The organism is Exiguobacterium sp. s157 (genome assembly GCF_018618205.1).
Taxonomy (GTDB): Bacteria; Bacillota; Bacilli; order Exiguobacteriales; family Exiguobacteriaceae; genus Exiguobacterium; species Exiguobacterium chiriqhucha.
Genome location: NZ_JACSLQ010000007.1, coordinates 57,081 through 114,751, shown reverse-complemented (window position 1 = coordinate 114,751; position 57,671 = coordinate 57,081). Strand labels below are relative to the sequence as shown.

General features: G+C 54.7%; 53 protein-coding genes, 1 tRNA gene and 1 other RNA gene (2 of these 55 cut by a window edge). 46 read left to right on the top strand and 9 right to left on the bottom strand.

The genetic code is table 11. From position 1 onward, the window contains the following. The 3 genes from KNP67_RS13010 to KNP67_RS13000 form a co-directional block, all read left to right on the top strand. Positions 1-1,283 carry the 3' portion of a murein hydrolase activator EnvC family protein gene (locus tag KNP67_RS13010; protein ID WP_214756748.1) on the top strand. Its footprint begins 112 nt before the window's first position, so only the last 1,283 of its 1,395 coding nucleotides appear in the window; its start codon lies off the left edge, out of view; its stop codon occupies positions 1,281-1,283. 98 nt (positions 1,284-1,381) lie between these two features. Further along, entirely contained in the window at positions 1,382-2,785 is a 1,404-nt protein-coding gene (locus tag KNP67_RS13005) for a S41 family peptidase (RefSeq protein WP_214756747.1), read from the top strand. Positions 2,786-2,825: 40 nt separating this feature from the next. Continuing rightward, on the top strand, positions 2,826-3,962 hold the full coding sequence (locus tag KNP67_RS13000; protein ID WP_214756746.1) for a PDZ domain-containing protein: 1,137 nt from the start codon (positions 2,826-2,828) through the stop codon (positions 3,960-3,962). 41 nt (positions 3,963-4,003) lie between these two features. On the opposite strand, the gene glpK is transcribed toward KNP67_RS13000, so the two are convergent. From glpK to KNP67_RS12985, 3 genes are all read right to left on the bottom strand, one after another. Beyond that, positions 4,004-5,521 carry a glycerol kinase GlpK gene (gene glpK / locus KNP67_RS12995; protein ID WP_214707253.1) on the bottom strand — a complete coding sequence of 506 codons (1,518 nt, stop codon included), beginning with the start codon at positions 5,519-5,521 and terminating at the stop codon, positions 4,004-4,006. A gap of 30 nt (positions 5,522-5,551) precedes the next feature. Next, positions 5,552-6,259 (bottom strand): MIP/aquaporin family protein, encoded by a 708-nt coding sequence (locus KNP67_RS12990; RefSeq protein ID WP_029334585.1) that lies wholly within the window; start codon positions 6,257-6,259, stop codon positions 5,552-5,554. A gap of 101 nt (positions 6,260-6,360) precedes the next feature. After that, positions 6,361-7,245 (bottom strand): sulfite exporter TauE/SafE family protein, encoded by an 885-nt coding sequence (locus tag KNP67_RS12985; RefSeq protein WP_125318001.1) that lies wholly within the window; start codon positions 7,243-7,245, stop codon positions 6,361-6,363. 114 nt (positions 7,246-7,359) lie between these two features. Between KNP67_RS12985 and uvrB the strand changes: the two genes are divergently transcribed. The 4 genes from uvrB (at position 7,360) to KNP67_RS12965 (ending at position 13,878) form a co-directional block, all read left to right on the top strand. Then, entirely contained in the window at positions 7,360-9,336 is a 1,977-nt protein-coding gene (gene uvrB, locus KNP67_RS12980; RefSeq protein WP_251130873.1) for an excinuclease ABC subunit UvrB, read from the top strand. Continuing rightward, positions 9,337-12,210 (top strand): excinuclease ABC subunit UvrA, encoded by a 2,874-nt coding sequence (gene uvrA / locus KNP67_RS12975; protein ID WP_214756745.1) that lies wholly within the window; start codon positions 9,337-9,339, stop codon positions 12,208-12,210. A 66-nt stretch (positions 12,211-12,276) separates the two neighbouring features. After that, a complete protein-coding gene (locus KNP67_RS12970; RefSeq protein WP_021065427.1) occupies positions 12,277-13,455 on the top strand; it encodes a DUF4097 family beta strand repeat-containing protein in 1,179 nt (392 codons plus the stop codon). Between the two features lie 63 nt (positions 13,456-13,518). Continuing rightward, positions 13,519-13,878, top strand: coding sequence for a hypothetical protein (locus KNP67_RS12965; protein ID WP_214756744.1), 360 nt, complete (start codon positions 13,519-13,521; stop codon positions 13,876-13,878). Positions 13,879-13,928: 50 nt separating this feature from the next. Here the strand turns inward: KNP67_RS12965 and KNP67_RS12960 are convergent, their stop codons facing one another. Further along, positions 13,929-14,285 carry a hypothetical protein gene (locus tag KNP67_RS12960; protein WP_021065429.1) on the bottom strand — a complete coding sequence of 119 codons (357 nt, stop codon included), beginning with the start codon at positions 14,283-14,285 and terminating at the stop codon, positions 13,929-13,931. A 153-nt stretch (positions 14,286-14,438) separates the two neighbouring features. On the opposite strand from KNP67_RS12960, the gene hprK reads away from it, so the two are divergent. The 12 genes from hprK to KNP67_RS12900 all read left to right on the top strand — a co-directional run bounded on the left by hprK (position 14,439) and on the right by KNP67_RS12900 (position 24,528). Further along, positions 14,439-15,377 carry an HPr(Ser) kinase/phosphatase gene (gene hprK, locus KNP67_RS12955; RefSeq protein WP_021065430.1) on the top strand — a complete coding sequence of 313 codons (939 nt, stop codon included), beginning with the start codon at positions 14,439-14,441 and terminating at the stop codon, positions 15,375-15,377. Next, a complete protein-coding gene (gene lgt / locus KNP67_RS12950) occupies positions 15,377-16,195 on the top strand; it encodes a prolipoprotein diacylglyceryl transferase (RefSeq protein WP_058764138.1) in 819 nt (272 codons plus the stop codon). Before hprK ends, lgt begins: the two co-directional genes overlap by 1 nt. Then, complete coding sequence (gene ppaX / locus KNP67_RS12945) at positions 16,195-16,845, top strand: pyrophosphatase PpaX (protein ID WP_214756743.1); 651 nt, start codon at positions 16,195-16,197, stop codon at positions 16,843-16,845. Before lgt ends, ppaX begins: the two co-directional genes overlap by 1 nt. Beyond that, positions 16,838-17,320 (top strand): acyltransferase, encoded by a 483-nt coding sequence (locus tag KNP67_RS12940; protein WP_214756742.1) that lies wholly within the window; start codon positions 16,838-16,840, stop codon positions 17,318-17,320. Before ppaX ends, KNP67_RS12940 begins: the two co-directional genes overlap by 8 nt. 295 nt (positions 17,321-17,615) lie before the next feature. Further along, the gene (locus KNP67_RS12935) at positions 17,616-19,088 is read left to right on the top strand and encodes a tetratricopeptide repeat protein (RefSeq protein WP_251130872.1); all 1,473 of its coding nucleotides are present in this window, start codon (positions 17,616-17,618) and stop codon (positions 19,086-19,088) included. A gap of 68 nt (positions 19,089-19,156) precedes the next feature. Then, positions 19,157-20,110 carry a thioredoxin-disulfide reductase gene (gene trxB / locus KNP67_RS12930; protein WP_021065435.1) on the top strand — a complete coding sequence of 318 codons (954 nt, stop codon included), beginning with the start codon at positions 19,157-19,159 and terminating at the stop codon, positions 20,108-20,110. A 125-nt stretch (positions 20,111-20,235) separates the two neighbouring features. Next, complete coding sequence (gene rapZ / locus KNP67_RS12925) at positions 20,236-21,108, top strand: RNase adapter RapZ (RefSeq protein WP_021065436.1); 873 nt, start codon at positions 20,236-20,238, stop codon at positions 21,106-21,108. Between the two features lies 1 nt (position 21,109). Further along, positions 21,110-22,105 (top strand): gluconeogenesis factor YvcK family protein, encoded by a 996-nt coding sequence (locus KNP67_RS12920; RefSeq protein WP_029595054.1) that lies wholly within the window; start codon positions 21,110-21,112, stop codon positions 22,103-22,105. Between the two features lie 31 nt (positions 22,106-22,136). Next, a complete protein-coding gene (gene whiA, locus KNP67_RS12915; RefSeq protein ID WP_029595055.1) occupies positions 22,137-23,090 on the top strand; it encodes a DNA-binding protein WhiA in 954 nt (317 codons plus the stop codon). 87 nt (positions 23,091-23,177) lie between these two features. Beyond that, positions 23,178-23,414 carry a hypothetical protein gene (locus tag KNP67_RS12910; protein WP_021065439.1) on the top strand — a complete coding sequence of 79 codons (237 nt, stop codon included), beginning with the start codon at positions 23,178-23,180 and terminating at the stop codon, positions 23,412-23,414. Between the two features lie 95 nt (positions 23,415-23,509). Next, a complete protein-coding gene (locus tag KNP67_RS12905; RefSeq protein ID WP_021065440.1) occupies positions 23,510-24,025 on the top strand; it encodes a DUF2179 domain-containing protein in 516 nt (171 codons plus the stop codon). Between the two features lie 62 nt (positions 24,026-24,087). Beyond that, positions 24,088-24,528, top strand: coding sequence for a hypothetical protein (locus KNP67_RS12900; RefSeq protein ID WP_029595056.1), 441 nt, complete (start codon positions 24,088-24,090; stop codon positions 24,526-24,528). 39 nt (positions 24,529-24,567) lie between these two features. Here the strand turns inward: KNP67_RS12900 and clpP are convergent, their stop codons facing one another. Together clpP and KNP67_RS12890 are read right to left on the bottom strand one after the other, a co-directional pair. Continuing rightward, positions 24,568-25,143 carry an ATP-dependent Clp endopeptidase proteolytic subunit ClpP gene (gene clpP, locus KNP67_RS12895; protein ID WP_021065442.1) on the bottom strand — a complete coding sequence of 192 codons (576 nt, stop codon included), beginning with the start codon at positions 25,141-25,143 and terminating at the stop codon, positions 24,568-24,570. A 154-nt stretch (positions 25,144-25,297) separates the two neighbouring features. Then, a tRNA-Arg gene (locus KNP67_RS12890) sits at positions 25,298-25,370 on the bottom strand. A gap of 123 nt (positions 25,371-25,493) precedes the next feature. On the opposite strand from KNP67_RS12890, the gene KNP67_RS12885 reads away from it, so the two are divergent. From KNP67_RS12885 to KNP67_RS12780, 22 genes are all read left to right on the top strand, one after another. Further along, the gene (locus KNP67_RS12885; RefSeq protein ID WP_029595057.1) at positions 25,494-26,636 is read left to right on the top strand and encodes an RNA polymerase factor sigma-54; all 1,143 of its coding nucleotides are present in this window, start codon (positions 25,494-25,496) and stop codon (positions 26,634-26,636) included. Position 26,637: 1 nt separating this feature from the next. Then, entirely contained in the window at positions 26,638-26,895 is a 258-nt protein-coding gene (locus KNP67_RS12880) for a glutaredoxin family protein (protein ID WP_021065444.1), read from the top strand. A 109-nt stretch (positions 26,896-27,004) separates the two neighbouring features. Continuing rightward, positions 27,005-28,033, top strand: a complete 1,029-nt coding sequence (locus KNP67_RS12875; RefSeq protein WP_021065445.1) for a sugar-binding transcriptional regulator — start codon at positions 27,005-27,007, stop codon at positions 28,031-28,033. 59 nt (positions 28,034-28,092) lie between these two features. Further along, complete coding sequence (gene gap, locus KNP67_RS12870) at positions 28,093-29,100, top strand: type I glyceraldehyde-3-phosphate dehydrogenase (RefSeq protein ID WP_021065446.1); 1,008 nt, start codon at positions 28,093-28,095, stop codon at positions 29,098-29,100. A gap of 98 nt (positions 29,101-29,198) precedes the next feature. Continuing rightward, positions 29,199-30,383 (top strand): phosphoglycerate kinase, encoded by a 1,185-nt coding sequence (locus KNP67_RS12865; protein WP_131472331.1) that lies wholly within the window; start codon positions 29,199-29,201, stop codon positions 30,381-30,383. Between the two features lie 18 nt (positions 30,384-30,401). Continuing rightward, on the top strand, positions 30,402-31,154 hold the full coding sequence (tpiA, locus tag KNP67_RS12860) for a triose-phosphate isomerase (protein WP_021065448.1): 753 nt from the start codon (positions 30,402-30,404) through the stop codon (positions 31,152-31,154). Next, the gene (gene gpmI / locus KNP67_RS12855; RefSeq protein WP_021065449.1) at positions 31,155-32,693 is read left to right on the top strand and encodes a 2,3-bisphosphoglycerate-independent phosphoglycerate mutase; all 1,539 of its coding nucleotides are present in this window, start codon (positions 31,155-31,157) and stop codon (positions 32,691-32,693) included. A 37-nt stretch (positions 32,694-32,730) separates the two neighbouring features. Next, positions 32,731-34,023 (top strand): phosphopyruvate hydratase, encoded by a 1,293-nt coding sequence (eno, locus tag KNP67_RS12850; RefSeq protein WP_021065450.1) that lies wholly within the window; start codon positions 32,731-32,733, stop codon positions 34,021-34,023. Between the two features lie 383 nt (positions 34,024-34,406). Continuing rightward, on the top strand, positions 34,407-35,204 hold the full coding sequence (locus tag KNP67_RS12845; RefSeq protein ID WP_214756741.1) for an aminoglycoside phosphotransferase family protein: 798 nt from the start codon (positions 34,407-34,409) through the stop codon (positions 35,202-35,204). A 256-nt stretch (positions 35,205-35,460) separates the two neighbouring features. Next, on the top strand, positions 35,461-36,342 hold the full coding sequence (gene galU / locus KNP67_RS12840; protein ID WP_021065453.1) for a UTP--glucose-1-phosphate uridylyltransferase GalU: 882 nt from the start codon (positions 35,461-35,463) through the stop codon (positions 36,340-36,342). A 21-nt stretch (positions 36,343-36,363) separates the two neighbouring features. Then, the gene (locus tag KNP67_RS12835; protein WP_251130877.1) at positions 36,364-37,572 is read left to right on the top strand and encodes a glycosyltransferase family 4 protein; all 1,209 of its coding nucleotides are present in this window, start codon (positions 36,364-36,366) and stop codon (positions 37,570-37,572) included. Then, positions 37,569-38,909, top strand: a complete 1,341-nt coding sequence (locus KNP67_RS12830) for a glycosyltransferase (RefSeq protein WP_214756739.1) — start codon at positions 37,569-37,571, stop codon at positions 38,907-38,909. The genes KNP67_RS12835 and KNP67_RS12830 overlap by 4 nt, the downstream gene beginning before the upstream one ends. Positions 38,910-38,964: 55 nt before the next feature. Next, on the top strand, positions 38,965-39,852 hold the full coding sequence (locus KNP67_RS12825; RefSeq protein WP_021065456.1) for a YitT family protein: 888 nt from the start codon (positions 38,965-38,967) through the stop codon (positions 39,850-39,852). A gap of 73 nt (positions 39,853-39,925) precedes the next feature. Further along, entirely contained in the window at positions 39,926-40,150 is a 225-nt protein-coding gene (gene secG, locus KNP67_RS12820) for a preprotein translocase subunit SecG (RefSeq protein ID WP_012726902.1), read from the top strand. A 102-nt stretch (positions 40,151-40,252) separates the two neighbouring features. Then, on the top strand, positions 40,253-40,993 hold the full coding sequence (locus tag KNP67_RS12815) for an alpha/beta hydrolase (RefSeq protein WP_138859079.1): 741 nt from the start codon (positions 40,253-40,255) through the stop codon (positions 40,991-40,993). A 16-nt stretch (positions 40,994-41,009) separates the two neighbouring features. Then, complete coding sequence (rnr, locus tag KNP67_RS12810; protein ID WP_214756736.1) at positions 41,010-43,412, top strand: ribonuclease R; 2,403 nt, start codon at positions 41,010-41,012, stop codon at positions 43,410-43,412. Positions 43,413-43,461: 49 nt separating this feature from the next. Continuing rightward, entirely contained in the window at positions 43,462-43,932 is a 471-nt protein-coding gene (gene smpB, locus KNP67_RS12805) for an SsrA-binding protein SmpB (RefSeq protein WP_029595066.1), read from the top strand. A gap of 49 nt (positions 43,933-43,981) precedes the next feature. Beyond that, positions 43,982-44,337, top strand: a transfer-messenger RNA (tmRNA) gene (ssrA, locus tag KNP67_RS12800). Positions 44,338-44,464: 127 nt separating this feature from the next. Continuing rightward, complete coding sequence (locus tag KNP67_RS12795) at positions 44,465-44,620, top strand: alcohol dehydrogenase (RefSeq protein WP_214756735.1); 156 nt, start codon at positions 44,465-44,467, stop codon at positions 44,618-44,620. Positions 44,621-44,809: 189 nt separating this feature from the next. After that, positions 44,810-45,418 carry a hypothetical protein gene (locus tag KNP67_RS12790; RefSeq protein WP_214756734.1) on the top strand — a complete coding sequence of 203 codons (609 nt, stop codon included), beginning with the start codon at positions 44,810-44,812 and terminating at the stop codon, positions 45,416-45,418. Between the two features lie 71 nt (positions 45,419-45,489). Then, positions 45,490-46,449, top strand: a complete 960-nt coding sequence (locus KNP67_RS12785; protein WP_029595069.1) for an HNH endonuclease signature motif containing protein — start codon at positions 45,490-45,492, stop codon at positions 46,447-46,449. A gap of 176 nt (positions 46,450-46,625) precedes the next feature. Next, positions 46,626-47,273, top strand: a complete 648-nt coding sequence (locus tag KNP67_RS12780; RefSeq protein ID WP_214756733.1) for a hypothetical protein — start codon at positions 46,626-46,628, stop codon at positions 47,271-47,273. Between the two features lie 48 nt (positions 47,274-47,321). On the opposite strand, the gene KNP67_RS12775 is transcribed toward KNP67_RS12780, so the two are convergent. Then, positions 47,322-47,513: a hypothetical protein gene (locus tag KNP67_RS12775; protein WP_214712810.1), complete on the bottom strand. Its 192-nt coding sequence runs from the start codon at positions 47,511-47,513 to the stop codon at positions 47,322-47,324. A 139-nt stretch (positions 47,514-47,652) separates the two neighbouring features. Between KNP67_RS12775 and KNP67_RS12770 the strand changes: the two genes are divergently transcribed. Together KNP67_RS12770 and KNP67_RS12765 are read left to right on the top strand one after the other, a co-directional pair. Then, complete coding sequence (locus tag KNP67_RS12770; protein WP_214756732.1) at positions 47,653-49,065, top strand: NAD-dependent epimerase/dehydratase family protein; 1,413 nt, start codon at positions 47,653-47,655, stop codon at positions 49,063-49,065. 132 nt (positions 49,066-49,197) lie between these two features. Beyond that, positions 49,198-50,754 carry a SulP family inorganic anion transporter gene (locus tag KNP67_RS12765; RefSeq protein ID WP_214756731.1) on the top strand — a complete coding sequence of 519 codons (1,557 nt, stop codon included), beginning with the start codon at positions 49,198-49,200 and terminating at the stop codon, positions 50,752-50,754. On the opposite strand, the gene KNP67_RS12760 is transcribed toward KNP67_RS12765, so the two are convergent. Next, positions 50,751-51,080, bottom strand: a complete 330-nt coding sequence (locus KNP67_RS12760) for a YolD-like family protein (RefSeq protein WP_128122074.1) — start codon at positions 51,078-51,080, stop codon at positions 50,751-50,753. The genes KNP67_RS12765 and KNP67_RS12760 overlap by 4 nt on opposite strands. Continuing rightward, positions 51,077-52,372, bottom strand: coding sequence for a Y-family DNA polymerase (locus KNP67_RS12755; RefSeq protein ID WP_214756730.1), 1,296 nt, complete (start codon positions 52,370-52,372; stop codon positions 51,077-51,079). Before KNP67_RS12755 ends, KNP67_RS12760 begins: the two co-directional genes overlap by 4 nt. Positions 52,373-52,610: 238 nt before the next feature. On the opposite strand from KNP67_RS12755, the gene secA2 reads away from it, so the two are divergent. The 3 genes from secA2 to KNP67_RS12740 all read left to right on the top strand — a co-directional run. Beyond that, positions 52,611-54,980 carry an accessory Sec system translocase SecA2 gene (secA2, locus tag KNP67_RS12750; RefSeq protein WP_214756729.1) on the top strand — a complete coding sequence of 790 codons (2,370 nt, stop codon included), beginning with the start codon at positions 52,611-52,613 and terminating at the stop codon, positions 54,978-54,980. A gap of 1 nt (position 54,981) precedes the next feature. Beyond that, positions 54,982-55,803, top strand: coding sequence for an SLAP domain-containing protein (locus tag KNP67_RS12745; protein WP_214756728.1), 822 nt, complete (start codon positions 54,982-54,984; stop codon positions 55,801-55,803). Positions 55,804-56,094: 291 nt separating this feature from the next. Then, positions 56,095-57,671, top strand: partial view of a bifunctional 2',3'-cyclic-nucleotide 2'-phosphodiesterase/3'-nucleotidase gene (locus tag KNP67_RS12740; protein WP_214756727.1) — the 5' portion only. Its footprint extends 1,162 nt past the window's final position; only the first 1,577 of its 2,739 coding nucleotides appear in the window; it begins with the start codon at positions 56,095-56,097; its stop codon lies off the right edge, out of view.

The following is a 57,671-nucleotide window of genomic DNA, read 5'->3' as shown; positions in this document are numbered from 1 at the left end:
AGGAATCCAAGAAAGCGCAAGACGAGACGGACGCCGAGCTCGAAGTCACCGAGGCGGAACGTGACGCGGTCACGACAGAAATCCGTGCGGTCAATGAACGTCTCGAAGGCTTAAGTGAACAGATCGCCGTCCAACAGGAAGAAGCGGACGCGGCGCGCACCGAGCTCGAGGAAACCCGTGATCAACTCACTGCCCAAGGGCAGTACCTCGAAAGCCAGAAGGCGCTCCTTAGTGAGCGTCTTCGTGTGCTTCAAGTACATGAGGACCAGTCCTATCTCCAAGTCGTCTTCGAGTCCCGTTCATTCGGAGACTTCGTAACGCGGCTCTTGACCGCGCAGACGATCGCCGATCAGGACCGGGACCTCATACATAGTTACATGAGTGAAGTCGAGCGGCTCGAAGCGCTCGAAGCACGGCAGCGGACCCAGCTCTCGTTCCTTAAACAGAAAGAGCGGGAACTCGTCGTGACGAAACAGGCGCTCGACGTCGCCGCCGAACAAAAGCAGGGTTTGTTGTCGGAACTGAACGAACAAGTCGAACTACTGGAGCTTGAGAAGATGAGCCGTGAAGAAGAACAGGCGCTCATGAGTGAGCAGAGCCGGATCATCGCCGGTCAACTCGAAGCAATCGCCCAAGCGGAGCGGGAAGCCGCCGCCCGCGCCGAGGCCGAAGCGAAGGCCAAGGCACAAGCAGAAGCGCAGGCAAAAGCCGAGGCAGAGGCGAGAGCACGAGCAGATGCCAAAGCGGAAGCGGACAAGCGGGCAGACGACAAAGCGCCAACCGCCCCAGCGCCTGCTCCAACAACCCCAGCGCCTGCTCCAACAACCCCACCGCCTGCGGAAACCCCGACGAACGTGACGGGACCGGCGACCTCGTTCGTGCGGCCGGTATCCGGCTACGTGTCGAGCCCGTTCGGCCCTCGGCAAAACCCGCTCACGGGAGTGGCGGAGTCGCACCGTGGCATCGATCTCGTCAATGCGACCGGGACACCGATCGTCGCGGCGGCACCAGGCATCGTCATCAAGGCGGCCCCGGCGACCGGTTACGGCAACGTCGTCTTCGTGTCCCATATCGTCGGCGGGGAAGTATGGACGACCGTCTATGCCCATCTCGACGCGATTACGGTCAAGTCGGGGCAAACGGTCGGAGCCGGTCAGACGGTCGGCACGCTCGGCAGCACGGGCTGGTCGACAGGCCCGCATCTCCACTTCGAATTACATCGCGGACAATGGGCGCCAGGGCAACCGAATGCGGTCGACCCGGGTCCATACATCGGTTACTGATGAAACGGACGTGTTCCAAATTTCTGGAACACGTCCGTTTTTCTGAACTTTTTGCTATACTGGATGAAAGACTGACAAAGAGAAATGAGGGACTACCCGTGAAAAATACAACCGCAGGATTATTAGCCGGCGCCACGTTCGTCGCCGGAGCCGGTGCTGGGCTCGCGACGATGGCGTTCACCGATGCGCCGTTACCGCTCCAACCGAAAGCAGAAGGTTGGGACAAGGTGGAGCAAGTCCGCCAATTGATTGAGACGCATTCGTTGAAGGATATCTCAGAAGAGGACTTGTTGACCGGTGCCCTCGACGGGATGACGGCAGCGCTCGACGACCCGTACTCGGACTTCCTCGACGCCGAAGAGACGTCACAGTTCACCGACTCGATCGAGTCGAGCTTTGAAGGAATCGGCGCGACTTTGGAGAAGAAAGGAGAAGACATCTTAATCGTCGCTCCAATCAAAGGCGCACCAGCCGAAGCAGCGGGTCTCCGGGCCGGAGACGTCATCACGGCGATCGACGGGGAGTCGATTGAAGGGATGGCCGTCGAAGAGGCGGTCCAACTCATCCGGGGCGAGAAAGGGACCGTCGTCACGCTCACGATCCGTCGCGGGGGCCAAGAGGCCGACTATGAGATCACACGTGACACGATTCCGATCGAGACCGTCAACTCGGAAGTGAAAGAACAGGACGGCCAGAAAATCGGCTATATCGAGGTGACCCAGTTCTCTGAGCCGACGGCCGATGAGTTTTTGGAGCAGCTTGAGACGCTCGAGTCAGAAGACATCGATAGCCTTATCATCGACGTGCGCGGGAACCCAGGTGGCTTGCTTCCGGCCGTCATCGAGATGACCGAAGGGTTCGTCCCGACGAATAAACCGGTCGTCCAAATTGAGAACGCGGACGGGGAACGCGAGTCGCAGAGCGGCCGCGCCCGAGAAGCGAAGCCGTACGACTTGTTCGTCTTGACGGACGAAGGATCGGCGTCGGCATCTGAGATTTTGGCCGGGGCGCTCAAAGAAGGGGCCGGTGCCACGATTATCGGCAACAAGACGTTCGGAAAAGGGGTCGTCCAGACGGCGTTCGATTTAGAGGACGGCAGCAACTTGAAGCTGACGACGAGCAAATGGCTCACGCCGGGCGGCAATTGGATTAACGAGAAAGGCATCGAGCCGGACGTCGAGGTCAATCAACCGGATTATTTCGGGGTGAATCGCATCCTCGCCGACACGGACTCGCTCAAAGTCGGCGACTACGGTGAGGCGGTGTCGAACTTGCACACGGTCTTGTCGGGCATCGGCTATGAGCCGGGCGGACAGCAGGGATATTATGGTGACACGATGGCCCGCGCCGTCAGCGACTTCCAAGCCGACAACAATTTGCCGGAAGACGGGGTCGTCAATGAGGCGACGGCGTCGGCGCTCGAGTCACGCTTGCTCGAGGTGATTCAAGATGAGGCGAACGATGCCCAATTGAACCGAGCGCTCGAAGAAGCTGCAAAATAAGGATTAGGGAAAGGATTGGACAAGTGTGGACGTTCTACGAATGAGTTTTACTGCTTTGTTGACCTTGATTGGTAGTCCGCTACTCTGGGCGACGCTCGTCGCCCTCGCTTACATATCCATGACGCGCATCAAACGGGAGCGGGGCATGTTCCGCTCACGGCGACGTTCGCCGAAGTCGGACTGGCGCCATTTTGTATGGCCGAGCCTGTTGCTCGCCGTCATCGGTTCAGCCGCATTGATTTTGCTCGAGACGACCGTCAACTGGGAATGGCTCGTGACGTTCAGCGTGCTGTATGCGCTCATCGTCTTGACGATGCACCCACGTTTCAGCAGCCCGGCGTTCCCGTTCCTCCTCATGCTGACGGCGGTCGCGTTGCGTGACGTCGTCGACTACGGCGCCGTCTCGGGCTGGATGGACCGGCTATCCGAGGTCGAGTGGCCGGTATATGCGCTCGTGTTCGGCGTCGTCACATTGGCGGAAGCGATTCTCTTACGTTGGAACGGGTCGATTGAAACATCACCGACGCTCATCTTGTCCAAACGTGGCCAGTTCATCGGTGGACACGTCGTCAAACGGCTTTGGTTTTTCCCGCTCGTCGTCTTTTTGCCACCGTCGTTCGGTCTCGACATGCCGGTGCCGGTCATCTTGCCGATCCCAATCGGGGTCAGCCTGTTATCGACCGGGGCCTTGCCAGGGACGCTCCTCGGTCGCCTGAGCCTGTATCGCGGCCTGCTCGCGCTCGTCGGCCTCGGTTTGTTCGGGGCTTCCTACGCCATCGACGTCCCGTACGCGGCCTACATCTTGCTCGGTCTGTTCGTGTTGTATGAGTTGGCGCTACAACTCATCAAGCGAGAGAATCGAGGAACGACACCAGTGTTCATCAACGGCAACCGGGGAGCGGTCATCATCGATACGCTCCCGGGCTCACCGGGCGAGGCGATGCAGCTCATTCCGGGCGAATCGATCTACAAAGTGAACGGGACCATCATCACGGGCGGGAGCAGCTTCTATGAGGCGCTCCAGTTGCATAAACCGTACATCAAGCTCGAGGTGCTCAACTTGAACGGGGACATCCGTTTCGTGCAACGGGCGATGTACGAGACCGATCCGCACGAGCTCGGCATCTTGTTCGTCGCTGAGCCGGCGAGCCCTCGTCTGCGGTTACGGAAACTATAAAAGGGAGCATCCTTGGCGGATGCTCCCTTTCGTGCGTTCAATTAAAGTTCAAGTTTTGATGGTTTGAAGCCCATTGTCGCTTCGACGGCGTGTTGCCAGCCTTTATACAGATTTTCGCGGTGTGCTTCGTCCATCTTCGGTTCGAACTGATGGTCGAGTTTCCACTGCTGTTTGATCTCTGCTTGGTCTTTCCAGAACCCGACGGCGAGACCGGCGAGATAGGCGGCACCGAGAGCCGTCGTCTCGCTCACTTCAGGCCGTTCGACCGGCACGTCCAAGATGTCCGCTTGGAACTGCATGAGGAAGTTGTTGTTGACCGCACCGCCGTCGACGCGGAGCGTCTTCAACTCGATGCCAGAATCTTGTTCCATCGCCGTCAAGACATCGCGTGTCTGATAGGCGAGTGACTCGAGCGTCGCCCGGACGAAATGTTCTTTCTCCGTCCCGCGCGTGAGGCCGAAGATGGCACCACGGACGTCCGAGTTCCAATACGGGGCACCAAGTCCGACGAAGGCAGGGACGACGTAGACGCCGTCTGTCGTCTCGACGCGGTTGGCGTACTGTTCCGTGTCTTTCGCCGACTTGAGCATACGGAGTCCGTCACGGAGCCATTGGATGGCCGAACCGGCGACGAAGATTGAACCTTCGAGCGCATATTCGACTTTACCGTTGTATCCCCACGCGATCGTCGTGAGCAGACCATGGTCCGACTTGACGGCTTCTTCGCCCGTGTTCATGAGCATGAAGCAACCTGTTCCGTACGTGTTCTTACCTTCTCCTGACTCGAAGCAGGCTTGACCGAAGAGGGCAGCCTGTTGGTCACCGGCCGCACCGGCGATCGGAACTTCGAAGCCGAAGAAGTGATACGGGATCGTGTTGGCGTACACTTCACTCGACGGTTTGACTTCCGGGAGCATCGACTTTGGTACCGTCAAGATCTCGAGCAACTCATCGTCCCATTTTTGCTCATAGATGTTGTACATGAGCGTACGTGACGCGTTCGAGTAGTCCGTGACGTGGGCGTGGCCGCCTGACAGTTTCCAGATGAGCCAAGTGTCGATCGTTCCGAAGAGGAGGTCACCGGCTTCGGCTTTCTCACGGGCGCCTTCGACGTTGTCGAGGATCCATTTGACTTTCGTGCCTGAGAAGTAGGCGTCGATCAAGAGACCAGTTTTATCGCGGAACAAGTCGGCATGACCGGCTTCCTTCAACTCATCACAAATACCGGCTGTTTGACGCGATTGCCAGACGACGGCGTTATAGACCGGACGTCCTGTCGACTTCTCCCAGACGACGGCTGTTTCCCGTTGGTTCGTGATCCCGATAGCTGCGATCTCTTTTGGATCGATGTCGGCCGAACCGAACGCCTCGGCCATGACGGCGAGGACAGACCCCCAAATCTCATTGGCGTTATGCTCGACCCAGCCTGGCTTAGGGAAGTATTGTTTAAACTCACGCTGAGCGGTCGTGACGATTTTTCCGTCGTGGTCGAAGATGATCGCCCGTGAGCTTGTCGTTCCTTGGTCAAGTGCTAAGATATAACGTTTTTCTTTCTCCATATGAGAGTGCCTCCTTAGAAATTAGAAAGATTATGGGACAAGAATGCCGTAAACCAATGCGGCGATGACCGCCCCGATGATTGGTCCGACGACCGGAATCCATGAATAGCCCCAGTCCGACGTCCCTTTGCCTTTGATTGGAAGAATCGCATGCGCAATCCGCGGCCCGAGGTCACGTGCCGGGTTGATGGCATATCCCGTTGTACCACCAAGTGAGAGACCGATCGAGACAACGAGGAAACCGACGATGAGCGGATTCAAGCCGTCCGTGAACGTGTTGGCCCCGAATGACAAAATTCCGAAGACGAGAACGAACGTACCAATGATTTCCCCGATCAAGTTGAACGGCGTGCTACGAATCCCTGGTGCGGTCGAGAAGGTGGCCAGTTTGGCACCCGGATCGTCGGTCACATCATAGTGCGGTTTGTAGTGCACGAACACGAGGACGGCCCCGATGAACGCCCCGATAAACTGTGCTAAGATGTAGGCTGGCACATCAGCCCAAGGGAATGAGCCTGCTGTCGCGAGCCCGACCGTGACGGCAGGGTTCAAGTGCGCCCCTCCGTAGATTCCGGCTGCGTATACCCCGATCATAACGGCGAAGCCCCAACCGAACGTGATGACGACCCAACCTGCGTTCTCCGCTTTCGAATGACGGAGGACGACGCCGGCGACGACACCGTTACCGAGCAAGATGAGTAGCATTGTACCAATAATTTCGCTGACGAATGCTGACATGTGATACTCCCTTCCTTCCATATTAAATTTGGCTTACCACTTCATTATATGCCCCAAATGTAAGCGTTTCAAAACCGAATATGCAAAAAAAGCCACTTTTCTTATGAAAAGTGGTTTTGATTGACAATACGCCGTTTGAAGTCGAGTCCAATCCCGACAAGAAAAGCGAGCAGGACCGCCAAACTGACGTACGCGAGCGGCGCATAGACGGCGGCACCAAGATCGAGCGCGATTGAGGTGATGACGGCCATATACAACCAGGCGAGTCGGTTAGAGATCTCTTTATCGTGATAGCGATTCGTGAGCGTGGCGCCGAACGGGGCCCCGATGAAAGCGCCGATGACCAACGCGAGCGGTGTCACGTAGTCGAGCGACAGCGATGCGAGATAACCGACGAGTCCGCCGAGCGAGATGAACAGGACGGCAGCCAGGCTCGTCCCGACCCCACGATGTGTCGAGAAGCCGAGCCAACTGACGAGGAGCGGGACGATGATGAAACCGCCACCGATACCGAGCAGCGCCGACAACAGCCCGGCCATCATCCCGATGACGAGGGCGGCAAGCAGCGATGATTTTTTCGGCTTCTGCGGTTTAGATGTTTTCTTTAATAGCGTAACGGCAAAATAAGATAGGATAGCCAGATAAAATAGATTGAGCAACCAGTCATACGTGCCCGAGATCGAGAGGACGAGCCGGCTCGACAGCTGCGCCGTGACGGCACCGGCCAAGCCGACCGTGATGCCTGTTGACCAGGACACGTTGCCGAGCGACGTATGTTTCTTGGCGCCGGACAGGCTCGTCCCGACGACGAATAGGAGCGACGTGGCGACGGCCTCGGCCGCCGAATATCCACTAAAGAGCAACACTGGGACGATGATGACCCCGCCGCCGATGCCGAAGAAGCCGGACAAGGCGCCGACGACGGCACCGAGCGGGATAAAGAGAAGCGACCACATGACGACCAACTCGTTTCTGTTTAGATTCACTCTCCATGATAACGAAAAGCGGAACGATTTGGGAAGCGTGTCAGAAGCGAATATTTGTTCGTGTATGTGATATAATCAAGCCAATATGCAAGGTAAAGAAAGCGAGGAATATACATGGATAAGATTAGCGTTCCGTTCGACTTACATTCAGAATATAAGCCGGCCGGCGACCAACCGGAAGCGATTCGTCAGCTCGTCGAAGGAATCAATCGCGGCGACCGGTATCAGACGTTGCTCGGTGCGACCGGCACCGGGAAGACGTTCACCGTATCGAACGTCATCCAAGAAGTGAAGAAGCCGACGCTCGTCTTGGCCCACAACAAGACGCTCGCCGGACAGCTCTACTCCGAGTTCAAAGAGTTCTTCCCGAACAACGCCGTCGAATACTTCGTCAGTTATTACGACTACTATCAGCCGGAGGCGTATGTGCCGTCGACCGACACGTTCATCGAGAAAGATGCCTCGATTAACGATGAGATCGATAAACTCCGCCACTCGGCGACATCGGCCTTGTTCGAGCGGGACGACGTCATCATCGTCGCCTCCGTCTCCTGTATTTACGGTCTCGGTAACCCGGAAGAGTATAACAGTCTCGTCTTAAGTCTCCGCGTCGGCAAAGAGATGGGGCGCGACCAGATGCTCCGCAAACTGATCGACATTCAATATGAACGGAACGATATCGATTTCCAGCGCGGCCGTTTCCGTGTCCGCGGGGATGTCGTCGAGATTTTCCCGGCGTCACGTGACGAGCAGTGCTTGCGCGTTGAGTTTTTCGGTGACGAAATCGACCGCATCCGCGAGATGGACCCACTCACCGGAGAGATTATCGCCGACCGGGAGCACGTCTCGATCTTCCCGGCGTCCCACTTCGTCACTCGTGACGAGAAGTTGCAAAAAGCAATCGTCAACATCGAGGCCGAGCTCGAACAGCAGCTCGAAAAGTTCCGCGAAGAAGGCAAACTGCTTGAAGCACAGCGCCTCGAACAACGGACGAACTATGACCTCGAGATGATGCGCGAGATGGGCTACTGTTCAGGCATCGAGAACTATTCACGTCATTTGAACTTGACGGAGGCAGGGGCGACGCCGTACACGCTCATCGACTACTTCCCGAAAGACTTCTTGCTCATCGCTGATGAGTCGCACGTGACGCTCCCGCAAGTGCGCGGCATGTACAACGGCGACCAGGCCCGGAAACAAGTGCTCGTCGACCACGGTTTCCGTCTCCCTTCGGCCAAAGACAACCGACCACTCAAGTTCGACGAGTTCGAGAAGAAGTTGTCGCAAGCGATCTTCATCTCGGCGACACCGGGTCCGTTCGAGCTCGAGCATACCCCGCACATGATCGAACAGATCATCCGGCCGACAGGACTGCTCGACCCGACGATCGAGATTCATCCGATTAAAGGACAAATCGACTACTTGATGGACCAAATTCGCGACCGCATCAAACAGGACGAACGCGTCCTCGTGACGACGCTCACGAAAAAGATGGCCGAGGATTTATCGGACTATCTGCGTGAAGCGGGCATCAAGGTCAACTATATGCACTCTGAAATCAAGACGCTCGAGCGGATTGAGATCATCCGTGACCTGCGTCTCGGAAAATACGACGTCCTCGTCGGAATCAACTTGCTGCGGGAAGGACTAGACATCCCGGAAGTGAGTCTCGTCACGATTCTAGACGCCGACAAGGAAGGGTTCCTCCGTTCGGACCGATCGCTTATTCAGACGATCGGGCGGGCGGCGCGGAACTCGAACGGGCACGTCATCTTGTTCGCTGATAAGATGACCGACTCGATGACGCGCGCGATTGAAGAGACCGATCGTCGTCGCTCGATTCAAGAAGCTTATAATGAAGAACACGGCATCACGCCGCAGACGATCCGTAAAGAAGTACGCGGCGTCATCCGCGCGACGGTCGACGCCGAGGAGGATGTGCTCGAATCACTCAGCTCGATGAAGCCGGCTGAACGTGAGGAAGCCATCGCCAAGCTAGAAGAAGAAATGAAACAAGCGGCCCGCGACCTCCAGTTCGAACGGGCGGCCGAATTGCGTGACTTAATCTTGGAGTTGAAGGTAGGGAATTAAATGGCTGAAAAGAAAAATGCGATCGTCATCAAAGGGGCGCGCGTCAACAACTTGAAAAACATTGATATCGATATTCCACGGGACCAGCTCGTCGTCTTGACGGGCTTGTCCGGTTCCGGTAAATCGTCACTCGCGTTCGACACCATCTACGCCGAGGGGCAGCGCCGTTACGTCGAGAGTCTATCGGCCTACGCCCGTCAGTTCCTCGGACAGATGGACAAACCGGACGTCGATACGATTGAAGGGCTGAGCCCGGCCATCTCGATCGACCAGAAGACGACGAGCCGTAACCCGCGTTCGACCGTCGGGACGGTGACGGAAATCTATGACTACTTACGTCTTTTGTTCGCTCGCATCGGGAAACCGGTCTGTCCGCGTCACGGTATCGAAATCTCAAGCCAGACCATCTCACAGATGGTCGACCAAGTGATGGAGTTGCCGGAGAAGACGCGCCTGCAAATCCTGGCGCCAATCGTCTCGGGCCGCAAAGGGACGCACGTCAAAGTGTTCGACTCGCTCAAAAAGGAAGGGTTCGTCCGCGTTCGTGTCAATGGCGAGACGATTGAACTGACCGATGAGATCGAGCTTGATAAGAATAAGAAACATTCGATCGAAGTCGTCGTTGACCGTCTCGTCGTTCGCGCTGACGTCGAAGGTCGTCTTGCCGACTCGCTCGAGACGGCGCTTCGCCTTGCCGACGGTCGGGCCATCATCGATAAGATGGACGGCACCGAGCTCTTGTTCAGCGAACATCACGCTTGTCCGATTTGTGGGTTCTCGATCGGCGAACTTGAGCCGCGCATGTTCTCGTTCAACTCACCGTTCGGCGCCTGTCCGACGTGTGACGGGCTCGGTACGAAACTCGACGTCGACCCGGAACTCGTTATCCCAGACCCATCGAAGACGCTGAAGGAAGGCGCGATCGTCGCTTGGCAGCCGACGAGTTCGCAGTATTATCCGCAACTGCTCGCCTCGATGTGTAAACACTTCGACATCGACATGGATGTGCCGTTCGAACGCCTGTCCAAGCGGGACCAAGACCTCGTCTTGCACGGGACGGATGAAGAGTCGTTCTTGTTCCGTTACGAGAACGATTTCGGACAAGTCCGAACGAACACGATCTTCTTCGAAGGGGTGCTCCGCAACATCGAGCGCCGCTATAAAGAGACGACGTCCGATTATATCCGTGAACAGATGGAGACGTACATGGCGACCCACGCCTGTCCGACATGTAGCGGCTACCGTTTGAAAGAAGAGACGCTCGCCGTCAAAATCACGGGTCACCATATCGGCCAAGTGACGAACTTGTCGGTCGTCAACGCCATCGATTTGTTCGATTCAATCATGACGGAACTGAGCGAGAAAGATATCGCCATCGCCCGTCTCATCTTGCAAGAGATTTGTGAGCGGCTCAGTTTCTTGAACAACGTCGGTCTCGACTATTTGACGCTCTCGCGCGCCGCCGGGACACTCTCAGGCGGAGAAGCACAGCGGATTCGTCTCGCCACTCAAATCGGTTCGCGGCTCACGGGCGTCCTATACGTCCTCGATGAACCGTCAATCGGGCTGCACCAACGAGACAACGACCGCTTGATTGCGACGCTCAAACAGATGCGCGATATCGGCAACACGCTCATCGTCGTCGAGCACGACGAGGACACGATGATGGCAGCCGATTATTTGATCGACATCGGACCGGGCGCCGGCGAACACGGTGGAGAAGTCATCGCCGCCGGGACGCCGAAGCAGCTCATGAAGAACCGAAAGTCGCTCACGGGCCAATATCTGTCCGGTAAGAAGTTCATCCCGCTCCCGACCGAACGCAAAGTGCCGGACGAGCGCTTCTTGAAAATCTTGAAGGCGGAAGAGAACAACTTGAAAGGGGTCGATGTCTCGATTCCGCTCGGCATGTTCATTGCCGTCACTGGTGTCTCCGGTTCCGGGAAATCGACGCTCATCAACGAGATACTGTATAAATCGCTCGCCCATCACATCAACCGGGCCAAGGCGAAGCCAGGGAAGCATAAGAAGATTGAAGGACTCGACCATATCGATAAAGTCATCGATATCGACCAGTCGCCAATCGGACGGACGCCACGGTCGAACCCGGCGACGTATACCGGCGTATTCGATGATATCCGTGACGTGTTCGCGTCGACGAACGAGGCGAAGATGCGCGGCTATAAGAAAGGCCGCTTCAGTTTCAACGTCAAGGGCGGACGCTGTGAGGCGTGCCGCGGGGACGGAATCATCAAAATCGAGATGCACTTCTTGCCGGACGTCTACGTCCCGTGTGAAGTGTGTCACGGGAAACGCTATAACCGCGAGACGCTCGAAGTGAAGTACAAAGGCAAGACGATTGCCGACGTGCTCGATATGACGATTGAAGAAGGGCTCGACTTCTTTGACAAGATTCCGAAAATCAAGCGCAAGATTCAGACGATTTATGACGTCGGTCTCGGCTATATGAAACTTGGACAACCGGCGACGGAACTGTCGGGCGGGGAAGCGCAACGCGTCAAGCTCGCCTCTGAGCTCCATAAGCGATCGACCGGCAAGACGATTTATATTTTGGACGAGCCGACGACAGGACTTCATGTCGATGATATCGCCCGGTTGTTGAAAGTGCTGCAACGCCTCGTCGAGAACGGGGACACGGTACTCGTCATCGAGCATAACCTCGACGTCATCAAATCGGCCGACTACTTGATCGACCTCGGACCTGAGGGCGGTGACGGTGGCGGTACAATCGTCGCGACCGGGACTCCGGAAGAAGTCGCTGAAGTGGCAGCCTCGTATACGGGTAAGTATTTGAAGCCGGTGTTAGAACGGGATTCGGCCCGAGCGAAACCAAAAGCAGGAAAACGGAAGTAAGGTATAGAAATGATGAGAAACGGGAACATGATTGACGTGTAACCAAATCGAAGGGGGAAACGAACAGTGAAACAAGAAATGCGTGAACTGATTCTCCAGCAAGTGAAAGATGGAAAGCTGACGATTGAAGAGGGCATGACCCAACTCGAGCGACTGGAACGGCTCGAACCTGAGCGCGTCCAAGCGCTCGAGGAACGTCAAGAGACGGAGAAAGTCGATGCGTATTCGGTCGAGTCGCTCACGACGAAACTGACGTCGGCCGTCGAAGGACTCGTGACGAAACTTCGTGACAGCGACTTCACGTTCAGCTCGAACTTCGGACCAGAAGTGACGTATTCGAAATCGTTCCCGTTCACTGGGAAAGACATCTCGCTCGACTTGTTCAACGCCTCGGCGACGATTGTCTCGTCCGACAACGACGAGTGCGAACTGATCGTCACGGGCCGTCCGCTCCGTCAACAAGACGCGGACAAGGCACTCGAACAGCTTCAGTCGGCGGTCAAGCATTCGGTCATCGGCGACCGTCTCGTCGTGTCGCTCCGTGACAAACTCGTCCGGGCCCACGTCGAATTGTACGTCCCGCATCATCATTTCGATCACCTGCACGTGCAGACGCTCAACGGGGAAGTCCGCGCGGACGGCCTCGATGTCGAGAGCGTTCGCATCCAGACGGCAAACGGCCGGGTCGTGCTCCATGACGTGCACGCCTCAGAGCTGCTCCTCAATACGGGGAACGGCACGGTCGAGGTCGAAGCGGTCGAGTCAGAACTCGTCCACGTACGGACCGGCAACGGTGCCGTCATCGTGAACGGGAAATATGACAAGGCGTCGCTCAAGACCGGCAACGGGAATATCCGGGCCGAACTCGCGACGGCCCGTCCGGCCAAGTTCGAGCTCGTCTCGCTCGCCGGAAACATTCGTCTCGTCTTGCCGCACGGCGTCGAGGTCGAAGGGGAACTCGAGACGAACTTCGGTGGACTTCACTGTAACTTGGACGAGCTCGAGTTGATCCGTGACCGGAAAGATGTCGCCCAGCGTCGTCTTGAATTCCTGTCGGGACGCGGTCAGACACCACGCATCGAAGTCGAGGCCGGAACACGTACCGGTACAATCGACCTCGAACACGGCTCGCTCCATACGCCGTCGACGTTCCTCGAAGAGGACAAGCACGAGCCGGTGGAACCGATCGACCCGGTCGACCCGGTCAATCCAGCCGATTTGAACAACCCGTTCCATCAGCAATGACCGACAACCCGAAGGCCTCTCGCCTTCGGGTTTCTTTCAACTTGATAGATGAGGAGGGACGGGATGAAGCGATTAGCGTCAGCGTCCGGATGGATGATGATTGCGGTGCTGTTGCTCGGCGGATGTGACGACGAACAGCGCATCGTCAGTGGGAACGAGCCGTCAGGCGACGAAGCGATTGCCATCGCCTGGGCGTATGTGACCGCGCGAAACTGGCAAGAGCCCGCAATCGATGCGGGAGCGAGTGCCGAGGTACATCGTGTCACGGTCGATGATGGCTATGAACTGTTGGACGATGCGTATAAGGGGACCGAGGCGCTCGCCGTATCGTTCGAAGCGGACCCGAACAGTAGCATCGGCGTCCCGACGATTTTGGTCGCACCGGAGTCGAACACCGTGGTCGGTTATTTGCCGGGCGAATGAGACACCCATGACAAAAACCCGAAGGCGAATGCCTCCGGGTTTTTGTCGTGTCATAGATTCATTTGATACTCCATCTGTTCCCAATCCATCATTTGACCGTCATACAGCGTGAATGAGCCGATGATGAACAGGATGAATAGAACCGGTCCGGCGATGAGCAAGAAGATTCCGAGATACCGCATCTTCTTCGATCGGTTCCAATAGAAGATGATGGCGACGATCATCGATAAGAGCGACCCGGACAAGAACAAGCCGACGATGTTCAAGATGAACAATAAGAGCACCGTCTCGTTCTTCGTCGCCGCATACTCGCGCCACATGTCAAATAGTGACTTGACCAAGTAGACGAGCGCCGCGATCCCGACGATAAAAATAAAGACAATGGCAATCCAAAATAGTGAATTCATTTCATTTCACCTCCCTATTCGTCTATACCCGTTCTACGCAATTGCCACAATTTAGTTTCACCTCTTTTTTTCGACACGCTTCGGCTCACTTTCGTTGACACTTTTCAAGAAGAGCTATGATACAATAATGAGCGTGAAAGGGGCAGATTACTCATGCAAAATATCGTACGCACGGCTCAACTCGTTGAGCGCTTCAAACTTCAAGTCATCGCCGGGGAAGAGGGACTTCACCGTCCTGTCGCCACACCGGACCTCAGTCGACCGGGACTCGTCCTTGCCGGCTATTATACCCACTATGCGAAAAATCGGCTTCAAGTGCTCGGGAAGACCGAGCTCACGTTCTATGCGAGCTTGTCGGAAGAGAGCCGCCGCGAGCGGGCGAAGATTTTATGCACGGAATTGACACCGGGCATCCTCATCACGCGCGGCTTCGACATCCCGAAAGAGATTGAACAAGAAGCCGAGGCGGCGAACGTTCCGCTCATGCGCACGAACGCGGTCACGACCTCAATCGAGTCACAAATCACGAACTTCCTCGAGATGGAACTCGCACCGATGACGGCGATGCACGGCGTGCTCGTCGACATCTACGGCGTCGGCGTGCTCATCAAAGGGCAGAGCGGCGTCGGGAAATCCGAGACCGCCCTCGAACTCGTCAAGCGGGGCCACCGTCTCGTCGCTGATGACTCGGTCGAGATTCGCCAGACCGGGGACCAATTGCTCGTCGGTTCAGCGCCGAAGTTGATTCGTCACTTGCTCGAGATTCGCGGAATCGGCATCATCGACGTCATGACGTTGTTCGGTGCCGGTGCCGTCCGTTCGCACAAGAAAATCAGCTTGATCATCAACCTCGAGAACTGGGATGCGGGCAAAGTATATGACCGCGTCGGGCTCGATCACAACACGATGAAAATCATCGACAGTGAAGTGCCGATTTTGACGATTCCGGTCCGTCCGGGACGTAACTTGGCTGTCATCGTCGAAGTCGCGGCGATGAACTACCGTCTGCAGAACATGGGCATCAATACGGCCGAAGAGTTCGCGGAGCGGCTCGCGAACGCCATCCATGACAACGAAGGAGACATGGAATAATGGTAGAGCCAACATTTGACCGCGTCGCGTTTGAGATCGGGTCACTCCCGATTTATTGGTACGGCATGATTATCGCCTTCGGGGCGATGCTCGGCCTCGTTCTCGCCTTGTTCGAGGCGAAGCGCCTCAATTATGATTCAGAACGGGTCGTCGACGTCATCATCTGGTCGATTCCGATCAGCATCGTTTTCGCCCGGATTTACTACGTCATCTTCCAATGGGACTACTATAGTCAGAACCTCGGCCAAATCATCGACATCCGTCAAGGCGGCATCGCCATTCACGGGGCCATCTTCGGGGCGCTGCTCGTCGTCGTCATCTATTGCATGCGCAAGTCGATGTCGTTCTGGAAGATCACGGACATCCTCGCACCGTCGCTCTTGCTCGGACAAGCGGTCGGTCGCTGGGGCAACTTCATGAACCAAGAGGCGCACGGTGCCGAGACGACGAGCCGTTTCTTGAAAGAGACGCTCTTCCTCCCGGACTGGATCGTCAATCAGATGTATATCGACGGGGCCTACTATTTGCCGACGTTCTTGTTCGAGAGCGTCTGGAACATCATCGGCGTCATCTTGCTCGTCGTATGGCGTATGGTCGGTAACCCGCCGCGCGGCTATATCTTCTTGTCGTATCTCGTCTGGTACTCGATCGGTCGCTTCTATATCGAAGGACTGCGGACCGACAGCTTGATGGCCGGTGATCTCCGGACGGCACAACTCGTCTCGATCGCGATGATCGTGTTCGGTATCGTCATGATGATCGTCCGCCGCAAAGCGAAGCGATACGACGACCCTTCAGAGAAAGGACTGTTTGATTGATGGATACCCTTCTATTCGATTTGGATGGCACGTTGCTCGATACGAACCCGCTCATCATCGCGAGCTTCCGTCACACGCTCGGGTATTACTTCCCAAACGAGATGTATCGCGACGAGGACATTTTCCCGTTCATCGGACCGACGCTCGAGAAGTCGTTCAAAGCGCTCAATGAGCCGGAATGGAAAGAGATGCAGGCGTTCTATCGCAGCTTCAACATCGCCATGCACGACCAGCTCGTCGCCGAATATCCGGGTGTGATCGAGGGGCTGTATCGCCTTCACGCCAAAGGATACAAGATGGGCGTCGTCACATCGAAAGGCCGTCCCGTCGTCGAGCAAGGCTTGCGTTTGTTCAACATCGACCACTTGTTCGACGTCGTCATCACGGCCGACGATGTCGTCCATGAGAAACCGCATGCCGAGCCGGTCGAGCGGGCGCTCCGCGCGCTTGGGTCGACGGCGGACCGCGCCGTCATGGTCGGCGATAATGACACGGACATCTTCAGCGGCAAGAACGCCGGCACGAAGACGGTCGCCGTCGGCTGGGCGTTGAAAGGCCGCGCGTTTTTAGAAGCGCTCGAGCCGGACGTCATCATCGACTCGATGGAACATTTTGAGGCGTGGCTCGACGAGGTCACGGTCCATGCGTAAGACGGAACGGTTTCGTCTCGACGGGCCGAACCCGCTCTGGCAGATGTATCGGACGATTCGTTTCCTGCGCGTCTTCAAGAACACGACCGTCGTCTTGATTGGCCGCTACTTCCCATCCGTCAAAGCGAAACGCTGGTTGTACCGGACGTTCCTCGGCATGGAAATCGGGGAGTATAGCGCGCTCGCCCTCATGGTGACACCGGACGTCATGTTCCCGGAGCGAATCTCGATCGGCCGTAATACGGTCATCGGGTTCAATTCGACGATTCTCTGTCACGAGTACCTCATCGACGAGTACCGGATCGGGGATGTCCGCATCGGGGACGAGGTGTTGATTGGGGCGAACGTGACGATCCTTCCTGGCGTCACGATCGGCGACCGGGCCGTCATCGGTGCCGGTGCCGTCGTGCATCGCGACGTCCTGCCCGGAGAGCGCGTCGTTGGCGCAAAGCTCCAAACCATCGACACAAAATAGACACAATTTAGCGCGAAATCATTTTGAGGTCAAGACATGTTCGTCCTCATAAAATTACTAGAGCGGTATCACTTTTTTTAAAGGGGATGCCGCTTTTTTGTGTCTGTGGGCGCTGACACGAAACCCTCATATTTTTGTCAAAAAGCATTTAGCGGACCTAGCAAAATATATTCATTATAGAAGGAATATAGTCCCGATTTTTTTTAAGTTTTTCAGTTGCCCTCACTGATTGAGTGCGGTATTCTTAACCCTGCAACTAAAAAAAGATTTAGAGATGATGTGGAGGATTTAGAATATGGAAGCGAACTATGAAGCAGTAATGACGCTACCCGAACCAGAATCTCCGCTCGCCGCGGAGCTCCACTACTATAGAGGTCGTCGTGCGTTACGTGAAGGTCGCCTAGATGAAGCGACTTTTTTCATGGCTGAAGCCACTGCCGCTGCAGCACACCGCGTCGACTATCACAAACAGTACGCTGAACTGTTATTTGAAGTAGGGGAGATCTACCACGCCAATGACGTGTGGAAACGGGTGCTTGAACTCGATGAAACGTCAACAGAGGCCTTATATCACCTTGCGAGCAACTGCGCCTATATCTCTTTATATGAAGAAGCAGCGATGTATGCGAACCGCTACCTCGAAGTCGAGGCACACGGACGCTACGCGGACTCGGTCCAATCCCTGTTAGAACTGATTGAACTCGAACAAGAACTCGAAGATGACGAAGAAGACGAGCTGATCACGTGGCACACCGAGGCCCAACAGCATATCGACAAAGGCCGCCTGTTCGCCGCCAAGTCGACGCTCGAACGGTTAATCGATCGCTATCCGCGCTTTTGGCCGGCGTTCAATAACTTGGCTGTCGTCAATTTTTATCTCGGCAACGATGACGCGGCTTTCGAGACGCTCGAGTACGTGCTCGATGAGAACCCGGGTAACTTGCATGCGCTCTTGAACACGATTCTGTTGTTGCATGAAGCCGGACAATCAGAGGCGGCGCTCCAACTGTCGGTCCCACTGACACGTGTCCGTCCGCTCCAGTTCGATTTACGCTACAAACTCGCCACGACGCTCGCGCTCGTCGGTCAATACGACCGCGCGTACGAAGAACTCCGCCTGTTGAAAGAGCGCGGGTTCCGTGGGGATTCACTGTTCGGGCATTGGCTCAGCGTATCCGCCTACAAGACCGGGCGTCTTGAAGAAGCGGCTACCTATTTGAACAGTGACGAGTTGAAACAATTCGAAGAGAAGAGCCCGTACGACATCCGCGACAACCTCGAGTTCCGCTCGGCGCTCGTCCAAGGATTGCGTCAAGAAGAAGACGCGGCTCGAATCGAAATCATCCGAATCATCTCGAAGCTCGCCGATGACGAGGCGTTCGAAGCGCTTGCGTTGACGAGTGGCATCACCGACAACGAGACGGTGCTTGCGTTCGCTGAGAAGTGCCGGGCCGAGATTTGCCAGGCTCCGTTCACAGGCGACGTCCGCATCGCTCAGGCGTACGACGCGCTTCTGCTTGCCGAGACGGAAGTGTCGGAAGCAGAACAGATGAGCCTCGACGGCGACTTTTATGAACGGTTCGCGCTCTTGCTGCTCGCCGGTGCATCATTCGAGGACACAACGGCATCGGCCGCTGCCCTCGTCTGGATGTTCTATGCGAAACGGGACGCTCTCGTCCTCGACGACTGTGCCGATGTGTTCGGTATCGATGTCGCGACGCTCACGGAGACGATCCGTTCGTTCAAACAAACACTCGAACAAGCATAAAGATAGACGATACCTCCCTAGGTTTCTTATACTGAAGTCAATCAATTTCATGCAGAGGTGGAATCATTATGACAGAAGAAAAAATCTATGATGTCATTATCATCGGGGCCGGCCCAGCCGGAATGACTGCGGCACTTTACGCGTCGCGTGCCAACTTATCGACACTTATGATCGAACGCGGCATCCCAGGTGGACAGATGGCGAACACGGAAGATATCGAAAACTATCCGGGCTATGACAGCATTCTTGGTCCAGACTTGTCTCAAAAAATGTTCGACCACTCGAAAGCGTTTGGTGCGGAGTACGCCTATGGCGACGTCCAAAGCATCTCGGACGAGACGGAGTATAAAGTCGTTCACGCCCACAATCGCGACTATAAAGCGCGGGCCATCATTCTCGCCTCAGGCGCGCAATACAAGAAAATCGGTGTCCCGGGCGAAGAAGAGCTCGGCGGCCGCGGTGTCTCTTACTGTGCGGTCTGTGACGGAGCATTCTTCAAAGGCAAGAACTTGTTCGTCATCGGTGGCGGTGACTCGGCAGTCGAAGAAGGCGTGTTCTTGACGCGCTTCGCTGACAAAGTCACAATCGTCCACCGTCGCGACGAGCTTCGCGCGCAAAAGATTCTTCAAAAACGGGCGTTCGACAACCCGAAAATCGACTTCATCTGGAACCACACGCTCAAAGAGATCGTGGAAGCGGACGGAAAAGTCGGTGGGGCGCGTCTCGTCAGCACGGTCGACGGAACCGAGTCGGACCATGAGATCGATGGCGTGTTCATCTATATCGGCATGAACCCGATCACTGGTTTCGTCAAAGACCTCGGCATCACGAACGAGCAAGGCTATATCGTCACGAACGAAGCGATGGAGACGACGATCCCTGGGATTTTCGCAGCCGGAGACGTTCGCGACAAGACGCTCCGTCAAGTCGTCACCGCGACGAACGATGGGTCGATTGCCGCTCAAAACGCGCAACACTATATCGAGGGACTCCTCGAGGCGTTGCACGAACAAAACGCGTGACTAGAGACAGAAGGGATTGCGGGCGACCGCAATCCCTTCTCTTTTTTTCAGGCGTTCGTTATACTAAAGACAGAAGAGAGCTACACACACGGCTCGGTTGTCAATTTTAAGGGGGCGTCAGTGACATGGAAGACTTTAAAGGATTAGAAGAATTGATTATCATCAGCGGGATGAGCGGGGCCGGGAAATCGGTCGCGATGAACAGCTTTGAGGACCTCGGCTATTTTTGCGTCGATAACTTGCCGCCGGTGCTATTGCCGCAATTGATTGACGTCATCAGCTCGGTCCGACCGAAAATAGCCGTCGCGATCGATACGCGCACGCGCGACTTCATCGACAGCCTGTTTATCGTCATCGACGACTTGGAACAGAAGAACGTGCACCCGCACTTACTCTATCTCGACACACGGGACGAAGTGCTCGTGCGCCGCTATAAAGAGACGCGCCGGTCGCATCCGCTCGCCCCGGAAGACGCACCACTCGTCGGCATCGGTCTCGAGCGCTCGTTACTCGAAGGTTTCCGTGACCGGGCCCATACGCTCTATGACACGACCGACTTGAAGCCGCAGATGCTCAAAGACCGCATCCTGCTCCAATTCAACGAGGAACGGATTCCGTTCACGGTCAACTTCATGTCGTTCGGGTTCAAGCACGGCGTCCCGCTCGATATCGATTTGTTGTTCGACGTCCGCTTCATCACGAACCCGTTCTATATCCCGGAGCTCCGTCCGCTCACCGGACAGACGGAAGAAGTCCAGAATTACGTCATGTCGCACCCCGAGGCGCGGGCGTTCTATAAGAAGCTGATCGACATGCTCGAATTCCTGTTGCCGCAGTACAAGCGCGAAGGGAAGACGCAAGTCGTCGTCGCCTTCGGCTGTACGGGCGGGAAGCACCGTTCGATCACGTTCGCCGAGAAAGTGTCGGCCCATTTCGCCGAGCGCTATAACGTCAAGACCGTCCATCGCGACCTCGCGCATGCGACGAAGGAGAAGTAAGATGAGACGCGAAAGGAAAGTTGTGGCCATCGGTGGCGGTACGGGCCTCTCGACGCTCGTACGGGGCTTGAAGCACTATCCGCTCGATATAACGGCCATCGTCACGGTCGGGGACGACGGGGGCAGCTCGGGACGCCTCCGTGACGAGTTCCACATGTTACCGCCGGGCGATATCCGGAACGTCATCCTCGCTTTGTCCGAGGTCGAGCCGCTCATGGACAAGATTCTGCAATATCGGTTCGACAGCGGCTTTGGGCTCGAAGGCCACTCGCTCGGCAACCTCATGCTGACGGCGGCGACGCACATCTGTGAAGGCTCGTTCGTCAAGGCGGTCGACGTCTTGTCGCAGCTGTTGAACGCCCAGGGCAAGGTGCTCCCGGTGACGGAGACGCTCATGACGCTCGCGGCCGAGTTCGAGGACGGGACGATCGTCAAAGGCGAATCGAAAATCCCGCTCGTCGAAAAACCGATCAAACGCCTATTTTTGCTCGAAGAGGGCATCAAGCCGGCGGCCGGTGTCGTCGAGGCGATCGAGGGCGCGGATTTGATTGTGCTTGGACCAGGGAGCTTATATACGAGCATCATCCCGAACCTGTTGATTCCGGAAGTGCGCGACGCCATCGTCCGCTCCGGGAAGCCGGTCGTCTATATTTGCAACGTCATGACGCAACCGGGCGAGACGAAAGGGTACGACGCGATGAAGCATTTGAAATCGATTGAGGCGTATCTCGGCAAGTCGACGGTCGACACGATCGTCGTCAATAACGAGCCGATCGAGGACATCTATTTAGAGCGTTACCTCGAGGACGGCTCGGAAGAGGTCCGTTTCGATCGCAAGAAGCTTCGGAACTATGGCACGAATGTGCTCGCCGGTGACATCGTCGACTATAATCGCGATTACATCCGCCACGACTCGGACGCCATCGCCGGCCTCGTCATGCAGCGCGTGCTGCGCATCAAGAAACCACGCTCGTTCCAAGAGCTCGAGCTGAAATAAGTTGTGATTGAACAGAAAGGAGGGGACTGACATGAGCTTTGCCTCTGACGTCAAAAAAGAACTGACGCAACTCGAAGTGACCGATGCCGAGGCGAAAGCGGAACTGTCCGCGCTCGTCCGGATGAACGGGGTCATCTCGCTCGCCTTAGGGCGGGGGATGACGCTCGACGTCTCGACCGAGAACGCCGCCATCGCACGCCGAATCTATTCCCTCATGAAACGGCTGTACGACCATCATCTTGATTTGTTCGTACGGAAGAAAATGCGGTTAAAGAAGAACAACGTCTATATCGTCCGGGTCGCCCAGCGCGCCGAGACGATGTTGAAGGACCTCGAGATTCTCGGGGAGAATTACGAGATGATTCGGACGCTCAACTCGGATATGACGCGCGACGAGAACCTCGCCCGAGCGTATTTGCGCGGGTCGTTCCTTGCCGGCGGGTCGATCAACCATCCGAAGACGTCGTCGTATCACCTCGAGGTGTACAGCCTGTACGAGAACCATAACCAGGCGCTCCGGGACCTCGCCAACCGCTTCGGCTTGAACGCGAAGACGCTCGAGCGGAAGAAAGGGCATATTCTCTACATTAAAGAGAGCGAGAAAATCTCGGACTTTCTGAAACTTGTCGGGGCGACGCGCGGCATGCTCGACTTCGAGGACGCGCGCATCATCAAGGACATGCGCAACTCCGTCAACCGGCTCGTCAACTGTGAGACGGCGAACTTGAACAAGACCGTCGGGGCGGCACTCCGCCAAGTCGAGAACATCAAGTTCCTCGAGCGCACGGTCGGACTCGAAATCTTGCCGGTCAAACTCCGGGAAATTGCCGAGCTACGGGTCACCCATCAAGACGTCTCGCTCCAAGAACTCGGCGAGATGCTCGAGACGGGACCGATCTCGAAGTCAGGAATCAACCACCGGCTCCGTAAAATCGATCAGATCGCGGACAAGGTGCGCAACGGTGAAGAAATCAGCTCATCGTGACGTTGGTTGCGCCAAAACCATTCTTCCTATATAATTAGCAATTGTGTATAGGACTTTAGAAATGTAACTTAAAGGAGCTTCATGATTATGTCGAATGCAAAGAAAAGAATCTCGCTCACGATTGACGCTGACTTAGACCAGGTCATCACGGAGCGTGCGAAACAAATCGGGATCCCGAAAAGCGCCCTCGTCACGTTCGCGACAAGCCTCTTCCTCAACCAATTGCGGGCGGAAGAAGTACTGTCAGGCGACACGAATGCCATCTATCAGGTCATCCGTAAAGACTATGAACTGCTCACGAGCGTTGATAACTTAGACAAATAATTGCGAAAGGCTGACTCCGGTCAGCCTTTTTTGGTTGCATCCGGCCCTGAAATTTGAAATAGTGGTTGTATTGAATTCGAATGGAGGTCGTTCCAATGGGGCAAATCTTGCTCATCCTAGTATTACAACTCGTCTATGTACCGGTGCTGACGCTTCGTACCATCATGCTCGTCAAAGGAAAAACGATGATTGCGGGGCTGTTCGGTACGCTTGAGACGCTTATCTATATCTTCGCGCTCGGCATCGTGTTCCAAGATTTGACGACGCTCGGGATGATCGTCTATGCGGTCGGCTTCGGACTTGGGATTCTCGTCGGCGGTTACGTCGAGCGGAAACTTGCGATCGGCTACAATATGATTCAAGTCCACACACAAGAGTTCCCGGCCGAGCTCATCCAGAAGATGCGCGACAGCGGCTACGGGGTGACGCACTACCAAGGGCAGGGACGTGACGGCATCCGCTATCGTCTCGATGTCTTGGCAGCGCGGACACGGATGAAGGATTTGCGCCAGATGGTCGAGGAGTATGAGCCGAAGGCGTTCCTCGTCGCATTCGATCCGATTGACTTTAAAGGCGGCTATATGATGAAAGGGCTCCGACGCCCGAAATGAACGGGACGACTCACGGAAGTGGGTCGTTTTTTCGTGGAACGGGGAATACAAGAACAAAGGAGATGAGCGGGTTGAGACGAAAAGGGTTATGGATCGTCGTGGTTGGGTTGATTCTCGTCGGCGGCGCGTTGTTGGCCACCTCGTTTTGGAAGTCGGAGTCCTCGATCAAACCGCCGCTCCCGACGGTCCGGGTCGGGTCGGTGACGGCCGAAGTGAAGCAGTCGACGTTCTGCTGGTCCAATGGGGGCGAGGCGGTATGTGAAGACCACGGGTTGCCGGAAGCGGACGACTTGCAGCTCGTGCCCGTCGAACCGGGTGCCGAGATTGATGTCGAGTTCCATGCCGAGCCGTCGAACGTCTCGTTCCATCAAATCATCGACGGGGAGCTCGTACGGTCTGAACCCGTCGTGCCTGACGAACCGGGCGTTTATGTATTCGAGACGGGCGGGGATTGGCCGCAAGGCGATAGCCGCTATGTATTCGGGGTCGAGGTCAAAGAGTAAACAAAAACCCCATTCTCCGAGGAGAATGGGGTTGCGTCATTAACGCGTCATGACTTTGTCGATGAGACCGTAGTCTTTCGCTTGTTCAGCTGACATGAAGTAGTCGCGCTCTGTGTCGCGCTCGATCACTTCAAGCGGCTGGCCAGTGTTGTCGGCCATGATTTGGTTCAATTTCTCACGCATCTTGATGATGCGCTCGGCATGGATTTTGATATCCGATGCTTGACCTTGCGTACCGCCGAGCGGTTGGTGAATCATGATTTCCGCGTTTGGAAGCGCGAAGCGTTTGCCTTGTTCACCGGCTTGGAGCAAGAAGGCACCCATCGATGCGGCCATTCCGATACAAATCGTCGACACGTTCGGCTTGATGAAGTTCATCGTGTCATAAATCGCCATTCCGGAAGTGATCGAACCACCCGGGCTGTTGATGTAAAGTGAGATGTCCTTATCTGGGTCCTCGGCTGCAAGGAAGAGAAGCTGGGCGACAATCGAGTTGGCGACGTTGTCGTCGATTGCACTTCCGAGCAAGATGATGCGGTCCTTGAGCAAGCGTGAGTAAATATCGTACGCGCGTTCCCCGCGACCTGTTTGTTCGATAACTGTTGGAATTAACATTGAATCTGCCTCCTTTATGTAGGTTGTAAACATATCATACCGCTATAGTCAATGTTGGTCAAACGATAGTCATCGTTTTTGACCTATTCCACGGTTTGACGATTCTAAAACGACAAAAGAGGCCAGGCATATGTTGCCTGACCTCTTGCTATGATACACCCGGAGAGATTCGAACTCCCGACACCTGGCACCGGAAACCAGTGCTCTATCCCCTGAGCTACGGGTGCATGTTCTCTGACACGATTTATTATACATTTGTTTTTTTAAAAAAGCAATCCTGTTCGGCTCACTTTTTTTTGAGCGCGATTTCCCGCTGTTCGTTACAATAAGAAGCGAGAGGGGTGTGACCGATGCAACGGCAAGAACAGCAACAACTTCAAACACAACAGCTGACCCAGGACATGGTTCGGCGGCTGCCGATTCTCGAGGCGGACCGGACCGCGATCGCCTTTCAGCTCGGCCGGTTGGCTCGACGCAATCCATGCATCGCCACGGGGAGCGGTGCGGTCGAATGGGTAGCCGATACGGCGAGTGGGTTCGAGGAGCGATTGTTCGAGCAAATCGAGGAAGGGAGCGGGACTGAGGCCCAGCGCGCGCTCCAGAAACGGCTCGTCCTCGCGCTCGACCATCGTGGTCTGCTACCGGAGAGCGACTTCGTGCTCGCCCATCGTTTCGAGGTCGATGTGGCGGACATTGAGGCGGCGCGCCAGGCGCTCTTGTTTCTAGAACCGACAGGGATTGGGGCGAAGAATGAGCGCGACTGCCAATATCGGCATGCGATTGAACATGACGACCCACTCGTCTTGGACGTGTTCGAGGCGCTCGACGCGAACCTTGATGACATCCCGGGACGACTCGACATCTCGGTTGCTGAGTACGAACGGGCGACGCGTATCGTGGCGACACTCCCGAAGACGCCATTATTATATGAAGGAACCGAACCCGTCGTCCCGGAACTTGAAGTCGTCCGTCGTGACGGTGAGCTCGTGACGACATGGTTCAGCCCGACGCTCGATGCGGCTCGGGTCGGGGACGATCGCGAGGCGAAATGGTGGCACGAGACGCTCGAGATGCGGAACGCGACGCTTAAATCGGTGTGGGCCGTCATCGCCGAACGCCAACGCGATTGGTTGGACGGGAAGCTCGTCTTGCATCCGTTGACGCGAAAAGAAGTCGCCGAACAAATCGGCAAGCACGAGTCGACCGTCGGCCGGGCGATTCAAGGCAAGTACGTGACGACCGAAGGCGGCGTGATGGCGTGGCGTCACTTTTTCGTCCGGGCGACGCACGGGCAATCGCCGTTCATGGTGAAGAAGGCGCTCGCCGAACTGATTCAACAAGAGACGTCGCCGCTGAGCGATGCCGCACTCATGCGCGAGCTGGACCGGCTCGGCTATACGGTGACACGACGGACCGTGGCGAACTATCGGGAGGCGCTCGGTTTTGGAAACTCGCGGGAGCGGGAACGACAACTATGGAAAGGAGGGGACTGACATGGTCCTGACGTTATACCGCCGCGCCAACTGTTCGCTCTGCGAGGAGGCACTCGTCATGCTCGAATGGCTCATGGAAGACTATCCGTTCGAGCTCGAGCAGATCGACATCACCGGCAACGAAGAACTTGAGGCGAAGTACTTGTTTGAGATCCCTGTCGTCTTACACGAGGGGCGTGTCATTAGTCAAGGTCGATACGATGACAGTAAAGTTGAAGATTTTGTTAAGTATACGCTTACATCGAAAAAAAACGTTTGAAGGGGTTGCAAGACGGAAAGGTGATTGATAAGATGAAGTCGTAGCGGTGGGACGCAAATATAAAAGTGGGACGAAAATTGTCCACGCTTTAAGTCGAGGGGGAATGAGTATGATCCAGCAGCTGATTCAAGTTCAGAAGCAAATCGTTCCCGACATGCTCGATACGCTCCGACATCGTTACGATATCTTACATTATGTCCGTTTGATGCAGCCGATCGGCCGCAGGACATTGGCCACAAGCCTCGGGCTGACGGAACGAATCCTAAGACGAGAAGTCGACTTCTTGAAAGACCAAGGTCTATTGATGGTCGCTACTCAAGGTATTTCCCTTACGGAATCGGGCCGAAACGTTCTCCGGGACTTGCACGAGGTCATGGGAGAGATCCTAGGCATCTCGGAAGTCGCACGAGAACTCGAGCGCAAACTAGGCGTTCGCCAAGTCGTCATCGTACCGGGTGATTCCGACGAGACGTTCTGGGTCCAGCGAGATATCGGTCGGGCCGCCGTCACGCAACTGAAAGCGCGACTGGCACCGGACGACAATATCATCGCGGTCACAGGCGGGACGACGATGGCATCGGTTGCGGCCATGATGTCGCCCGATAAAAAAGAACGGCCGATGCATTTCGTGCCAGCACGCGGCGGACTCGGAGAAACGCTCGAGTTACAGGCGAACACCGTCTGTTCTCGGATGGCCGACCGGGCCCATGCCGACTATCATTTACTCCACATTCCGGACGAGGTATCGCAAGAGACGTTCGAGCGGATGGTGGAGGAACCTAGCATTAAAAATGTACTGGAAATGATTAGAGCGGCGCGAATTGTGGTACATGGAATTGGTGAGGCGGAAACGATGGCGAAACGCCGTCATGCGTCACCAGAGCATTTGCGGATGATCGAACGGCACGATGCCGTCGCCGAAGCGTTCGGATATTATTTCAACGCGGAAGGTGAAATCGTGCACCGGGTCAAGACGGTCGGGATCCAATTGGAGGAGCTCGACGACATGGACACCGTCATCGCTGTCGCCGGAGGAAAGTCGAAGGCACAGGCGATCGCCGCATATGCGAAACACACGCCGAACATCATCCTCGTCACAGACGAAGGTGCGGCGACAGAATTATTAACTCGTTATTAAAGAGTTGACCCCCGTTGGCTCTTCAATAAATAGCTTCTACCCTAAGGAGGAAATTAACTATGGCAGTAAAAGTTGGTATTAACGGATTTGGACGTATTGGTCGTTTGGCATTCCGCGAGATCATCAAAAACGAAGGAATCGAAGTTGTTGCAATCAACGACTTGACTGACACGAAGATGCTTGCTCACCTTCTCAAGTACGACACGACTCAAGGTCGTTTCGACGGAGACGTTGAAGTACACGACGATCACTTCCTCGTAAACGGCGAGAAAGTCATCACACTTGCTAACCGTAACCCAGAAGAACTTCCATGGGGCGAGCTCGGTGTTGACATCGTACTCGAATGTACTGGATTCTTCACAGACAAAGAAAAAGCGGAGCTTCACTTGAAAGCTGGCGCGAAAAAAGTTGTCATCTCGGCTCCAGCTACAGGTGATATGAAGACTGTCGTTTATAACACAAACCACGACATCCTCGATGGTACAGAGACAGTAATCTCTGGTGCTTCATGTACGACAAACTGCTTGGCGCCAATGGCTAAAGTTCTCCAAGACCAGTTCGGAATCATCGAAGGTCTTATGACAACAATCCACGCTTACACAGGCGACCAAAACACGCTTGACGCTCCACACCCGAAAGGCGACTTCCGTCGTGCGCGTGCGGCAGCAGCTAACATCGTACCGAACACAACTGGTGCGGCTAAAGCAATCGGCCTCGTTATCCCAGAACTTCAAGGTAAACTTGACGGTGCGGCACAACGTGTACCAGTTGCTACAGGTTCACTCACAGAGCTCGTAACAGTTCTTGAGAAAACTGTATCTGTTGACGAAATCAACGCAGCAATGAAAGCAGCAGCGAACGAGTCTTACGGTTACACTGAAGACGAAATCGTATCTTCTGACATCGTCGGAATCACTTACGGTTCACTCTTCGATGCAACACAAACTAAAGTAATGACAGTTGGCGACAAGCAACTCGTTAAGACAGTTTCTTGGTACGACAACGAAATGTCTTACACTGCACAATTGGTTCGCACACTCAAGCACTTCGCTGAAATCGCGAAGTAAGTTCGTGAACTAAATAGAATCAAATAGGAGCGGAAACAAGAGATTGTTCTCCGCTCTATTTATGAAATTGACACGCACGACATATGGAGGCGAAGGTTATGAACAAACAGTCTATTCGTGACATCGATGTAAAAGGGAAACGCGTCTTTTGCCGCGTTGACTTCAACGTTCCACTCAAAGATGGCGTCATTCAAGATGAAACGCGGATTCAAGCGGCACTTCCAACGATCAAGCACTTGATCGACGGCGGCGCGAAAGTCATTTTGGCGAGCCACCTCGGCCGTCCAAAAGGCGAGAAGAACCTCGAGTTCTCACTCGCACCGGTCGCTACACGTCTCGCTGAACTTCTCGGCAAAGAAGTACCCCTCGTCGAAGAGGCGTACGGTCCAGTCGCAGAAGAAGCCGTTTCAAAACTTGGTGAAGGTGACGTCGTCGTTCTCGAGAACGTCCGTTTCTACCCTGGTGAAACGAAAAACGATCCAGAACTCGCGAAAGGTTTCGCGGCACTCGCTGATATCTTCGTCAACGACGCGTTCGGTGCGGCTCACCGTGCCCACGCTTCGACAGAAGGCATCGCGCACCACGTCGACCACGCGGTTGCTGGTTTCTTGATGGAGAAAGAACTTGAAGTCCTCGGCAAGGCACTCTCGAATCCAGACCGTCCGTTCACGGCGATTATCGGCGGATCGAAAGTTGCTGACAAGATTGGGGTCATCGACCACCTTCTTGACATCGTTGACACACTCATCATCGGTGGCGGTCTCTCGTACACGTTCTCGAAAGCACTCGGGCACGAAGTCGGAACGTCACTCCTTGAAGAAGACAAGCTCGACCTCGCTCGTCAATTCATGAAAAAAGCAGAAGACAAAGGCGTGAAGTTCTTGATGCCGGTCGACTGTGTCATTGCGAAAGAATTCGGCGAAGAGACATACGTCGGACCAGTCGATATCGACTCGATCCCTGCGGATCACATGGGTCTTGATATCGGACCGAAGACAGTCGAAATTTACGCGGAAGCGATTCGCGAATCGAAACTTGTCGTTTGGAACGGACCGATGGGCGTATTCGAACTCGATAAGTACGCTAACGGAACGAAAGGTGTCGCTCAAGCACTCGCAGACAGCGACGCATACTCAATCATCGGTGGTGGTGACTCAGCCGCGGCAGCAGCCAAGTTCGGCCTTGCTGACCAAATGAGCCACATCTCGACTGGTGGCGGCGCTTCACTCGAATTCATGGAAGGCAAGAAACTTCCAGGCGTCGAAGCGTTGAACGACAAGTAAAACAGAGGAGGGTTATCGATGCGTAAACCGATTATTGCAGGTAACTGGAAAATGAACAAAACACTCTCGGAAGCCGTCGCTTTCGTAGAGGAAGTTAAAAACAATATCCCGTCAACGGACAAAGTTGACGCGGCGATTGGTGCACCAGCAGTATTCTTGGCCCCAATGGTAGAAGCGGCTAAAGGATCGAACTTGAAACTCAGTGCACAAAACATGTACGACAAAGACAGCGGGGCATACACAGGCGAAATCAGCCCGGCCATGGTCGCTGACCTCGGCGTGACATATGTCATCCTTGGACACTCAGAGCGTCGCGAATACTTCGGCGAATCAGATGCATTCATCAACAGCAAAACGAAAAAAGCGTTCGAACACGGTCTTACGCCAATCGTTTGTGTCGGTGAGACATTGGAAGAGCGCGAAGGCGGCAAGTTCGAAGAAGTCATCAAGACGCAAGTCGAAGGTGGCCTCGCGGACCTCTCAGCTGACCAAGTCAAACAACTCGTCATCGCGTATGAGCCAGTTTGGGCAATCGGCACTGGTAAATCAGCGGACGAAGCAGATGCGCAAAGCTCATGCAAATATGTTCGTGACGTGGTAAAAGGTCTTTACGGTGAAGACGTGGCGGCTGCGGTTCGCATCCAATACGGCGGTTCTGTAAAACCTGAGAACATCAAGGAGTATATGGCACAAGAAGACATCGACGGCGCACTCGTCGGCGGTGCTTCACTTGAAGCTGCTTCGTTCCTCAAGTTGTTGGAGGCGATTTAAATGGCAAGACCAGTCGCCCTCATCATCTTGGATGGTTTTGGAATGCGGAACGAGACGTTCGGTAATGCGGTCGCTGCGGCGAACAAACCGAACTTCGACCGCTTCTGGGAGCAGTATCCACATACGCTCTTGAACGCGAAAGGCGAGTACGTCGGCCTTCCGGAAGGTCAGATGGGGAACTCGGAAGTCGGTCACTTGAACATCGGTGCCGGCCGGGTCGTCTATCAGTCACTTTCACGCGTCAACAACTCCATCAAAGACCGTTCACTCTTCGACCGCCAGGCGATGAATCACTTGGCCGGACATGTGAAAAAGTATGATTCGAGCCTCCACATCATGGGCCTTGTCTCAGACGGTGGGATTCACTCTCACATCAACCACATGTACGCCATCGTCGAGTTTGCAAAACTTCATGGTATCGAAAAAGTATTCATTCACGCTTTCACGGACGGCCGTGACTGTGATCCGAAATCAGGCGCTGGCTTCCTCGAACAGACGGAAGCGAAGCTCGCTGAACTCGGACTCGGTCAAGTCGCTAGCGTGTCTGGACGTTACTATGCCATGGACCGCGACAACCGTTGGGAACGCGTCGAGAAAGTATACGACGTGCTCGTCAACGCAAAAGGCGAAGTCGGCACGAATGCAGTCGACGTTCTTAAACAGTCGTATGCAGACGGCTTAACGGATGAATTCGTTCTTCCGACGGTCATCGAGAAAGACGGTCAACCGATTGCGACGATTAAAGACAACGACGCAATCATGTTCTTCAACTTCCGTCCGGACCGGGCGATTGAACTTGCGAAAGTGTTCAAAGAGAAGACCGGCTTCAAAGGCTTCGAACTTTCGAGCGCACATCCAGAGAACATCTTACTCGTCTCGATGACGAAATTCTCGGATGAAATCGACACGGACATCGTCTTCCCACCAGAAGATTTGAAAAACACGCTCGGTGAGACTCTCGCCGCGCAAGGGTACAAACAGCTCCGCGCTGCGGAAACTGAGAAATACCCGCACGTCACGTTCTTCTTGAACGGACAACAAGAAACACCGTTCGAAGGTGAAGATCGTTTCCTCGTACCGTCACCGAAAGTGGCAACGTACGACTTGAAGCCAGAAATGAGCGCATACGAGCTCACGGAAGGTCTTCTCGAACGGATCGAATCGGACACGTATGACGCGTATATCATCAACTACGCGAACCCGGACATGGTCGGCCATTCCGGTATGCTCGAACCGACGAAGAAAGCTGTCGAAGTCGTCGACGAATGCCTCGGTAAAGTAGTGGACGCACTCATTGCCAAAGGCGGCGCGGCGATCATCACGGCGGACCACGGGAACGCTGACCTTGTCACGAACCCGGACGGCTCACCAATGACGGCACACACGACGGAACCAGTACCATGTATCGTCACGAAAGAAGGGGTGGAACTGAAACCAGTTCTAGAAGGCGCCTTGTGCGACCTCGCCCCGACGCTCCTTCACCTTCTCGGTGGAGAGCAACCGGCCGAAATGACCGGCACATCAATCGTCACGAAGTAACTCAAAAAACTTTCCAAACAAAAAGGAGCGAATTTTCATGTCAATGATTACAGAAATTTACGCACGCGAGATTTTGGATTCACGCGGTAACCCAACAATCGAAGTAGAAGTCTTCACAGAAGACGGCGGTTTCGGCCGTGCCCTCGTCCCATCAGGCGCATCTACTGGTGAGCACGAAGCAGTAGAACTCCGTGATGGCGACAAGTCACGTTACCTTGGTAAAGGCGTACTCAAAGCCGTTGCTAACGTAAACGACACAATCGCACCAGAACTCATCGGCTACGATGTCTTCGACCAAAACGCACTCGACAAGAAAATGATCGAGCTCGACGGTACGAAAAACAAAGGTAAACTCGGCGCAAACGCGATCCTTGGTGTCTCTATGGCAGCAGCACACGCAGCAGCAGACGAGCTCGGCCTTCCACTTTACACGTACCTCGGTGGATTCAACGCGAAGACGCTTCCAACTCCAATGATGAACATCATCAATGGTGGTTCGCACGCTGACAACAACGTTGACTTCCAAGAGTTCATGATCATGCCTGTTGGCGCGCCAACGTTCCGCGAAGCGCTCCGCATGGGTGCAGAAGTATTCCACGCCCTCAAATCAGTTCTTTCTGGTATGGGTCTTAACACAGCTGTCGGTGACGAAGGTGGTTTCGCACCAAACCTTAAGTCTAACGAAGAAGCGATCACAGTTATCCTTGAAGCGATCGAAAAAGCTGGTTACAAAGCTGGCGAAGACATCTACCTCGCAATGGACGTTGCGTCTTCTGAGTTCTACGACAAGTCGACTGGCAAGTACGAACTCGCTGGCGAAGGCAAGTCAATGACAACTGCTGAGCTCGTAGACTTCTACGCTGAGCTCGTAAGCAAATACCCAATCATCTCAATCGAAGACGGTTGCGACGAAAACGACTGGGACGGCTTCAAATTGCTCACTGACAAAATCGGTGACAAAGTTCAGCTCGTTGGGGATGACCTCTTCGTAACGAACACTGAGAAGCTTGCTGAAGGTATCGAAAAAGGAATCTCGAACTCGATCCTCATCAAAGTTAACCAAATCGGTACGCTCACAGAAACATTCGACGCGATCGAAATGGCTAAAAAAGCTGGTTACACAGCTGTTATCTCACACCGTTCTGGTGAAACAGAAGATGCGACAATCGCGGACATCGCTGTTGCGACAAACGCTGGTCAAATCAAAACTGGTTCGCTCTCGCGTACAGACCGTATCGCGAAGTACAACCAACTTCTCCGCATCGAAGACATGCTCGGCGATGTAGCGAAATACGACGGTATCAAGTCGTTCTACAACCTCAAAAAATAATTGATTGTTTCAGGTCCGCCTCGTGCGGGCCTGTTTTTTTTGTTGGTGGATCAGACGTTCATCAGACGGTGGGACGCTTTCCTGGGGTGATGCGGATGCCTCCGCAGCGCATGCGCGCTTTACGGGGTCATCCTTGCATCACTCTCCCCAAGGAGTCGCCCACCGTCTGATTCAGTCGCGCGCCAATCTATCGTCTTGCAGGATTCGACAATGGGTGTATGTATATTCCGAGATTCGCCTGTCCGCGCGGCAGCGATGCTTTCTGCAGGGAATCTACAGTGCCGCTTGGACGGGGCGCGAACGCTCCGTGTCGAGGCTCATGGTCATCGGTACCCCTTGTTGCGGTATACTGAACGTGACTGATGAAGAGTAGGGGGGATTAGATGGACCGATCAAATGAGCAAGAGGAAAGATTGAGCGGCGGGAACGTATCGATCGTCTATAAAAAGGGGAATCACGTCTATCGGACGCAGAAAGAGGGGAGTGCGAATGTCCATCGCTTGTTAAAGCACTTAGAGGCGAAGGGGATATCGGGCGTGCCGCGATTTATCGGGGTGGATGAACAGGGCCGAGAGGTCTTGACGTACCTCGAAGGCGAGACGGCTGATTATCCGTTGAAAGCCTACATGTGGTCGGATGAGGCGATTCAAGACGCCGCTCGATTGATGCGCCAGCTTCATGACGCGACCACGGATGTCGAGTGGCCATCGGACTGGCAACCGCTCGACGATACGCCAGAACCGTTTGACGTGATTTGCCACAACGACTTTGCCGTCTACAATACGATTTTCCATGACGGCAAAATGGAAGGGGTCATCGACTTTGATTTGGCGGCACCTGGACCACGTGCCTGGGATATCGTCTACGCGCTCTATACGTTCGTTCCGCTCAGCCGGCGTCATCAAGCCGAGTCGGGAGAGGTCGTCCACTATGAGGCGGAGCGCGATGATGTGAGATACAAACGACGAGTCGCGCTCTTCTTAGAAGCGTACGGCTGGGAAGGTTCGACATCGGAGTTGTTGGACATGCTGCTATTGCGGATTGAGGCGCTCTATCGGTTAATCGAACGAAACGCCTCAGAAGGGGACGTCGCTTTCCAAACGATGATGGATGAAGGGCACCACACGCATTATCAAGAAGAATATCGTTTTATCGAGGCGAACGGCAAGAAATGGTTTTGAGAAAGGATGGCAGACGAGGGCTTGCCGACCGTTCATTCCGGGAATAGAGTAGTGTAGGTGAAAGGAGGCGTTCGTCATGATGATCAGCGGTTTTCTCCTTCTTCTCATCGCGCTCGGTGTCGGTGGTTGGTTCCTGTATAAGTATATGGACGACCGGAAATGGTCGTGACGTATGTCACGGCCGTTTTTTTGTGTGCGTGAACGCTAGGAAATTGGGTATAATCATCAGATACAGCATAAAAAAGGAGAGACGTCCATGACACGCGTACGGAAAGCCATCATCCCGGCCGCCGGGCTCGGCACCCGCTTCTTGCCGGCGACGAAAGCGATGCCGAAAGAGATGCTCCCGATCGTCAACAAACCGACGATCCAATTCATCGTGGAAGAAGCCGTCGCTTCCGGCATCGAGGACATCATCATCGTGACCGGGAAGAACAAGCGCGCCATCGAGGACCATTTCGACCGGGCCATCGAGCTCGAACAGAACCTTGAGTCAAAAGGAAAGACCGAACTCCTCGAGTCGGTGCGCCACTCATCGAACCTTGCCAATATCCACTACATACGGCAACAAGAGCCGAAAGGGCTCGGTCACGCGATTTGGTGTGCCCGCAAGTTCATCGGCGACGAACCGTTCGCGGTCCTGCTCGGGGACGATATCATCGAGGCGGATGTGCCGGCGACGAAGCAATTGATTGACCAGTACGAGCAGTATGAGCGTTCGATTATCGGGGTGCAGCGCGTCCCGTATGAAATGACGAATCGATATGGTATAATTGACCCGCTTGCCGTCGAAGGGAAGCTGATTCCGGTCCGGACGTTCGTTGAGAAACCGGCCGTCGGAGAAGCCCCATCGAACCTCGCCATCCTCGGCCGCTACATTTTGACGCCGGACGTCTTCGAGGCGTTGTCGGCGCAAGAAATCGGGACGGGCGGCGAGATCCAACTGACGGACGCCATCGCCCGCTTGAACGAGGTGGAGACCGTCTTCGCCTATGAATTTGACGGGCGTCGCTATGACGTTGGGGAACCGATCGGCTTCATCGAAGCGACGATTGCCCATGCGCTCTGCGACCCAGATTTAAAAGCCAACGTCCACACGCTCTTGAAGCGCTTCGTGGACGAACTCGAACAACAGTAAGGTGTGTTATTTTTGAAAACAATGTTAATGGTCTGTCAAAACTATTATCCGGAAATCGGCAGTGCCGGGAACCGGATGCAAAATATTACGCATCTCATGAAAGAACGCGGTTACGACGTGGAGGTCATCACGGCCGCCCCGTCGTATCCGAACTTCAACTTGTATAAAGACGACCGCTTCTGGAACGACAAGGCGCTCAACAACCAACCGTTCATCAAGCGTCTCATCACGAAGAAACGCAAGCATACGTCGAACATGGTGAGCCGGCTCGCTTTGTTTTTGGAACAGATGATTAAAGGCGTCGCTGCCGTCCAAAAGCTCGACTCGAAACCGGATGTCGTCTTTGCGACGACCCCGTCTTTTTTTATGGCGTTCGTCGGTGTGTATGCGAAACGGAAGTATGGCGTCCCGTTCATCTTGGACGTCCGTGACCTCTGGCCGGAGTCGGTGAAAGGCGTCGGTGTGTTCAAACACGACTGGATGCTCGCCCCGGCGTTTTGGTTTGAGAAGCGGCTCTATAAGGCGGCCGATGAAATCATCATCAACTCGGAAGGGTTCCGCAGCTATCTGCGCCAACGTGGCGTCGACAACGACATGATTCACTATATGCCGAACTCGATTCGAGAGAGCGAGCGCAACCTCGAGCGGACCGTCCCTGAGGACGACCGGATGGAGATTCTGTACGCCGGGAACATGGGCCTCGCCCAAGACGTATCGCTCTTGCTCGAGCTTGCAGAACGATTCCGTGACGAGCCGCGCGTGCATTTCAAGTTGATCGGCTATGGATACCGGAAGAACGAATTGAAAGACATGATTAAAGCCCGCGGTTTCAAGAACTTCCTCTTCCTCGAGGCGATGCCTCGGACGGAGGCGTTCCAAGCCATCAAGAACGCGGACGTCGCGTTCGTCAGCTTGATTGAGCAAGAAGTGTTCGATACGGTCATCCCGGGTAAATTGATTGATTATATGGCGGTCGGTAAACCGATCGTCGCGGCGGTGTCAGGCCATGCGGCGAATGTCATCGAAGCGGCCGAGGTCGGTTACGTGTCACGGAAGCGTGACATCAACGAGATCGAGCTCATGCTCCGGAAACTGCTCGAACGTCCCGACTTACGCGAGAAATACGGCGTGAACGGGATCCGTTATGTGAAAGACAATCTGTGTTGGGAAAACAACATACACGTCCTCGAAGACGTGATAGAAAAAGTAACGATGGAGGAAACACGATGAAGTCAGTATGTATGTTTGTATGGAACCATTTTACGAATGATGCGCGCGTCTTGCGCGAATGCTCGGCGCTCGCCGAGGCGGGCTATGAAGTCGATTTGATCGCGCTCCAAGACCCGAAAAATCCGTCGCTCCCGAAAGAGGAGATGCGTCCGGAAGGATTCCGCGTCATCCGTGTCAAACGTCAGCCGTCGATTCTCGCCAACGGGATGAAGGCGCTCAAATCGGTCCGCACATGGGTCAGCGCGAAGAAGACGCGTCAACTCGGTGCCGGACTCGTCGGCGTAGGACTGCTCGTCCTCGCACCACTGACGATGCTCGGACTCGGTGCGGCAGCGGGTGCGATTTTGTTCCCACCGGTGCGTAAAAACATCGTCAACGCGAGCGCGATGCTCGAGATGGTGTTCACTTCGACGAAGAAGTCGTACGATTTCTATCACGCCAACGACTTGAACACGCTCCCGCAGGCGTTGATCGCCGGGAAACTCGTCAACAAAGGCAAAATCGTCTACGATTCGCACGAAGTCCAGACGGACCGGACCGGTTACGGTTATATCCAAAGTAATCTCGAAGGCTGGCTCTTGCCATACGTCGACTCGATGATGGTCGAGAACCACACGCGCGCGGCGCACAACGAGGAACTCTACGGCTTCTATCCGTACGTGCTCCACAACTATCCGTTCTATCGTCCGCTCGACTTCACGCTCCGCAAAGACTTGCATGCGCTCCTCGACTTGCCGAAAGATGAAAAGATTCTCTTGTATCAAGGCGGCATTCAAGCCGGCCGCGGACTCGAGCAACTCATCCTCGCCGTCAAGGACTTCAACGAAGGCACGCTCGTCATGATCGGGGACGGGAAACTCAAGCCGGTGATTAAACAGATGATCGAGGACGAAGGCGTCAGCGACCGCGTCAAGATGATTGACAAAGTACCGGTCGAGGCGTTACCGTACTATACGATGAACGCGTATCTCGGTTTCCAAGTGTTGAACAACGTCTGCTTCAACCACTACTCGGCGTCATCGAACAAGCTGTTCGAATATTTGATGGCCGAAGTACCGGTCGTCTCATGTGACTTCCCGGAAATCGAACGTGTCGTCGCCGGCAACGACGTCGGTGTCGTCGTCGATTCGCACGACCCACAATCGATCGCCGAAGGCGTCAACCGCCTGCTCGACGACCAAGCACTCTACGCCCGTGTCAAAGAAAACACGAAGACGGCGCGTGAGCAATATAACTGGGATTTGGAAAAAGAGGCACTCTTGAACGTCTACACGAACGTCGTGGACCGCAAGTTGCCGATTATGAAAGACGGTGCGCCAAAGCCAGTTCAACAGTAAGACTTAGACTGCAGCTTTGTGCCGCGGTCTTTTTTATATGGAAGGGGGACAACCAATGAAACGTCAACAACAACATCTATTGCGTCAACAAGTCTGGAAGAAGCTCCAATCGATTTCCTTGAAGGATATCGCCTGGATCGTCGCCGGCTCATTCATTCTCTCGTTCGGGGTGAACTACTTCACCGTTCCGAACGACTTCTCGGAAGGCGGCCTGCTCGGGGTCACCATCATCCTGTACTACATGTTCGGCTGGGACCTCGGGGTCACGTCGATTATCGGGAACGGGATTTTATTCATCGTCGGCTATAAGCTGCTCGACCGCCGGACGATGGTCTATTCGGTCGTCGCCGTCATCGCGACGTCGTTCTTCCTCAGTTTGACCCATGACTGGGGCAGCCCGGCTGAGGACAAACTGCTTGCGGCCGTCTACGCAGGGATTATGATCGGGGTCGGCATCGGCATGGTGCTCCGCGTCGGCGGGACGACCGGAGGCGGGGTCATCATCGCCCGTCTCATGGAGCGCTATTTGCATATGAGCGTCGCTGTGTCGATGTTCATCATCGATGCCATCGTCGTCGGGGCGTCGGGCTTCATCCTCGGGGAACAGATCGTGCTCTATACGTTGATCGCCATCATCATCGGCTCGTGGGTCATCGACCTCGTCGCTGAAGGGCTCAACATCCGCAAGGCTGTCACCATCATCAGCGACAAGCAAGAAGAGCTCGCCGTCGTGTTGACGGAGACGCTAGGCCGCTCGGCGACAATCATCCACGGCCACGGCTACTACACGAAGCAAGATAAGAACATGCTCTATATGATCGTCGACAAGCGCCAAGTAGGTCCACTCAAGAAAATCGTCGAAGTGACAGACCCACGTGCCTTCGTCGTCATTCACCAAGTGAAAGAGGTCATCGGGGAAGGGTTCAGCTACCCGTCCCGATAATTTGAAAGCTGGTGTTTTGACGCCAACTTCTATATAATAAGAAGCGTGTAAAAAGAAGGAGGAACTGACTACTATGCAAACGATCGCTACAATCAGCCTACTCGTCGTGGCTGTTTTATTGATTGTCGTCGTACTGCTCATGTCAGGTCGGTCGCAAGGTCTTGGGGCGATTGCAGGTGGCGCGGAGCAGTTGTTCGGCCGCCAGAAAGCGCGCGGCTTCGACGCTGTTTTGAACCGAACTGCAGCTGTACTAGGCACATTGTTTTTCATTTTAGGATTACTAGTCGCATCACTATGATGAAAGGCTGATCGTTCTCGATTTTCACGTGAGGCGGTCGGCTTTTGTTTTTTTCAATTATTTTTTGGGAATAATGGATTGTATGAGGAGATGACGTTAGCAATGAAGATTACAGCACCGAAACCGTTCTTCTTTGAAGGCGGACCACGTGCCGTGTTGATGTTACATGGCTTTACCGGATCGAGCGCGGATGTCCGCATGCTCGGTCGTTTCCTGCAAAAAGAAGGCTATACGTGTATGGGTCCCCAGTACCGGGGCCATGCCGTCCCGCCGGAAGAATTGCTTCAGTACGGACCGGCGGACTGGTGGGAGGACGTCTTGAACGCCTATCAGTCGTTGAAAGAGAAAGGCTATGAGGAGATTGCCGTCTGTGGCCTCTCGCTCGGCGGCGTCATGTCGCTTCGCCTCGCTTCACAGGAGAACGTCAAAGGCGTCATCCCGATGTGCGCCCCGACTGGAATCGATGCCGAGGATCGGTTATACAAAGGAGTCAAAGCCTACGCTCGAGAATATAAATCTCGAGAAGACAAATCACCTGAACAGATCGAACAGGAGATGGCGGACTTCAAACCGATGCCGACGCTCAAAGATCTCCGTGCCTTCGTCCGTGACACGACGACAAAACTCGAAGATATTTTTGTCCCGGCGCTCGTCGTCCAAGGGGCGAAAGATCAAATGGTCGATCCTGAATCTGCACACGAAATTTACGAGGCGATTAACGCGTTCCAAAAAGAACTGCTCATGTATGAGGAGTCGGGACACGTGATCACGCTCGATAAAGAAAAAGAGAAACTGCACCAGGACGTGCTCGATTTTCTCGAAACGTTAGACTGGTCAGTTTGAAAAAGGAGGTGTCACGTTGAATTTACGTGACCAACTACTAGAAATTATCCAAGCCAGTGATAAAGCACTGACAGTGGACCAGTTGACTGAGCGTCTTGCGCTCGAGTCGACGGATGCTTTTAAAGAACTCATCCGCACCTTGAACACCCTCGAAGAAGAGGGCTTAATCGGCCGCACACGGACGAACCGTTACGGGACGCTCGCCGTGCTCGGCCAAGCAGCGGGAATCATCTCGATTCACCAACGCGGCTTCGGCTTCTTATCGGTCGAAGGCGAGACGGAGGACGTGTTCCTTCCGCCCGACCAATTGAAAGACGTCTACCACGGGGACACGATCCTCGTCAAAAAACGCGAGGACAACCGCGGCAAGACCGAGGGCGTGCTCCTCAAAGTCTTGAAGCGCGGCTTGTCAGAGTTCGTCGGGACGTATACGCTCCCGAGCGGACGCCTCGACCAGTTCGCCTTCATCGAGCCGGATGACAAGCGCATCAACTTCTGGCCGGTCGTCAACCCGGACAAATCGCTCGGTGCCGTCGATGGCCATAAAGTCGTCGTTCGCATCACGAAATATCCGGACGGACGTTTCGCCGGAGCGTGTGACGTCGTCCGCATCATCGGACACAAGAACGACCCAGGCGTCGACATCTTGTCGATCGTCTATAAGCACGGCATCCCGACGGAGTTCCCGGAAGATGTCATCGACCAGGCGAACGCCGTGCCGGACGAGGCCGACGAGAAAGACTTCATGGGCCGTGTCGACCTTCGTAACGAGACGATCTTCACGATTGACGGCGAAGACGCGAAAGACTTGGACGATGCCGTCCACGTCAAGAAACTCGACAACGGCAACTATGAGCTCGGCGTCCATATCGCCGACGTGTCACACTACGTGACGGAAGGGTCACCGCTCGACGTCGAAGCGTTCGAACGGGGGACGAGTGTCTATCTCGTCGACCGCGTCATCCCGATGTTGCCGCACCGTCTCTCGAACGGAATCTGTTCGCTCAACCCGCACGTCAACCGTTTGACGCTCAGCTGTGTCATGGAGATTTCCCCGCAAAACGGGAAGGTCGTCAACCATGAGCTGTTCCCGAGTGTCATCAAGACGACGGAGCGGATGACGTATACGAACGTCCGTGAAATCATCGAACGCGATGACGAAGCGACGCTCGAACGGTACGAGCCGTACATCCCGTTGTTCGACCTGATGGCCGAACTCGCGGAAGTGCTCCGCACGCGCCGTAACTCGCGTGGTGCCATCAACTTCGATTTCGCCGAAGCGAAAGTCGTCGTCGATGAGGAAGGCAAACCAGCCGACATCGTCTTGCGTCCACGCTCGGTCGCCGAGAAGTTGATTGAGGAGTTCATGCTCGCGGCCAACGAGACGGTCGCCGAACACTTCCACAAGATGGACGTGCCGTTCATCTATCGTGTCCACGATAACCCGAAACCGGACAAGCTCGATTTCTTCTTCGATTTCGTCGCGAACTTCGGCGTGCATATCGAACGGTTCAAAGGCCAGAAGGTCGAACCGAAGACCCTTCAGAAGATTTTGAAGGCGATCTCGGGCGAACCGGAAGAGCCGGTCATCAGCACGATCATGCTCCGTTCAATGCAACAGGCGAAGTACGATGACGTCTCGCTCGGTCACTTCGGCCTCGCGACCGACTTCTATACGCACTTCACCTCGCCGATCCGTCGATACCCGGACTTGATCGTCCACCGTCTCATGCGCACGTACGTTTTCAACGGTGATGTGTCTGAGAAGACGATCGCCAAGTATGAGGACCGTCTCGACTCGATCGCCGAACAGGCTTCGAAACGCGAGCGTCGTTCGGTCGATGCCGAACGCGAGACGCAATCCTTGAAGAAAGCCGAGTACATGGAATCACGTCTCGGTGAAGAGTTCGACGGCGTCGTCAGCGGTGTCACGAACTTCGGAATGTTCATCGAGCTCCCGAACACGATTGAAGGACTCGTTCGTCTCCAGTCGATGGATGACTACTACCACTTCGACGAGTCGCAGCTCATGTTGCTCGGCGAGCGGACGAAACGTCAGTTCCGCATCGGTGACGCGGTGCGCGTCAAGGTCGACGCCGTCAACTTGGACGAGCGCACGATCGACTTCACCGTCGTCGGCATGCCGAAACGGGAACAGTCGCGCCGTCGCCAACCGACGACGATTAAAGCGACGGAAGGTCGTCCAAAGAAAGACGACAAAAAAGGCCGCGGCCGTGACGACAAACGTCCGAAGCGCGGCAAGCCGGGTAAACCAGGGAAACCAGGTCAAGCCGGCAAACCGTCCAAACCAGGCGAGAAGCCGAAGACGTCGCAAGGACGCTCGGCACTCGACTTGAAGAAGAAAGACGGTCAAAAACGAACAGGCGACGCCAAACGCGGAGCGAAGAAGCGTCGTTGATGGGAGGGGGCGACCCCTCCTCCATATTGAAGTAAAGGACTGAATGTCTATGGCCAAGAAGAAAGATTCGAACGCGCTCGCGCAAAACCGAAAAGCGTCCTTCGATTATGCGATTGAAGATACGATTGAAGCCGGCATGGTGTTGACGGGGACCGAGATTAAATCGGTGCGGCAGTCAAAAATCAATATCGCCGACGCGTATGTCCGCTTTGACGGTGGCGAGGCGACACTTCATAACTGTCATATCAGCCCGTTCGAGCAAGGGAACCGGTTCAACCATGAGCCGCTTCGTGTCCGAAAGCTATTGTTGCATAAGAAGCAAATCAATCAGCTCATCGGCGCGCAAGGCCGTGACGGGTATACGATCATCCCGCTCAAAGTGTATCTGAAGAACGGCTTCGCCAAATGTCTCCTCGGCATCGGGCGCGGGAAGAAGAAGTATGACAAGCGCGACGACTTGAAGAAGAAAGATGCGAAGCGCGATGTCGACCGGGCACTCCGGGACCGGCAAAAATACTGACAGCGAGACCTGATTGTGGTATAGTTGTTGTAGTACCAATTACCACCTCGGGGACGTTATGGATTCGACGGGGGTAGGTCGGTCGTATGTGGCGTGTCGAGGGGTCGGCCTCGTTAAAACGCAAACGCCTATAACTGGCAAAACTAACACACAACTCGCAGCAGCCTAAGTGCCCTGCGGATCCTGACATCCATCGCTTGTGTGGATGATTATCAGGGTCTCAAACTAAGCAAGCTACGCTTCAACCTCGCCGTCTGAGGGCGCGAAGAAGAGATGAACCAGACTGGATGCGACAACGCCTGTTTATCGGCAGTGTCACATTGAGATTCAATAGATAAACTACACACGTAGAAGCATGCGTTACGATGCCTTCGGACGCGGGTTCGACTCCCGCCGTCTCCATTTTTAAGCAGTCTGCAACGACTGCAATCAATGATTTTTAATGAAGACCTTCTAATTTCATTGAGATTAGAAGGTCTTTTGATTTTTATGGAACAACTCAATCACAATGAAATGAAAGCAGGTGAATCAAATGGGAAAATATCAATTAGATACGAAAAGTAAAGTGGCTGCTGCCAAGTATCAAGATGGCAAAAAACCAGCTATTTCGAATAAAAAAGATAAAATCAATCAGATTCGAAAAGCATATTTGCAGAAGCAACAAGAGAAGAAAGAAGCTGGGGAATGATCAGGAAACATTATAGCAAAAGGATTATTGAGTGTTTGCTCAATAATCCTTTCTTTGTGAATGGACAACACCATTATTTGGACTTTTAAACGGAATCAAAGGATTGAATATTGCTTTGTTGAATATATACTATGAGCTGTTTTTGAAAAAACGTCACGAGAATATATAACCATCATAGGAGGAATCCTCATGTCAAAAAAATCTACGGAATTAATTATAAATGGAGTCAAGAAGTATGGTCCAACAGTCGGAAAACTAGTTCTTGAACATAAAAAAGAAATTGTTGGAGCAATTGGTGCACTAGGTGTAACGGAACGACTCAAAAAGCGTACGGATAAAAAATCGAGTCCTAAAGAACCGAAAGACAAAATCATGCATCCTAGAAAGAAACGATATCAGTATTTGTTAACTGATGTTATCCCTGCGTTGGACACTCGAAACCGAGCTGAGCTGTTCCAATATAAGTTGGAAGTTGAACAATATATTCAACAAATTAAGCATAAGCAAGAACAAGACAGCATCATCAAAAAACATATTCATGAGAGTCGTGTAAAAGAGTGGTCTGCAATTCTCTTTCAAATTGTGAGCCAGATGACTGTAAAAGATTATATGGAGTATCTAAAGCTCTTTAACAATCCTGATTATCAAAGTGAGTACTTTAAAGACTTTGAAGGAGATGTTGAGAAATTTAAAAAGCTAAATACTGTCGAACAGTATGATACGTTAGTCCATTATATCCATGAAAAAACAAATATCGATATAGAACAAATCAAAAAAGAGTTTTCGGCTCCTGTTTGATTCACCTTGATCCGTTCTTGTTCCTCATTCGTTATAATCGATGATGTAACGAATGAGTGGGGGTGAGGTCATTGGGGTGGGATTTAAGTGTTGCTGAGGCAAAAAACGTCTACTTAACAGAAACTGACTTATGGCGCTATACACAACAATTTTTAATGAATGCGACACATACGACGACGTACAAGCATATGCTTATGAAGGCGTTGCTCGAATGCACGACCGAACTAAGTGATTCCGGTGTAGTGACGTTCCAGCAAATTTCAAGACACGTGACGAAGATGTATTGGAATTTGATTGTGAAACACGGATTGCGACAAGTGAATCAACTTGAGAAATTGAGCTCGGTCGAAAAAACGATGCTCACGTTTCAAGCGACACATGAAATTCCGTCCACTTGGAACTTTGATCGTCTGCCGGTTCAGCAGCAACAACAATTGATTCGAAACGTGAATCAGTTCTATAAGAAGTACGTGTACGGATCGTTCTATACCTCGTTCGAGGGAACCGTCTATTCATTCAATCGGAAAGAAGAGTGGGTCAAACTTGTGCCGAGCTACGTCATCTTTTTTGAGAAATATAAACGGGTCTTGATGAATGTTACGAATTATCAACTCGCCGTCTTTCTGGAAAAATACAATACACGCGAAGCGATGGAGCGAATCTTGAACAAAATCGAATTCGTCTCGGCTCGTCAATCGCTCGACGAGTTCAAACAAATTTTGCTGAGCCATGGTCATTCCGTCTGTTTTTATTGTATGAAGCCGCTCAAACAGATCCATGTCGACCATTTTATCCCGTGGTCTTACATACAGAATGATGTTCTATGGAATTTTGTCCTCGCTTGTCCGACTTGTAATACGAGCAAGAACAATCGGATGGCGAAGATTGATTATCTTTACGCTCTTCTGGAACGAAATCATGAGTTGCGCGTGGCAGAACAGATGGAGACATACAAAGAAACGAAATTGATTCACCTGTATGACTATGCGGTGCAGAATGGGTTTGAAGCCAATTGGGCACCGAGGGCATAGGTTTGTGGGATAGGTGATGTTCAAAAATTCGGGACCTTAGAAAACTAGAAACTCATTACCCTTAAAACTATACCTTTGAATAAAATAAACCCTTCCATAAATTGTCTGATACACTGATAGAAAGAAGCTGAGATACTTTTTTGGTGGTACATAGACGGTTTAGAGGAGGTATTGGTGTGGAGCGCTTTTGGAAATGGGCATTAATTGCGATTGGGGTGCTTGTCGTCGGGATGGGAGGCCTCGTTTTTGTGTTCAATCAGTCGATGAAGTCCGACCCCAATGAAGAAGCAAAAGCAATCCAACTCGCTGAGCCGTATGTAGCGGAGCGTTTCGACAATGCCGAATTGACGACAGAGGTCACGTTCGACAACATGGGAAATTTCCCGTTCGAATATGCGGCAACCGCAGTTGATTCCGTGACAGGGACCGAGTTTTTCGTTTATGCGGACGAGACGACAGGGGAAGTCGTCGACACGTTCCTGGCATCGAAATGGGAAGATGACGTGACGGATGTCATCGAGGATTCGGTCATGACGGCGTTTGGCCGCGATGTCACGTACGATGTTTTTTACGACGAAGTAGCCGTACGAGAACTCGACGCTTCGGCGGCGAACCCGCTCGCCTATAAAACAGCCGACGTCGTACCGACAATCCTGGTGACGATTCATCGGGAGCCAGCGTTAGGAGACGAGGTACTCGTCCGGACTTGGATGGCGGCGCTAAAAGAGAGCGACATGTTACGCCGTGCGGAAGTTCATGTCGACTATATCGCTAAAAACGGAGAAATTCTCAATGACGGGACCCCGTTAATTCTATCGTTCTAATGAAAAAACACTTTCTGCGAGCAGGAAGTGTTTTTGTTCAGTTTATCGTCACCACAAGTTAAACAAATCCGCTACAATCGCATCACTTCCGTCTTGGAACATGAACAAACCGAGTGCGATTAACAGACCGCCGATGACGAGGCTTCCGAAGCGTATCAGCCCGCTTGTGTTCTTTTTGAATAGGCCGCGAATCACGAGCCCTCCACCGATCAATAGCATCAAGAAATACCAAAACCCCATAGTCATTCCTCCTCCGCTTGTAGTTGGCTTTAGTTTACATATATTTTCCAGTACATACTGTAGGGCGCGGGACTGATTTAATCTCAGCCTAAGACGGGTACAGTACCTTTATGTGTAAATAAAGGGGAGAGTGACCACTATGCGGAAAACCATCGTCATCGCGGGCGCGAGCGGTTATATCGGCTCGAACGTGATGGACCATTTAAAAGAAGAATACGACATCATCGCCTTATCCCGCTCGACGAAGAACAAAGAAGACGAGGACCACATCACGTGGCGGTCGTGCGATTTGTTCTCGTATGAACAGACACGCGAGGCGTGCGAGGGAGCGGACTACGCCATGTTCCTCGTCCACTCGATGATTCCGGACGGCGGATTGACGCAGGCGACGTTCGAAGACATGGACGCGCTCATCGCCGATAACTTCGCCCGGGCGACGAAAGCGAATGACATCGAACAAATCGTCTACTTGAGCGGCATCATTCCGAAAGAATCGAAGACGTTGTCACGTCACTTGAAGAGCCGGCTCGAAGTCGAACGGATTCTTGGCGGCCAAGGCGTGCCGGTGACGACGATTCGGGCCGGGCTCATCATCGGTCCAGAAGGCTCGTCGTTCCCGATTCTCGCGAAGCTCGTCAAACGGTTACCGGTCATGATTCTCCCGAACTGGACGAAGACGGAGACGCACCCGATCGATTTGCGTGAAGCCGTCCAGGCGCTCATCTCAGTCGTCGGCGCCGAGGCGCTGTACGACCATCATATCGATATCGGTGGACCGGAAGTGATGACGTATCGCAAGATGATTGAAGACACGGCTGACGTCATGGGCAAACGCCGCGTCATGATCGACTTCCCATTCCCGACGATCAAATTGTCCCGCCTTTGGGTCATGGCCGTGACGGGTGAACCGAAAGATACTGTCTATCCGCTCGTCGAGAGCATGGGCCACGCCATGGTCGCGAAAGACACGACCGGCGTCAAACAAGGAGAGATCCCGTTCAAGGAAGCGGTGGAGCACGCACTCGAGGAAGAAGAGAAACAGAAATCTGGCGGCGGCAAGAAGAAAAAAGCACCGCAACAGTACACCGTCCGCTCGATTCAACGGTTCGGCCTGCCCGAGAACAAGTCGGCGCTTTGGATGGCCGACACGTATTTTGAGTGGCTCGGCCGGCTCGCGTATCCGCTCATCCAGACGACAAAAGAAGACGATGACTGGGAGATTTCGTTGCTTCGTCCATCACTCGTCGCGCTCCACCTGTCGCTCGAAGACGAGGCGACGGACGACATGGCGTCCTATTCAATCGACGGCGGCTTGTTCGCGAAGTTGAGTGAGGATGACAAGACCGGCCGGCTCGAGTTCAGACGGCTCCCGGAGTCAGAAGAAGGGCTCGTCGCCATCCACGAGTTCGTGCCGGCGCTGCCGTGGTGGTTCTATACGAAGACGCAGGCGAAAGCCCACCTCGTCGTCATGTGGCTGTTCGGCCGTCACGTCCGTCTGCTTGGGGAAGATGCGGACGAGGGTGACCAAGTCGTCGAAGCACCGACGAATTAACGAAGACGCATCCATCGCGATGCGTCTTTGTTTTGTCGATTATGTTAACGTTTTGCCGGAGTCGTTTACAAAGGGCAGGGACAGGCGTACACTGAACTCGTTTTCGACATAATGGAAAGAAGGAATGCAAGAATGGACAACTTCATGACATCACGCCAAGGATGGCAAAAAGACATCTCGGCCGGGATCACCGTCGGGGTCGTCGCCGTGCCGCTCGCGATGGCGTTTGCGATCGCCTCAGGTGTCGGACCGGTGTACGGCCTGTACACGGCCATCATCGCTGGGATCCTCGTCAGCCTGTTCGGGGGCTCGACGTTCCAAATCGCCGGACCGACCGGCGCCTTCATCCCGATCGTCTCGGGCGTCATGCTCGCGCATGGCTATGAAGGATTGCTCGTGACGACGTTCCTCGCCGGGATCCTGTTGTTCCTTATGAGCGTGCTCCGCGTCGGACGACTGATCCGCTTCATGCCGCGGGCCGTCACCATCGGCTTCACGGCCGGGATTGCCGTCGTCATCTTCGTCGACCAGCTCGATGAACTGTTCGGCATCTCGTTTCAGAAGGCGCCGCACTTCCACGAGAATTTACTGAAGCTCGTGACGTCGTTACATGAAGCGAGTTTATGGCCTGTCTTCATTGCCGCCATCGGTTTCTTGACGCTCTGGCTCGTACCGAAACTGCCCGTGAAATTGCCGCTGTTATTGATGGCGATGCTCGTGCCGACGTTCGTCAGTCTCGTCGTCCCAGGAGAAGTCGCGACAATCGGCAGTGCCTATGGCGGTATCCCGAGCGGACTGCCTGACTTCAACTGGCTCGCCATCGACCTCGATTTGATTGCGACGCTACTTCCGTCGGCGTTCGCGATCGCCTTCCTCGGGGCGCTCGAGTCGCTATTGTCTGGTGCGGTCGCGGACGGCATGGCCGGCACGAAGATGAACCCGGACAAGGAACTGTTCGGGCAAGGGCTCGCCAACGTCGTCGTCCCGTTCTTCGGCGGGATTCCGGCGACCGGTGCCATCGCCCGGACGGCGACGAACATTCAAGCCGGGGCCGTCAGCCGCCGTTCCGGTGTCATCCACGGGTTGACGGTGCTCCTCGCCGTGCTCGTGTTGGCACCGCTCGCGAGTTACGTCCCACTGGCCGCACTCGCCCCGATCTTGATGCGCGTCGCCTGGAACATGTCGGAGCGGCACCACGTCTTCGAGATGATCAAGCATCGGTCGGCCGAATCGCTCGTCCTGCTGATCACGCTCGGGCTGACCGTGTTCGTCGACCTCGTCGTCGCCGTCGAGGTCGGGGTCATCTGTGCGCTCGCCTTGTTCGCGAAACGGATGGCCGACACGATCGACGTCCGCGAACAGACGGAACGGTATGTGACGCGGGACGGCCAGGTCGTCTTCAGCGTCGAGGGACCGCTCTTCTTCGGGGCGATCGAGATGTTCGAGCATGTGTTGCATCATATCCATGACGAGCCTGACGTGTTCATCTTCAACTTCCACCGCTGTCCGGTCATCGATGTGACGGCCGTCGAAGAGATTCGCCGCGTCGTCCGGGAGTTGAAAGCAGCCGACCGTCGTGTCGTCTTCGCCCACTTGTCGACACCCGTGCGCCAGACGCTCACGCATTACGGCGTGCTCGACCACGTCGATACGTTCGAGACGACGCAGGAAGCGATTGACGCGTCTTAATGGACGGACAGAATCTGACCGAACGGGATGCGGCGCACGTCCGTGTCGAACAGCTCGACTTCACGCTCGGCGTAATAGATGGCGTGGACGTAGCCACGTACCGTATGGGTCATGCCGTTGTCGAACAGCGTCAGCTCGACGGCGTCGCCTTCACGGATGGCGCGTTCGAGCTCGGTCTGCCACAAGTAGAGGAGCTGCTCATCCAAGTCAGGCAGCTCGATCTTTTGGACGTGGGCGTAATATTTCTTCAGCAGCGCCACGTGCTCGGGCATGAGGAACGGGATCCATTTCAATTCACCGCGGTCTTTGTAGCGGGTTTGGCTCATGACGATTCACCTCCTTGTTTATGTCCGCCGATGAGGCGTTGCCGCGTCCGGAGCGGACTGTCTTTCAGTAAACTCGATGCCGGACGGATCGTGCCGCGGCCGAAGCGGACGTTCAAGCTATCGACGAGATCGAGGAAGTCGAACCGGCGTGCCCGGGCCCACTCGTCCTCGAAGAAGGACAGCTGAACGTGGTCGCTCCGGGGCTCGAGTTTGCCGAGGGCGACCGAGACGTAACGGACCGCCTCCGTCTCGTCCCACGCGTCGAGGAAAAGCGTCAACAACACCGGCAAGAACTCGCGCTCGTCCGCTGTGAAGCGGGCGAGCTTTTTTTGTTTGCTGAACCCGCGCCGCTCGCTCGTCCGAGTGTAGCGAACGCCGAGATGGACGCTGCCGCCGACGAGACCAGCCTGTCGCGTCCGCATCCCGACCTCGACGGCGATGGCCTGCAGGACGAGCCGAATGGCCGCGTACGTCGTATAGTCTTTCATGAGCGTGATGCCGTGGCCGATCGTCCGGGGCCGCTGCCGCTTCGCGCCGAACAAAGAGCTTGGCGGGAGGATTGTCGGCGACTCGTCGATGCCCCAGGCGTGATGCCACAGCTCGGCGCCGATGACGCCGAACTTCTCATGTAGCGTCTCGAGCGGATAGCGGGCGAGGTCGCCGATCGTGTCGATGCCGAGCCGCCGGAGATGGACTTCCATCTTCGCACCGACGCCCCACATCTTGCCGATTGGGGCCGGGTGGATCAACTTCTCGACGTCGTGAAGAAAACAGCTGGCGACACCCGTCTTTTTCCCATGCAAATCGAGGACGAGCTTGGCGAGGACATTGTTCGGTCCGATGCCGATCGTGACCGGGATGCCGGTATAGCGGAAGACGGTCGAGCGGATGAGGCGGGCGACGTGCGCATCGTTCCCGAACAGCCGCTCCGTCCCCGTCAAGTCGACGAGCGTCTCGTCGACCGAGTAGACGCGGATTGCCTCCGGGGGTGCGAACTGATGCAAGATGTGGACGATTTGCACGGATACGTTCAAATAGTGGCTCATCCGGGCCTCGGCGTAGATGACGTGCCGCCGCTCATGCCACGGCAACCGGTCGATGTGAAAGCGCCGGGACCCGGTCTTGATCCCGAGTTGCTTCATCGGCGGTGTCGCGGCGAGGACGAGGGCACCGTGGTCCTGCAGGTTCGATAAGACGACGAGCTTTGTCTTGTATGGGTTTAACTTGCGGGCGGCGCACTCGCAACTGGCGTAGAACGAGACGCTGTCGATACAAAAAATCCGACGTCGCATAGCCACCTCTCCTTTTTTACGAACAAGCGTTCTGTTTTTTCTCATCGTATCACGGTCTCACGCCGTCTCAAATAGAAAAATGAAAACAAATTTTGAAAAGAGTCAAAAAAAGGATGGATGGTGAATAAAATTCCATCTTTTTGGAATTTACCGAAATAATAAAGCGAGGCGGAAACAAAATCCGTTATAATGAGAGGGTAGCTAGACAAATATGGTTTCGGACGATGGAGGCTATCCTGTGATTGATTTTGTGAAGCAATTGACCAATGATCAGGCACGACGATTGAAAACCTATAAGAAACAAGTCGAACGCATCAACGCGTATGAGGAGACGATGCAAGCTTTGGACGATGCAGCGCTTCGCCAGTACGCGCTCGAACTGAAACAGCGGCTTACGGACGGTGCGGATGTCCGCGCCATCACGGAGGAAGGGTTCGCCCTCGTCCGCGAGGCATCCGTCCGGACGATCGGGCTCCGTCACTATGACGTCCAGCTTATCGGCGGTCTCGCCCTGCTCGAAGGAAATATCGCCGAGATGCCGACCGGGGAAGGGAAGACGCTCGTCGCGGCATTGCCGGCGTTCGTCAAAGCACTCGAAGGAAAAGGCGTCCACGTCATCACGGTGAACGACTATTTGGCGCAACGTGACGCCGAGCAAATTGGCAAGATTCACACGTTCCTCGGACTCACGGTCGGGTTGAACGTGCCGGAGATGGAGCTCGCTGACAAACAAGCGGCGTATGCGGCCGATATTACATACGGGGTCGGGACCGAGTTCGGCTTCGACTATCTTCGGGACCACTTGGTCGGCTCGCCGGAAGAACGGGTCCAGCGTCCGTTCCATTTCGCGTTGCTCGATGAAGTCGACAGCGTCTTGATCGACGAGGCGAAGACGCCGCTCATCATCGCCCAGAAGGACGAGTCACACGTCCGCTTGAAACGTCTCGCCCAAACCGTGTTCGGTCAATTGACGGAAGACGACTATACGGTCGACCTCGAGGCGCGCGCCGTCATGTTCTCGGATAAGGGCATCGAGAAGATTGAAGCGTTGTTCTCGGTCGACAACTTGTTTTCCGCCGAGCACCACGTCCTCTATCACTACATGATGCAGGCGCTCCGGGCGAACGTATTGTTCGAGCGGGACGTCGACTATATCGTCCAAGAAGGCAAAATCGAGTTAATCGATTTGTTCACGGGCCGGGTCATGGAAGGACGCAGCCTGTCGGAAGGCCTCCATCAGGCGCTCGAGGCGAAAGAACAGCTCGACATCACCGAAGAGAACAAGACGACGGCTGAAATCACGATTCAACACTACTTCCGGATGTATCCGCTCCTCGGTGGCATGACCGGGACAGCCCAGACGTCACGCGAAGAGTTCATGAAGACGTATCAAATGGACGTCGTCCAAGTGCCGACGAACCGGCCACGTCTGCGTGAAGACTTGCCGGACCGCGTCTTTGATACAATCGCCCACAAGTATGCGGCGGTCGGACAAGAAGTGGCGGCCATCCACGCGACGGGACAACCGATTTTGATCGGGACGACCTCGATCGCCCAGTCGGAGGCCGTCAGCGAACAGCTCGAGCGACAGGGCATCAAGCATGAGCTGTTGAACGCGAAGACGGTCGCCCAAGAAGCCGAGATTATCGCCGAGGCGGGACGGCTCGGACACGTGACGATTGCGACGAACATGGCCGGACGCGGGACCGATATCGTCTTAGACGAGACGGCGCGCGAACGCGGCGGCTTGTATGTCATCGGGACGGAACGACACGAGTCGCTCCGCGTCGACAATCAGCTCCGTGGACGGTCGGGACGCCAAGGCGACCCAGGCATGTCACGTTTCTTCGTCTCGCTCGAGGACGACCTCGTCAAACGATATGCCGCCGAGCGGTTGAAACGTGTCGAGCACAAACTGAAGCCGGACGAGCACGGGGAGATTCGCCATAAGGAAGCAGGCGTGATCATCGAATACGCCCAGACGACGATTGAAGGCGTCGGCGTATCGGTCCGTGACTACATGTTCAAACTCGACGACGTCTTGAACGAACAGCGCCGCATCATCTACTCGATTCGCGATGAGGCGGTCGACGCCAATGCGACGGCCATCTTGAACAACGTGCTCGCCATGATGCGCCTCGCGCTCAACGAGACGCTCGACCGTCATATCGACGCCGAACTCGTCCCGGAAGAGTGGGCGACTGACGCGCTTATCGAGGACTATATGTATTTGACGCAACAGGCGCCGACATGGGACGACACGGTCGGAGACAAAGACGAGTTGAAACGAGCACTCGCACCATGGATCGACGGCATCGTCGCGATGGCAGAACAGCGGATCGAGGGTTATCCGGAAGTCATCGCCTTCGCGCGGCAACAACTGCTCAGCCACCTTGATATCCGCTGGACGAACCATTTGACGACGATGAACGCCTTGAAAGAGGGCATCGGACTCCGCAGCTACGGCCAGGAAGACCCGAGCCGTCAGTTCGGCAAGGAAGGGCTCGAGATTTTCCAAGAAACGTATCTCGATATCGCCCGCGACGTGACGATTCAACTGTGCCAGTTAGATGTATACTTTGCGCAACGGGAAGAGGAGGGGCTGTGACATGTTCGGACTGTTGAAACGAAAGAAAGTCGAGACGATCATCCGCCAAGACGACGAGCGGACGCTCCGCCTCGTGTTCGATGAAGGGATGGACATTTCGAAAGAAGATGAGTATGTGTTCCGCTATCATGCGACGACGCTGCCGCCGCTCGCGGACAACCAGCTGTCGATTGAACTGCTCAGTGCGACGAAGAACCCGGGCGGCCTGTCCGTGGTCGCCTTGTTCCGCAACACGGTCGCGACCGAGTTCTCGCTCGACGAGATCCCGGTGCTCTTGTTGAACGAACGCCGCGAACCGCTCGGCCAGAAGATGCTCAGCCGGATGGACTTGCCGTCGTTTGAGGCGATGACGAGTAAGCCCGTCTATCTCGACTTTTTCGAAGAGGAACTGTTCACCGATGTCGACGAACTCGACACCGAGTCGATTCAGCTCGCCTTCCAAATGAACCCGACGGCACCGCTCCAAGATGTGACCGACGCCGAACGGGACGCGTTCCCAGACGTGGCGTGGCACCGCCTGAAGCGGATGAACGTCCTCAGCCGTCCGGTCGCCGAAGGCCAGTTCGATTTGTTGCTCGTCCATCTCGACGTGACCGACACGGAAATCGGCGCCTCACTCCTCGTCCGGAACGGTTATGCCGAGCAGGCGCTCCAAATCCCGCGTCTCCCGCTCGAGTTGATGCAGCGAGACGAGGTCGTCGGCCGAGCCGATGCCGTGCTCGCCGAGCCAATCTTGCCGAAACACGACTATCCGCTCCACGTCCGCTTCCCGAGACCGGACGGCGACAACGACGGACCGATCTCGATTCGCATCCATTCGTGACGATATGACCATCCCCGATACGCGTTGGGGATGGTTTTTTAGGTCTAATGGACTGCTTGTGTGAAGTCTAGCCTCTGTACAAGTTCGTGCAAAAAATCGCGTGATGTGAAGTCGTCTGTTCGGTTCTATCATACTGATTCGGACCTTTTCCATGTTCTCGGAAAGTCGTCTAGGACCAGACCTTTCTTTACCAAATTTTAAAGTAAATAGGGCGTAAGACTCATTAAAATGGAGAGGCCGCTATGGTATATTTAGTCCGCAATGCACACCACATGAATGGGGAGAAAAATCATGTCTAAATTTACGAAGATGGCCATTGCTACGTCGCTCATCATCCCAACACTCATCCCGCTCCAACACGCGGCAGCGGAAGACGAGGACGTCGTCAAACTGCGCTTCTTGGAGACGACCGACCTACATACGAACATTACGAACTACGATTACTTCCAAGACAAAATCGACAACACGATCGGGTTGACGAAAGTCGCGACGTTGATTCAGCAACATCGCACGGACGCCGGCAAGCCGAACACGTTCCTATTCGATAACGGGGATACGCTTCAAGGGACGCCGTTCGGGGATTACGTCCGCGAGCAGCATCAGAAGACTCCAGGCCCGTTCGAACATCCGATGTATGAAGCGATGTCGGCGCTCGAGTTCGACGCCGTCACACTCGGGAACCACGAGTTCAACTTTGGGCTCCAGTTCTTGTATGACGCGATGCAAGGGTCGAAGGGCAAGCTTCGCTTCGTCAACTCGAACGTGAAGGACTTGTCAGGCGAACCGATCGTATCGAAATATAACGAAGATGGACAAGAAGTCCAAATCATCGAACGCCAAGTCGTCGATGGGGACGGTGAGACACATACGATCAAAGTCGGTGTCTTCGGGGTCGTCCCGCCAAAAATCATGTCGTGGGATTCAGGGAACCTCCAAGGCAAGGTGACGGCAGATGATATGGTACCGGCAGCAAAAGCGGCCGTCGCCAAATTGAAAGCACAAGGCGCAGACGTTGTCGTCGCGCTCGCGCACTCAGGGATCGGGGAAAGTGCGGCACTTGCGGATGAGCAATTAGACGGGGAAGAGAACGTCGGCTACACGCTCACGAAAATCGAAGGGCTCGACATGGTCATGACCGGTCACCAGCACGGCCGTTTCCCGGACGCGAACGGCATGTTCAAAGATTTCCCGCATGTGAACATGGACAAAGGCACAATCAACGGCAAGCCGGTCGTCATGGCGAACAACCAAGGGAAAGATCTCGGGGTCATCGACCTCGACCTCGAGCTCGTCGACGGCAAGTGGAGCGTGCTCGACGCGAACGCGAAACTCGACACGGTCAAGGCGGACACACCGGTAGACCCGACGATCGCCTCGCTCATCGATGCGGACCATAAGGCGACAATCGAATACATCAACCGCCCAGTCGGTGAGATTCAAGACGATATCCAAAGCTACTTCGCGCTCGTCCGTGACGACGCATCGGTCCAGTTCGTGACGAACGCGCAGAAATGGTACGTCGAGAGAGAACTCGCGACGAACCCAGAACTCGCGGCATATAAAGAGCTTCCAATCCTCTCGGCGGGGGCTCCGTTCAAAGCCGGTAACCGTCAGTTGACGGACGCGAGCTATTACACGAACATCCCGAAAGGCTCGATCGCGTTAAAGAACGTGGCCGACCTGTACGTCTTCCCGAACACGCTCGAAGTCGTCAAAGTGACGGGTGCGGACGTGATGGACTGGCTCGAGATGTCAGCCGGGGCGTACAAACAAGTCTCGGATACGAACGATGAGTTGCTTAACTTGGAGTTCCGCAGCTACAACTTCGATATCCTCGACGGCCTCACGTATGAGATTGATGTGACTGG

Coding starts and splice junctions, on each gene's coding strand:
- KNP67_RS13000 (WP_214756746.1), top strand. CDS start 2,826: ATGAGTTTTACTGCTTTGTTGACCTTGATTGGTAGTCCGCTACTCTGG.
- glpK (WP_214707253.1), bottom strand. CDS start 5,521: ATGGAGAAAGAAAAACGTTATATCTTAGCACTTGACCAAGGAACGACA.
- KNP67_RS12990 (WP_029334585.1), bottom strand. CDS start 6,259: ATGTCAGCATTCGTCAGCGAAATTATTGGTACAATGCTACTCATCTTG.
- uvrB (WP_251130873.1), top strand. CDS start 7,360: ATGGATAAGATTAGCGTTCCGTTCGACTTACATTCAGAATATAAGCCG.
- uvrA (WP_214756745.1), top strand. CDS start 9,337: ATGGCTGAAAAGAAAAATGCGATCGTCATCAAAGGGGCGCGCGTCAAC.
- KNP67_RS12965 (WP_214756744.1), top strand. CDS start 13,519: ATGAAGCGATTAGCGTCAGCGTCCGGATGGATGATGATTGCGGTGCTG.
- KNP67_RS12960 (WP_021065429.1), bottom strand. CDS start 14,285: ATGAATTCACTATTTTGGATTGCCATTGTCTTTATTTTTATCGTCGGG.
- hprK (WP_021065430.1), top strand. CDS start 14,439: ATGCAAAATATCGTACGCACGGCTCAACTCGTTGAGCGCTTCAAACTT.
- lgt (WP_058764138.1), top strand. CDS start 15,377: ATGGTAGAGCCAACATTTGACCGCGTCGCGTTTGAGATCGGGTCACTC.
- ppaX (WP_214756743.1), top strand. CDS start 16,195: ATGGATACCCTTCTATTCGATTTGGATGGCACGTTGCTCGATACGAAC.
- KNP67_RS12940 (WP_214756742.1), top strand. CDS start 16,838: ATGCGTAAGACGGAACGGTTTCGTCTCGACGGGCCGAACCCGCTCTGG.
- KNP67_RS12935 (WP_251130872.1), top strand. CDS start 17,616: ATGGAAGCGAACTATGAAGCAGTAATGACGCTACCCGAACCAGAATCT.
- trxB (WP_021065435.1), top strand. CDS start 19,157: ATGACAGAAGAAAAAATCTATGATGTCATTATCATCGGGGCCGGCCCA.
- rapZ (WP_021065436.1), top strand. CDS start 20,236: ATGGAAGACTTTAAAGGATTAGAAGAATTGATTATCATCAGCGGGATG.
- KNP67_RS12920 (WP_029595054.1), top strand. CDS start 21,110: ATGAGACGCGAAAGGAAAGTTGTGGCCATCGGTGGCGGTACGGGCCTC.
- whiA (WP_029595055.1), top strand. CDS start 22,137: ATGAGCTTTGCCTCTGACGTCAAAAAAGAACTGACGCAACTCGAAGTG.
- KNP67_RS12910 (WP_021065439.1), top strand. CDS start 23,178: ATGTCGAATGCAAAGAAAAGAATCTCGCTCACGATTGACGCTGACTTA.
- KNP67_RS12905 (WP_021065440.1), top strand. CDS start 23,510: ATGGGGCAAATCTTGCTCATCCTAGTATTACAACTCGTCTATGTACCG.
- KNP67_RS12900 (WP_029595056.1), top strand. CDS start 24,088: ATGAGCGGGTTGAGACGAAAAGGGTTATGGATCGTCGTGGTTGGGTTG.
- clpP (WP_021065442.1), bottom strand. CDS start 25,143: ATGTTAATTCCAACAGTTATCGAACAAACAGGTCGCGGGGAACGCGCG.
- KNP67_RS12885 (WP_029595057.1), top strand. CDS start 25,494: ATGCAACGGCAAGAACAGCAACAACTTCAAACACAACAGCTGACCCAG.
- KNP67_RS12880 (WP_021065444.1), top strand. CDS start 26,638: ATGGTCCTGACGTTATACCGCCGCGCCAACTGTTCGCTCTGCGAGGAG.
- KNP67_RS12875 (WP_021065445.1), top strand. CDS start 27,005: ATGATCCAGCAGCTGATTCAAGTTCAGAAGCAAATCGTTCCCGACATG.
- gap (WP_021065446.1), top strand. CDS start 28,093: ATGGCAGTAAAAGTTGGTATTAACGGATTTGGACGTATTGGTCGTTTG.
- KNP67_RS12865 (WP_131472331.1), top strand. CDS start 29,199: ATGAACAAACAGTCTATTCGTGACATCGATGTAAAAGGGAAACGCGTC.
- tpiA (WP_021065448.1), top strand. CDS start 30,402: ATGCGTAAACCGATTATTGCAGGTAACTGGAAAATGAACAAAACACTC.
- gpmI (WP_021065449.1), top strand. CDS start 31,155: ATGGCAAGACCAGTCGCCCTCATCATCTTGGATGGTTTTGGAATGCGG.
- eno (WP_021065450.1), top strand. CDS start 32,731: ATGTCAATGATTACAGAAATTTACGCACGCGAGATTTTGGATTCACGC.
- KNP67_RS12845 (WP_214756741.1), top strand. CDS start 34,407: ATGGACCGATCAAATGAGCAAGAGGAAAGATTGAGCGGCGGGAACGTA.
- galU (WP_021065453.1), top strand. CDS start 35,461: ATGACACGCGTACGGAAAGCCATCATCCCGGCCGCCGGGCTCGGCACC.
- KNP67_RS12835 (WP_251130877.1), top strand. CDS start 36,364: ATGTTAATGGTCTGTCAAAACTATTATCCGGAAATCGGCAGTGCCGGG.
- KNP67_RS12830 (WP_214756739.1), top strand. CDS start 37,569: ATGAAGTCAGTATGTATGTTTGTATGGAACCATTTTACGAATGATGCG.
- KNP67_RS12825 (WP_021065456.1), top strand. CDS start 38,965: ATGAAACGTCAACAACAACATCTATTGCGTCAACAAGTCTGGAAGAAG.
- secG (WP_012726902.1), top strand. CDS start 39,926: ATGCAAACGATCGCTACAATCAGCCTACTCGTCGTGGCTGTTTTATTG.
- KNP67_RS12815 (WP_138859079.1), top strand. CDS start 40,253: ATGAAGATTACAGCACCGAAACCGTTCTTCTTTGAAGGCGGACCACGT.
- smpB (WP_029595066.1), top strand. CDS start 43,462: ATGGCCAAGAAGAAAGATTCGAACGCGCTCGCGCAAAACCGAAAAGCG.
- KNP67_RS12795 (WP_214756735.1), top strand. CDS start 44,465: ATGGGAAAATATCAATTAGATACGAAAAGTAAAGTGGCTGCTGCCAAG.
- KNP67_RS12790 (WP_214756734.1), top strand. CDS start 44,810: ATGTCAAAAAAATCTACGGAATTAATTATAAATGGAGTCAAGAAGTAT.
- KNP67_RS12775 (WP_214712810.1), bottom strand. CDS start 47,513: ATGGGGTTTTGGTATTTCTTGATGCTATTGATCGGTGGAGGGCTCGTG.
- KNP67_RS12770 (WP_214756732.1), top strand. CDS start 47,653: ATGCGGAAAACCATCGTCATCGCGGGCGCGAGCGGTTATATCGGCTCG.
- KNP67_RS12765 (WP_214756731.1), top strand. CDS start 49,198: ATGGACAACTTCATGACATCACGCCAAGGATGGCAAAAAGACATCTCG.
- KNP67_RS12760 (WP_128122074.1), bottom strand. CDS start 51,080: ATGAGCCAAACCCGCTACAAAGACCGCGGTGAATTGAAATGGATCCCG.
- KNP67_RS12755 (WP_214756730.1), bottom strand. CDS start 52,372: ATGCGACGTCGGATTTTTTGTATCGACAGCGTCTCGTTCTACGCCAGT.
- KNP67_RS12745 (WP_214756728.1), top strand. CDS start 54,982: ATGTTCGGACTGTTGAAACGAAAGAAAGTCGAGACGATCATCCGCCAA.